This is a genomic window from Bradyrhizobium manausense, assembly GCF_018130615.1.
Taxonomy (GTDB): Bacteria; Pseudomonadota; Alphaproteobacteria; order Rhizobiales; family Xanthobacteraceae; genus Bradyrhizobium; species Bradyrhizobium manausense_A.
On record NZ_JAFCKB010000028.1, the window covers coordinates 1 to 55,619 of the forward strand.

56 protein-coding genes and 1 pseudogene (1 of these 57 running past the window's edge) are annotated in these 55,619 nt (G+C 64.1%); 47 read left to right on the forward strand and 10 right to left on the reverse strand.

Features of this window, described 5'->3' with window-relative positions; genetic code table 11:
• The 20 genes from JQ587_RS33725 to JQ587_RS33820 form a co-directional block, all read left to right on the forward strand.
• A partial coding sequence (locus tag JQ587_RS33725) for a flagellin (RefSeq protein WP_283815709.1) occupies positions 1-306 on the forward strand: 306 nt, incomplete at its 5' end.
• Positions 307-613: 307 nt separating this feature from the next.
• On the forward strand, positions 614-2,239 hold the full coding sequence (fliF, locus tag JQ587_RS33730) for a flagellar basal-body MS-ring/collar protein FliF (protein WP_212428214.1): 1,626 nt from the start codon (positions 614-616) through the stop codon (positions 2,237-2,239).
• Positions 2,236-2,943, forward strand: a complete 708-nt coding sequence (locus JQ587_RS33735) for a hypothetical protein (RefSeq protein ID WP_212428215.1) — start codon at positions 2,236-2,238, stop codon at positions 2,941-2,943. The genes fliF and JQ587_RS33735 overlap by 4 nt, the downstream gene beginning before the upstream one ends.
• Positions 2,944-2,950: 7 nt before the next feature.
• Positions 2,951-4,267: a MotB family protein gene (locus JQ587_RS33740; protein ID WP_212428216.1), complete on the forward strand. Its 1,317-nt coding sequence runs from the start codon at positions 2,951-2,953 to the stop codon at positions 4,265-4,267.
• Complete coding sequence (locus JQ587_RS33745) at positions 4,264-5,448, forward strand: chemotaxis protein (protein WP_212428217.1); 1,185 nt, start codon at positions 4,264-4,266, stop codon at positions 5,446-5,448. Before JQ587_RS33740 ends, JQ587_RS33745 begins: the two co-directional genes overlap by 4 nt.
• Positions 5,445-6,788 carry a flagellar hook-length control protein FliK gene (fliK, locus tag JQ587_RS33750; RefSeq protein WP_212428218.1) on the forward strand — a complete coding sequence of 448 codons (1,344 nt, stop codon included), beginning with the start codon at positions 5,445-5,447 and terminating at the stop codon, positions 6,786-6,788. The genes JQ587_RS33745 and fliK overlap by 4 nt, the downstream gene beginning before the upstream one ends.
• Entirely contained in the window at positions 6,739-7,323 is a 585-nt protein-coding gene (locus JQ587_RS33755; protein ID WP_212428219.1) for a lytic transglycosylase domain-containing protein, read from the forward strand. The genes fliK and JQ587_RS33755 overlap by 50 nt, the downstream gene beginning before the upstream one ends.
• A gap of 102 nt (positions 7,324-7,425) precedes the next feature.
• Positions 7,426-8,658 carry a flagellar hook protein FlgE gene (locus tag JQ587_RS33760; protein ID WP_212299166.1) on the forward strand — a complete coding sequence of 411 codons (1,233 nt, stop codon included), beginning with the start codon at positions 7,426-7,428 and terminating at the stop codon, positions 8,656-8,658.
• Between the two features lie 34 nt (positions 8,659-8,692).
• The gene (flgK, locus tag JQ587_RS33765; protein ID WP_212428220.1) at positions 8,693-10,168 is read left to right on the forward strand and encodes a flagellar hook-associated protein FlgK; all 1,476 of its coding nucleotides are present in this window, start codon (positions 8,693-8,695) and stop codon (positions 10,166-10,168) included.
• 3 nt (positions 10,169-10,171) lie between these two features.
• The gene (locus JQ587_RS33770) at positions 10,172-11,218 is read left to right on the forward strand and encodes a flagellar hook-associated family protein (protein ID WP_212428221.1); all 1,047 of its coding nucleotides are present in this window, start codon (positions 10,172-10,174) and stop codon (positions 11,216-11,218) included.
• A gap of 61 nt (positions 11,219-11,279) precedes the next feature.
• Positions 11,280-11,627, forward strand: a complete 348-nt coding sequence (gene flaF / locus JQ587_RS33775) for a flagellar biosynthesis regulator FlaF (RefSeq protein ID WP_212299163.1) — start codon at positions 11,280-11,282, stop codon at positions 11,625-11,627.
• Positions 11,627-12,037 carry a flagellar biosynthesis repressor FlbT gene (gene flbT / locus JQ587_RS33780; protein WP_212299162.1) on the forward strand — a complete coding sequence of 137 codons (411 nt, stop codon included), beginning with the start codon at positions 11,627-11,629 and terminating at the stop codon, positions 12,035-12,037. Before flaF ends, flbT begins: the two co-directional genes overlap by 1 nt.
• A 14-nt stretch (positions 12,038-12,051) precedes the next feature.
• Positions 12,052-12,477 carry a flagellar hook assembly protein FlgD gene (flgD, locus tag JQ587_RS33785; protein WP_212428222.1) on the forward strand — a complete coding sequence of 142 codons (426 nt, stop codon included), beginning with the start codon at positions 12,052-12,054 and terminating at the stop codon, positions 12,475-12,477.
• Between the two features lie 2 nt (positions 12,478-12,479).
• The gene (fliQ, locus tag JQ587_RS33790; RefSeq protein ID WP_128964483.1) at positions 12,480-12,746 is read left to right on the forward strand and encodes a flagellar biosynthesis protein FliQ; all 267 of its coding nucleotides are present in this window, start codon (positions 12,480-12,482) and stop codon (positions 12,744-12,746) included.
• A gap of 81 nt (positions 12,747-12,827) precedes the next feature.
• Positions 12,828-14,909 (forward strand): flagellar biosynthesis protein FlhA, encoded by a 2,082-nt coding sequence (flhA, locus tag JQ587_RS33795; protein WP_212428223.1) that lies wholly within the window; start codon positions 12,828-12,830, stop codon positions 14,907-14,909.
• Complete coding sequence (gene fliR / locus JQ587_RS33800; protein WP_212428224.1) at positions 14,906-15,658, forward strand: flagellar biosynthesis protein FliR; 753 nt, start codon at positions 14,906-14,908, stop codon at positions 15,656-15,658. Before flhA ends, fliR begins: the two co-directional genes overlap by 4 nt.
• Positions 15,659-15,663: 5 nt before the next feature.
• Positions 15,664-16,083 carry a hypothetical protein gene (locus tag JQ587_RS33805; RefSeq protein WP_212428225.1) on the forward strand — a complete coding sequence of 140 codons (420 nt, stop codon included), beginning with the start codon at positions 15,664-15,666 and terminating at the stop codon, positions 16,081-16,083.
• A complete protein-coding gene (locus JQ587_RS33810) occupies positions 16,080-16,547 on the forward strand; it encodes a rod-binding protein (protein ID WP_212428226.1) in 468 nt (155 codons plus the stop codon). The genes JQ587_RS33805 and JQ587_RS33810 overlap by 4 nt, the downstream gene beginning before the upstream one ends.
• 44 nt (positions 16,548-16,591) lie before the next feature.
• Positions 16,592-17,116, forward strand: a complete 525-nt coding sequence (locus JQ587_RS33815) for a flagellar biosynthesis protein FlgN (RefSeq protein WP_212428227.1) — start codon at positions 16,592-16,594, stop codon at positions 17,114-17,116.
• Complete coding sequence (locus JQ587_RS33820; protein WP_212428228.1) at positions 17,113-17,571, forward strand: hypothetical protein; 459 nt, start codon at positions 17,113-17,115, stop codon at positions 17,569-17,571. Before JQ587_RS33815 ends, JQ587_RS33820 begins: the two co-directional genes overlap by 4 nt.
• A gap of 120 nt (positions 17,572-17,691) precedes the next feature.
• Here the strand turns inward: JQ587_RS33820 and JQ587_RS33825 are convergent, their stop codons facing one another.
• Complete coding sequence (locus JQ587_RS33825; RefSeq protein WP_212299153.1) at positions 17,692-18,462, reverse strand: response regulator transcription factor; 771 nt, start codon at positions 18,460-18,462, stop codon at positions 17,692-17,694.
• 822 nt (positions 18,463-19,284) lie between these two features.
• Between JQ587_RS33825 and JQ587_RS33830 the strand changes: the two genes are divergently transcribed.
• Complete coding sequence (locus JQ587_RS33830; RefSeq protein WP_212428229.1) at positions 19,285-20,220, forward strand: hypothetical protein; 936 nt, start codon at positions 19,285-19,287, stop codon at positions 20,218-20,220.
• Between the two features lie 13 nt (positions 20,221-20,233).
• Here the strand turns inward: JQ587_RS33830 and JQ587_RS33835 are convergent, their stop codons facing one another.
• Positions 20,234-20,812 (reverse strand): MarR family winged helix-turn-helix transcriptional regulator, encoded by a 579-nt coding sequence (locus JQ587_RS33835; RefSeq protein WP_212428230.1) that lies wholly within the window; start codon positions 20,810-20,812, stop codon positions 20,234-20,236.
• A 473-nt stretch (positions 20,813-21,285) separates the two neighbouring features.
• Between JQ587_RS33835 and JQ587_RS33840 the strand changes: the two are divergent.
• Together JQ587_RS33840 and JQ587_RS33845 are read left to right on the forward strand one after the other, a co-directional pair.
• Positions 21,286-21,450, forward strand: a pseudogene (locus JQ587_RS33840) (MFS transporter); the annotation flags it as partial.
• An 87-nt stretch (positions 21,451-21,537) separates the two neighbouring features.
• Positions 21,538-22,425, forward strand: coding sequence for a dienelactone hydrolase family protein (locus JQ587_RS33845; RefSeq protein ID WP_212428231.1), 888 nt, complete (start codon positions 21,538-21,540; stop codon positions 22,423-22,425).
• A 42-nt stretch (positions 22,426-22,467) separates the two neighbouring features.
• Here the strand turns inward: JQ587_RS33845 and JQ587_RS33850 are convergent, their stop codons facing one another.
• Positions 22,468-23,325, reverse strand: coding sequence for an SDR family oxidoreductase (locus JQ587_RS33850; RefSeq protein ID WP_212428232.1), 858 nt, complete (start codon positions 23,323-23,325; stop codon positions 22,468-22,470).
• Positions 23,326-23,468: 143 nt separating this feature from the next.
• Here JQ587_RS33850 and JQ587_RS33855 point away from each other — a divergent pair, with 143 nt between their 5' ends.
• Positions 23,469-24,218 (forward strand): HAD family hydrolase, encoded by a 750-nt coding sequence (locus tag JQ587_RS33855; RefSeq protein WP_212428233.1) that lies wholly within the window; start codon positions 23,469-23,471, stop codon positions 24,216-24,218.
• Between the two features lie 24 nt (positions 24,219-24,242).
• Here JQ587_RS33855 and JQ587_RS33860 read toward each other — a convergent pair whose 3' ends face one another.
• Both JQ587_RS33860 and JQ587_RS33865 read right to left on the reverse strand, forming a co-directional pair.
• On the reverse strand, positions 24,243-24,650 hold the full coding sequence (locus tag JQ587_RS33860) for a nuclear transport factor 2 family protein (RefSeq protein WP_200474290.1): 408 nt from the start codon (positions 24,648-24,650) through the stop codon (positions 24,243-24,245).
• An 89-nt stretch (positions 24,651-24,739) separates the two neighbouring features.
• Positions 24,740-26,236 carry a mannitol dehydrogenase family protein gene (locus tag JQ587_RS33865; RefSeq protein ID WP_212428234.1) on the reverse strand — a complete coding sequence of 499 codons (1,497 nt, stop codon included), beginning with the start codon at positions 26,234-26,236 and terminating at the stop codon, positions 24,740-24,742.
• Positions 26,237-26,381: 145 nt separating this feature from the next.
• Between JQ587_RS33865 and JQ587_RS33870 the strand changes: the two genes are divergently transcribed.
• From JQ587_RS33870 to uxuA, 6 genes are all read left to right on the forward strand, one after another.
• Positions 26,382-27,188 carry a FadR/GntR family transcriptional regulator gene (locus tag JQ587_RS33870; protein ID WP_212428235.1) on the forward strand — a complete coding sequence of 269 codons (807 nt, stop codon included), beginning with the start codon at positions 26,382-26,384 and terminating at the stop codon, positions 27,186-27,188.
• A 90-nt stretch (positions 27,189-27,278) separates the two neighbouring features.
• Positions 27,279-28,238, forward strand: a complete 960-nt coding sequence (locus JQ587_RS33875; protein WP_212428275.1) for a sialic acid TRAP transporter substrate-binding protein SiaP — start codon at positions 27,279-27,281, stop codon at positions 28,236-28,238.
• 132 nt (positions 28,239-28,370) lie between these two features.
• Complete coding sequence (locus JQ587_RS33880) at positions 28,371-28,949, forward strand: TRAP transporter small permease (protein ID WP_212428236.1); 579 nt, start codon at positions 28,371-28,373, stop codon at positions 28,947-28,949.
• Positions 28,950-28,953: 4 nt separating this feature from the next.
• Positions 28,954-30,360 carry a TRAP transporter large permease gene (locus tag JQ587_RS33885; RefSeq protein ID WP_212428237.1) on the forward strand — a complete coding sequence of 469 codons (1,407 nt, stop codon included), beginning with the start codon at positions 28,954-28,956 and terminating at the stop codon, positions 30,358-30,360.
• Positions 30,357-31,406 (forward strand): L-idonate 5-dehydrogenase, encoded by a 1,050-nt coding sequence (locus JQ587_RS33890; RefSeq protein ID WP_212428238.1) that lies wholly within the window; start codon positions 30,357-30,359, stop codon positions 31,404-31,406. Before JQ587_RS33885 ends, JQ587_RS33890 begins: the two co-directional genes overlap by 4 nt.
• A gap of 70 nt (positions 31,407-31,476) precedes the next feature.
• A complete protein-coding gene (uxuA, locus tag JQ587_RS33895; protein WP_212428239.1) occupies positions 31,477-32,667 on the forward strand; it encodes a mannonate dehydratase in 1,191 nt (396 codons plus the stop codon).
• Between the two features lie 152 nt (positions 32,668-32,819).
• On the opposite strand, the gene JQ587_RS33900 is transcribed toward uxuA, so the two are convergent.
• On the reverse strand, positions 32,820-33,758 hold the full coding sequence (locus JQ587_RS33900; RefSeq protein ID WP_212428240.1) for a LysR family transcriptional regulator: 939 nt from the start codon (positions 33,756-33,758) through the stop codon (positions 32,820-32,822).
• A gap of 212 nt (positions 33,759-33,970) precedes the next feature.
• Between JQ587_RS33900 and JQ587_RS33905 the strand changes: the two genes are divergently transcribed.
• Genes JQ587_RS33905 through JQ587_RS33930 form a run of 6 tightly spaced genes read left to right on the forward strand, consistent with a single transcriptional unit; the run spans position 33,971 to position 39,865 of the window.
• Complete coding sequence (locus JQ587_RS33905) at positions 33,971-35,050, forward strand: ABC transporter ATP-binding protein (protein ID WP_212428241.1); 1,080 nt, start codon at positions 33,971-33,973, stop codon at positions 35,048-35,050.
• A 35-nt stretch (positions 35,051-35,085) separates the two neighbouring features.
• Complete coding sequence (locus JQ587_RS33910; RefSeq protein ID WP_212428242.1) at positions 35,086-35,799, forward strand: HAD family hydrolase; 714 nt, start codon at positions 35,086-35,088, stop codon at positions 35,797-35,799.
• A gap of 15 nt (positions 35,800-35,814) precedes the next feature.
• On the forward strand, positions 35,815-37,122 hold the full coding sequence (locus tag JQ587_RS33915) for an NAD(P)/FAD-dependent oxidoreductase (protein WP_249154656.1): 1,308 nt from the start codon (positions 35,815-35,817) through the stop codon (positions 37,120-37,122).
• A gap of 28 nt (positions 37,123-37,150) precedes the next feature.
• Entirely contained in the window at positions 37,151-38,197 is a 1,047-nt protein-coding gene (locus JQ587_RS33920) for an ABC transporter substrate-binding protein (protein WP_212299137.1), read from the forward strand.
• 28 nt (positions 38,198-38,225) lie between these two features.
• Positions 38,226-39,083 (forward strand): ABC transporter permease, encoded by an 858-nt coding sequence (locus JQ587_RS33925; RefSeq protein ID WP_249154657.1) that lies wholly within the window; start codon positions 38,226-38,228, stop codon positions 39,081-39,083.
• Entirely contained in the window at positions 39,080-39,865 is a 786-nt protein-coding gene (locus tag JQ587_RS33930) for an ABC transporter permease (protein ID WP_212428244.1), read from the forward strand. Before JQ587_RS33925 ends, JQ587_RS33930 begins: the two co-directional genes overlap by 4 nt.
• Positions 39,866-40,043: 178 nt before the next feature.
• On the opposite strand, the gene JQ587_RS33935 is transcribed toward JQ587_RS33930, so the two are convergent.
• The gene (locus JQ587_RS33935) at positions 40,044-40,694 is read right to left on the reverse strand and encodes a TetR/AcrR family transcriptional regulator (protein ID WP_212428245.1); all 651 of its coding nucleotides are present in this window, start codon (positions 40,692-40,694) and stop codon (positions 40,044-40,046) included.
• 212 nt (positions 40,695-40,906) lie between these two features.
• On the opposite strand from JQ587_RS33935, the gene JQ587_RS33940 reads away from it, so the two are divergent.
• From JQ587_RS33940 to JQ587_RS33955, 4 genes are all read left to right on the forward strand, one after another.
• The gene (locus JQ587_RS33940) at positions 40,907-42,244 is read left to right on the forward strand and encodes an MFS transporter (RefSeq protein WP_212299134.1); all 1,338 of its coding nucleotides are present in this window, start codon (positions 40,907-40,909) and stop codon (positions 42,242-42,244) included.
• A gap of 23 nt (positions 42,245-42,267) precedes the next feature.
• Positions 42,268-43,764, forward strand: a complete 1,497-nt coding sequence (locus JQ587_RS33945) for a carboxylesterase/lipase family protein (RefSeq protein WP_212428246.1) — start codon at positions 42,268-42,270, stop codon at positions 43,762-43,764.
• The gene (locus JQ587_RS33950) at positions 43,761-45,419 is read left to right on the forward strand and encodes a carboxylesterase/lipase family protein (protein ID WP_212428247.1); all 1,659 of its coding nucleotides are present in this window, start codon (positions 43,761-43,763) and stop codon (positions 45,417-45,419) included. Before JQ587_RS33945 ends, JQ587_RS33950 begins: the two co-directional genes overlap by 4 nt.
• A 396-nt stretch (positions 45,420-45,815) precedes the next feature.
• Positions 45,816-46,061 (forward strand): hypothetical protein, encoded by a 246-nt coding sequence (locus tag JQ587_RS33955; protein WP_212428248.1) that lies wholly within the window; start codon positions 45,816-45,818, stop codon positions 46,059-46,061.
• A 198-nt stretch (positions 46,062-46,259) separates the two neighbouring features.
• Here the strand turns inward: JQ587_RS33955 and JQ587_RS33960 are convergent, their stop codons facing one another.
• Positions 46,260-47,159, reverse strand: a complete 900-nt coding sequence (locus JQ587_RS33960) for an ABC transporter substrate-binding protein (RefSeq protein ID WP_212428249.1) — start codon at positions 47,157-47,159, stop codon at positions 46,260-46,262.
• Positions 47,160-47,477: 318 nt separating this feature from the next.
• The gene (locus tag JQ587_RS33965) at positions 47,478-48,428 is read right to left on the reverse strand and encodes an alpha/beta hydrolase (protein WP_212428250.1); all 951 of its coding nucleotides are present in this window, start codon (positions 48,426-48,428) and stop codon (positions 47,478-47,480) included.
• A gap of 182 nt (positions 48,429-48,610) precedes the next feature.
• Between JQ587_RS33965 and JQ587_RS33970 the strand changes: the two genes are divergently transcribed.
• Positions 48,611-48,814: a hypothetical protein gene (locus tag JQ587_RS33970; RefSeq protein ID WP_212428277.1), complete on the forward strand. Its 204-nt coding sequence runs from the start codon at positions 48,611-48,613 to the stop codon at positions 48,812-48,814.
• 15 nt (positions 48,815-48,829) lie between these two features.
• Here JQ587_RS33970 and JQ587_RS33975 read toward each other — a convergent pair whose 3' ends face one another.
• Positions 48,830-50,140 carry an MFS transporter gene (locus tag JQ587_RS33975; protein WP_212428251.1) on the reverse strand — a complete coding sequence of 437 codons (1,311 nt, stop codon included), beginning with the start codon at positions 50,138-50,140 and terminating at the stop codon, positions 48,830-48,832.
• A 306-nt stretch (positions 50,141-50,446) separates the two neighbouring features.
• Here JQ587_RS33975 and JQ587_RS33980 point away from each other — a divergent pair, with 306 nt between their 5' ends.
• From JQ587_RS33980 to JQ587_RS34005, 6 genes are all read left to right on the forward strand, one after another.
• Complete coding sequence (locus JQ587_RS33980; RefSeq protein WP_212428252.1) at positions 50,447-52,108, forward strand: thiamine pyrophosphate-binding protein; 1,662 nt, start codon at positions 50,447-50,449, stop codon at positions 52,106-52,108.
• A gap of 3 nt (positions 52,109-52,111) precedes the next feature.
• Positions 52,112-53,377: an NAD(P)/FAD-dependent oxidoreductase gene (locus JQ587_RS33985; protein ID WP_212428253.1), complete on the forward strand. Its 1,266-nt coding sequence runs from the start codon at positions 52,112-52,114 to the stop codon at positions 53,375-53,377.
• Between the two features lie 109 nt (positions 53,378-53,486).
• The gene (locus JQ587_RS33990; protein ID WP_249154658.1) at positions 53,487-54,191 is read left to right on the forward strand and encodes a GntR family transcriptional regulator; all 705 of its coding nucleotides are present in this window, start codon (positions 53,487-53,489) and stop codon (positions 54,189-54,191) included.
• A 116-nt stretch (positions 54,192-54,307) separates the two neighbouring features.
• Positions 54,308-54,868 (forward strand): thiamine pyrophosphate-binding protein, encoded by a 561-nt coding sequence (locus tag JQ587_RS33995; protein ID WP_249154659.1) that lies wholly within the window; start codon positions 54,308-54,310, stop codon positions 54,866-54,868.
• Positions 54,869-54,873: 5 nt separating this feature from the next.
• Positions 54,874-55,464, forward strand: coding sequence for a thiamine pyrophosphate-dependent enzyme (locus tag JQ587_RS34000; RefSeq protein ID WP_212428255.1), 591 nt, complete (start codon positions 54,874-54,876; stop codon positions 55,462-55,464).
• Between the two features lie 57 nt (positions 55,465-55,521).
• Positions 55,522-55,619, forward strand: partial view of an SDR family NAD(P)-dependent oxidoreductase gene (locus tag JQ587_RS34005; RefSeq protein ID WP_212428256.1) — the 5' end (the start) only. The gene runs 685 nt beyond the window's last position; only the first 98 of its 783 coding nucleotides appear in the window; it begins with the start codon at positions 55,522-55,524; its stop codon lies off the right edge, out of view.

Below are 55,619 nucleotides of genomic sequence, written 5' to 3' on the forward strand. Positions count from 1 at the left end.
CTGACCGACTCGGCGGCCGACCAGACCACGCTCACCGGCTACATCACGCAGGTGACCGCTGCGATCAACTCGGTGGCCTCTGCCGCCGCCGACCTCGGTGCCGTCAAGAACCGCATCGCGACCAACACGGACTTCGTCAAGACCCTGATGGACTCGGTGACCCGCGGTGTGGGTCAGCTCGTCGACGCCGACATGAACGCGGAATCCACCCGCCTTCAGGCGCTCCAGACCCAGCAGCAGCTCGGTGTTCAGGCGCTTTCGATCGCCAACCAGAACAGCCAGAGCATTCTCTCGCTGTTCAAGTAAGCTCCGGCTTCGAACATGACCGTGCTCCCTTTGGGAGCACGGTCCCGCCGCCGACCGGCGGTTGGGGATGGCACATGATGTGCCCGCAATCAATTTCCTGACGCCTGACCTCATGCAATTTGCTGCAGCCGATCGCGTCGTCGCGCGCTCGATCGCCCGCTCGTCGCCTACGAACCGTCTGCGTCGCCCAAAGCTCTTGTAAAATTGCAACGCCTCGTCTGCGAAGCGGCACATTCACGTTTTCGCGCAACCTTCAGACAAGGTTGGCGGCGGAGTGTCCTTACAGTTCGCATAGGTACGAGGTCATATGCTCAGTCGCGCGCAGCTACAGCAGCTGCTCAACAATCTGCTGGAACTTGGGCCGCGACGTCTGATGGCCTTGGGATTGATCGGCTTTGCCGTCCTCGTCACCGTGGTCGGGGGCGCCTATTATCTGAGCCGGCCGGAATTCGAATCCCTCTACACTGGCCTTACCCGCGAAGACGTGACGCGCATTGGCGCCGCGCTGCGCGAGCAGAATATCGCCTTCGACGTCAACGCGGCCGGTGATGCCGTCTCAGTTCGGCCGAGCCAGACCAACCAGGCACGGATGCTGCTGGCCGAGAAGGGGCTGCCGACCAGCGCCAACTCCGGCTACGAGTTATTCGACAAGATCGGGTCGCTCGGGTTGACCTCCTTCATGCAGGAGGTCACGAAGCTTCGCGCGCTCGAGGGCGAGATCGCGCGTACCGTTCAGCTGATGAAGGGCGTCAAGGCTGCTCGGGTGCACATCGTGATGCCGGTACGCGGCTCGTTCCGCGCGACGCAGCAACCGCCCTCGGCTTCGGTCGTGCTGCGCACCGACGGAGCGATCGAGGCGCGCACGGCGCAATCGATCCGCCATCTCGTCGCGGCCGCCATTCCCGGCATGACGCGTGACAAGGTCACCGTGCTCGATGCCGACGGCTCGATGCTGTTGGCTGAGGAAGATGAAGCCAGCGCCGCGCCGACCAAGATGGCGAGCCTGCAGAAGACCGTCGGCGGCATGGTGCAGGAGAACATCCGCAAGGCATTGACGCCCTATCTGGGCCTGGACAATTTCGAGGTCAGCGTCGCGCCGCAACTCTCGACCGACAAGCGCCAGATCAACGAGACCGTCTACGATCCGGAGACCCGCGCCGAGCGCTCCGTCCGCAATGTCCGCGAAAACGAGAAGTCGTCGAATGCGGATCGCTCGACGCCGACCACGGTGCAGCAGAATCTTCCGGACCAGCAGGTCAACGCCGGCGGCACCAAGAACTCCAGCGAAGACAAGACGCGTCGCGAGGACGTCACCAATTTCGAGGTCTCATCCAAGACCACGACGACGGTGAGCGACGGTTACTCGGTCAAAAAGCTCTTCATCGCCGTCCTGGTCAACCGCGTGCGGCTGGTCGCTGATCTCGGCGACAAGACGAACCAGGCCATCGTCGACAGCAAGCTGGCCGAGATCAGTCAGCTCGCTGCGACCGCCGGTGGTCTGGACAAGGCGCGTGGCGACCAGATCCAGGTCACCGCGGTCGACTTCGTGGAGGGCTCTCGCGACCTCGCGCCGGTGCCGCCAATCAGCTTCGTCGAGATGATGAACAAGCAGCTTGGCAGCGTCATCAACGCAGTGACGATCCTGGCCGTCGCTTCGATGCTGGTCTGGTTCGGACTTCGGCCCGCGGTCAACGGCATCCTGACCCATCGCGCGCAGCAGGAGCTGACCGAGGCGGCCGAGGCCGCCGAGTTCGAGGCGGCCTCGGCCCTTGCGTTGGCCGACAGTCAGGATCCCGAGCTCAACCTTGTCGAGGATCTCGAAGGCAAGATGCAGCGCACGCCGCAGAAGCGGTTGGAGCAGATCGTTCGCCTCGATCAGATGCAGGCGGCAGCAATCCTTAAAGACTGGATGCGGCGCGAGGAGGCAGCATGAACGCGGCAATTGGAAAGCTCCTGACGCAATTCGACGCGAACGGCCGGGCCAAATCGCCACCGCCTCCGCCGCCCAAGATCCAGGACGTGCTTACAAGACAGAAGGAGGTCCGGCGCGAGCCTCAATCGCAGCCGCAGCCTCAACCGCAGCGCCAGGCGCAAGCGCAGCCGCAACTTCAGCCGCCCCCGGCGCCCGCGCCGGAAGCCGCGCCTGTCAATCTTCTCGATGACGCCTATCGTCGCGGTCATACCGCCGGCCTTGCGGAAGGCGAAGCCAAGCTCGCCGAAGAGCGCGTCCGCAGCGCGATCCGGCTCGGCGAGGAGCGGGCCAAATGGTCCGACCAGCAAGCCGTCGCCATCGTCAACGGCTTTGACGCCGCCTGCCGTGAGATCGAGAGCAACATCGCAAGCTCCGTAGCGCGGATATTGCTGCCGTTCCTCGCCGATGCGGTCCGCGACAAGGCGATCGGATCGCTCATCGAGCAGATCTTGGCGTTGACCTCCAATTCTCCGGTGCCGGCGTTCCGAGTCACCGGCCCGAGCGAGCTCATCGACCTCGTCAGGACGCAACTCAATCTCGCCGGCCGCACCGGCGTCGAATACCAGTCCGCCGACACCGTCGAGGTTCGGGTCCTCGCCGACCAGACCACGATCGAGACGCAGATCTCGGCTTGGATGGACCGGCTGAAAGAGGCGCGCCGGTAACCGCACCATGGAGGAAGTCAAGCACGAGCTCGTCATCATCCGCCGGCGGGGCGCCTTCGAGGATGAGAAGGCGCACGGTGGCGTCTGGAAGATCGCCTATGCGGACTTCATGACCGCGATGATGGCGTTCTTCCTGGTGATGTGGCTGCTCAATGCGCTCAACCAGGACCAGAAGCAGGTGGTTGCGAGCTACTTCAACCCGATCAAGCTCGCCGAGAACGCGCCCGCGCCGAAGGGCCTGAAGGACCTCACCAAGAAAGAGCCGACGACGTTTGAGGGGCAGGATGGCAAGCGCCAGCCGTCCGGGCCGAATGAGGAGCGCCGCGGCGACTCGCCGACGGCCGAGAAGCCGCCCTTCTACGAAGAGAAGGTTCTGTTCCGCGATCCCTACGCGACGCTCGCCGAGATCGCGGCGAGCTCCAACCAGGCCTCGGGACAGCGGCGCGCAGGTGCGCTGACATCTGCGGAAGGAGATGGCCTCAAGGGCGGTGACGCCTATCGCGACCCCTTCGATCCCGGCTATTGGAAGCTCGCGCCCGAGGCTTCCAAGGAAGCGGACCGGATCATGGACGTCGAGCCGAAGCCGAATGCGGTCGCGCGCGACAATCCGGCCAGCACAAATCAGGGCGAGCCGCGCCGCGGCAAGACCGATGATGCCGGCGGCAGCGTGGCTCCCGACGCGCAGGCGTCGTCCACGAGCCTGTCGCCGCTGTTACCGCCGGGACCGGCGTCATCGTCTTCGCGCGACGGCAACGTCCAGGCGAACACGCAGGCTAACCTTCAGGCCAACACCGCGCCGCAGGCGCGTTCCGCCGACGCTCCGAAGGAATCCGAGCCGCGCGACGCGGCACAGACCCAGCAGCCGACCGTCAAGCAGCTTCAGTCGGCGATTGCCGATGCGCTGTCGGACATCAAGGCCGGCGCCGGACCAGTGGCGGAAGTCCGCCAGGTCGAGGAGGGCCTTTTGGTCAGCCTGACCGACGATGCAAGCTTCGGCATGTTCGCGGTCGGATCGGCCGAGCCGCGGCCCGAGCTCGTCCGCGTCATCGACAAGATCGGTCCGCTGATCGCGAAGCGCCGCGGCATGATCATCGTCCGCGGTCACACTGATAATCGTCCATACAAATCGGACAATTACGATAATTGGCGGCTCTCCACCGCGCGCGCGCAAATGGCCTACTACATGCTCGTTCGCTCCGGCATCGATGCGCAGCGGATCGAGCATGTCGAAGGCTATGCCGACCGCCGGCCAAAGCTTCCGAACGATCCGTCCGCCGCGCAGAACCGGCGAATCGAGATCCTGATCCGGGAGAAGCGTCCTTGACGAGGCCGCTGCTCCGCGCCGCGCTGCTGATGGTGTTGTCGCTCGTCGCGACACGCGGAGCAGCCGAACCGGCACCGCCGTCCGGCGAGCCGTACGAGCTCGTCCGCGCGTTGCAGGCGGTGCAGGACGGCATCGCCAATGGCGACACCGCGGCACATGGCAGCCACATCGCGCTGATCCGGCAGATCGGCGAAAAGTTTCTCGCCGCCGACGCGAGCGTGTGGAGCAATCCGCAGAACGGACAGGCGGTCGTGATCTACCTGCTGTCCGGCGGCGCGCCGCAGATCGTCCGTAAGCTGCCGCGTGACAAGATCAGCGTCGACTCACGGCTGTTTGACGGCGCACTCGCTTATGTTGAGGGCCGACAGGACGAGGCGAGGGACCTGCTCAAGGACGTCAAGCCGCGCACGATCCCGTCGGGCATGGGCGGACAAGTCGCGCTGGTCCAGGGCGCGCTGTTCGCCCGGTCCGAGGCGTCGCTCGCGATCGCGCGCCTCGACGACGCACGTCTGCTGCTGCCGGGCACGCTCGTCGAAGAGGCGGCGTTGCGGCGCGAGATTCTGCTGGTCGGGCAGGCCGAGGATTTCGACAAGTTCGAGTTCCTGACGCTGGCTTATATCCGCCATTACCGCAACTCGGTCTATGCCGGCGATTTCTGGCAGCGCTTCTCCACGGGCCTGACGCAATCAAGCCTTGCCCTGGACGATCGCCGCTTTGCGCGGATCGCGGCGCTGCTCGAACAGGTCGACCGCGCCAGCCGCCTCAAGCTCTATCTGGTGATCGCGCGCGGCGCGCTGGTTCGCGGCAAGTTGGCCGTCACGCGGCTTGCAGGCGAGCGGGCGCTGATGCTCAGCGCCGATGCCACGGCGGACCGCGAGCGCGCGCATTTTTACCGTGGCGCATCCCGTGCCCTCACCGACGAGTATGACGGCGGCTTTGCGGAGCTGAAGGCGCTCGACAAATCGAAGCTGTCGGAGCGCGATGCCCTGCTGCTCAACACAACTCTTCAGCTCGCACTCGACGTCCGCAAGCCGATTACGGCTCCGCCCGCGGTCGCGTCGGCCGAAAAGCCTCCGCTCACGCCGGCGCGGATCGATCTCGCGTCGTCCAACGCAATGCTCGCGCGCGCCAAGACGCAGCTCGGCGAACTGGAGCTTCTCACCAAGGATCGCCGTCCATGACCAAGCTTAGTGGAACCTCCGGACAGCTCTTCGCAGGTCTCGCCGAAGCCCTCACGCGCGGGGTGTCGCGCTCAGTAAAGGGTACAGCAACAACGGGCGGGAAAACGGCCGACGATTCCTCGTTCCACGAACTGCTCCACACCGTTTCGAACATGGCCAAGCGGGCCTTGGACGATCAGGGTACCGATACAACCACGAAGGCCGCTCCGTTGCGCCCGCGCCTGGCCCAGCTGACCGGGCGTGACACGCCGAAGGATGCGCCGGTGCACGGGCGCACCGAGGAGACAAAGTCGCCGACCAAGCAAGATTCGGTCGATCGATCGGCGAAGGCGGACGTCCCGGGCAGTTTGAGCGTATCGACGATCATGGGGCAGGAGCTCGCTGCCGCGCCGGTCGTGACGATGCAGGTGCCGCAGGCGTCGAGCGACCAGAAGGAGACGTCGGCTCGGGACGAGCGGCCGTCTGCAACGAAGCGTGAGGTTCAGAGCACGGCAGGCATGGCGACGGCTGATGCTGGGCGATCTGCCGCCGCGCCGTCGACCGTCGCGCGTTCGGCGACCGATACATCCGGGCCGCGCCTGCAGCCTGTGGGCCCACAGGCCGCAGCGACCGACCAGATGATGCCGGAGGGAAGCGACGTTCAACCGAAAGCCATGACCGTCACGCCTGGTTTCGAGGCCGTCGCGGCGAATGTCGAGCGGGTGGCAAAGTCCGCGGGGCGGGACGCGCTGCCGGAAACGACCAAGGTCACGGTGGTTCAGCAGGAAACACATCTGCCTCCCGTGGCGCAGTTCAGCGCGACCCAGCAAGTCGCAAATGCGGCGATGTCGGAGTTGAAAGGCTCGCCGACGCCGGCGGCGGCTGCAGCGACAGATCTCGTCGGGGCCCAAGGCAATTCGCCGGACCAGCCGCTCAGGATCCTCACCGTCAATCTCGAGCCGCCGACGCTCGGTAATGTCACCATGCGCCTTCGTCTCGTTGGCAACGAGGTCTCGGTTCAGCTGGCTGCCGAACGCAAGGACACCAGTACGATGCTGGATCAGCAGCGCGACCAGATCCGCGACCTGATGCAGTCCGCGGGGTACGTAGCCGACGTTGCGCCGGTGCAGCACGGCTCGCTCGACGGATTCCAGGCCGGATCCGGCCAGTCGCAGCCGCAGCTCTCGGGCCAGCAACAACAATCATCCCAGTCGCAAGGCGCGTTCGGCGGTGCGGGCACGTCGTCCGGTCAGTCGGACGGCGGAGCCAGGCAAACCCGACAGGAACAGCAGCCCAACCAGGAGGCACGCCATGACCAGGACGTGGCGCCGCATACTCGCCGCGGCCCTGTTTATCTGTAACGCCGGCCTCGTCGAGGCGGCGGCGACCGACGCTGCGCGCCCCTGTGAGCGCGAGATGGCGCGCGCCTCGCAGCAGCACGGGATTCCGCTCGGCATTCTCTATGCCGTCGGCCTCACCGAGACCGGCCGGCGCGGCGCGCTCTATCCTTACGCGCTCGGTGCCGAAGGACAGACCGTGTTCGCCAAGGACGTGGATGATGCGATGGCGAATTTCGAGGCGATGAGATCCAAGGGCATCAAGCTGATCGATCTCGGTTGCATGCAGATCAACCACTATTTTCACGGCGACAAGTTCAGCTCAGTACGGGCGATGTTCGATCCGGCCAAGAATGTCGACTATGCCGCGCGCTTTCTCAAGGAGCTGAAGCAGCGCGAGGGAAGCTGGACCATGGCGGTCGCTCGCTACAATGCGGGCCCCAACAATCAGCCGGCGCAGAGGCGCTATGTCTGCCGCATCGTCGCGCATCTCGTCTCCAGCGGTTTCGGCGCCTGGACCGACAAGGCGCGCTCGTTTTGTCAGCCCAAAACAACATGAGATGACCAACGGCTGCATGAAGTTGTGCATCGCCGATAATCATCAGCCCCGCGCAAGCAAGACCCCCCATTGTAATTACAATCTGCCAAAGGAGCCCACTTCATGAGCCTGTATGGTGTTATGCGCACCGGCGTTTCCGGGATGAACGCGCAATCCAACAAGCTGTCGACGGTCTCGGACAATATCGCGAACGTCAACACGGTCGGCTACAAGCGGGCTTCGACGGAGTTCTCTTCGCTGATCCTGAAGAGCGGCTCCGGCAATTACGATTCCGGTGCGGTCGAGACCACGGTCCGTTACGCCATCACCGATCCCGGCAACCTCCAGTTCACGACCTCGACGACGGACCTCGCGGTGCAGGGGAATGGCTTCTTCGTCGTGCAGGACGCGAACGGAACCAACTTTCTCACGAGGGCCGGCTCGTTCGTGCCCGACAGCACGGGCAACCTCGTCAACACGGCCGGCTTCCAGTTGATGGGCTACAACATCCAGAACGGCGCGGCGCCCAACGTTGCCGCCAACGGCTTCGGTGGCCTCCAGGTCATCAACGTCAATCAGATGGCGCTGCAGGCGTCGCCCTCGACCAAGGCTACCGTGGCCGCCAATTTGGACCCGAGTGCCGCAGCAATCGTTCCGGCGGCCCCGGCCAGCCCGTCGAGCTACACATCGAAGACGTCGATGGTGACCTATGACAACATCGGCAACGCTGTGACGCTCGACGTCTATGCCGCGAAGACCGGTGCGAATACCTGGGACATCGAGGTCTATAACGGAGCAACCGCGCTGACGACGAGCGGGCCCGCCACCACATTCACCTTCGACGTCACGGCAGCCGGCAAGGGCGCGCTGGCGGCAACGAGCCCAACGGCGCTCTCGGTGAACATTCCCGGCGGCTCGGCCTTCAACATCGATATGTCGGCCATGACCCAGGTCGCCTCCAGCTTCGACTTCAAGGCGACCGTCGACGGCAACGCGCCATCCGCCGTCGAGAAGGTCAATATCGACAGCAAGGGCGTGGTGACCGCGGTGCTCAAGAACGGCACCGAGCTGCCGAGCTTCCAGGTCGCGCTCGCGACGGTGCCGAGCCCGGACCATCTGACGCCCGAGGTCGGCAACGTCTATTCGCCGAACCTCGACTCCGGAAACGTGCAGGTCGGCCTCGCCGGCCAGGGTGGTCTCGGAACCATCCAGTCGGGTGCACTCGAGGATTCCAACGTCGATCTCGCGGATGAATTGACGTCGATGATCGAGGCGCAGCGCGGCTTCACCGCAAACTCGAAATCGTTCCAGACCGGCGCCGACCTGCTCGACGTCGTGGTCAACCTGAAGCGCTGAGCCCCTCAGCGCCGATTGCGGGCAAGAGCACGTCATGTCCCTTACGTCAGCCCTCGACTCCGCCCGCTCCTCGCTTATGGCGTCGGGCATCCAGTCGTCGACCATCTCGCGCAACATCGCCGGCGCCAGCACGACCGGCTATTCGCGGAAGATCACCGAGCTGGACAACCTTCCCGGCGCCGGCGTCTATGTGGCCGCGATCCAGCGCGCCGCCTCGTCGGGCTTGTACGCCAACGTCCTGACCGCGACTTCCTCGGCCGCGACGCAGAGCGCGATCTATGACGGTCTCCAGAAGATCGCCTCCGCCACGGTGGATGATCCCGAGCTCGACCAGTCGCCGACGGCGCAGCTCAATGCGCTGAAGCAGGCGCTTCAACAATATGCCAACGCGCCCGATAACGCGACGCTGGCGCAGGCCGCTGTCACCTCCGCCAAGGACATGGCGACCGCGCTCAACCAAGCAACCCAGACCGTTCAATCGGTCCGCGAGGGCGCGGATGCCGACATGAACATTTCGGTCCAGAACATCAACCAGCTGCTCTCCCAGTTCCAGACCGTCAATACGGCGATCGTGAAGGGAACGATCGCCGGTGATGACGTGACCGACTATCTCGATCAGCGCGACAGTATCGTCTCGAAACTGTCGCAGGAGGTCGGCGTCACGATGTCGATCCGCACCAACGGCGATGCCGCGCTCTACACCGACAGTGGCGTGGTGCTGTTCGACAAGACGGCGCGGACCGTGAGCTTCGCACCGACCACCTCCTATTCGGCGAGCATCACGGGTAACGCGGTCTTTATCGATGGCGTGCCCGTGACCGGCGCCAATTCGGTGATGCCGATCAAATCTGGCAAGTTCGCCGGTCTCGCCCAATTGCGCGACAATGACACAGTCACGTATCAGAGCCAGCTCGACGAAATCGCCCGCGGTCTGGTCAATGCTTTCAAGGAAAGCGATCAATCGGGTGCGGCGCTACCCGACGTTCCCGGCCTCTTCACCTATCCCGGTGCGCCGGCGATGCCTGCGAGCGCCACCGTGTCGGTCGGCCTCGCCGGCACCATCTCGGTCGCGGCATCGGTCGACCCGGCCCAGGGCGGCAACCCGAATCTGCTGCGCGATGGTGCCATCAGCGGCAACGTCGCCTACCAATACAATACTGCCGGCAATGGCGGCTATTCGACCCGGCTCCAGCAGCTCATCAGCAATATGGATGCATCACAGCCGTTCGACGCGACCACGCAAGGCAAGCCGAACGGCAGTCTGATCGACTACGCGTCGTCGTCGACGAGCTGGATCGAAAATCAGCGCAAGACCGCCAACGACAACTCTCAGTACCAGAGCACGTTGCTCGACCGCAGCACGACGGCGTTGTCGAACGTCAACGGCGTCAACATGGACGACGAGATGTCGTTGATGCTCCAGGTCGAGCGCACCTATTCGGCGTCGTCGAAAATCATTTCGACCGTTGATCAAATGTTGCAGAGCCTGCTGGCCGCGGTGGGGAATTAAGCCATGATGAGCGCGAACTATATCTCGACCCTGATGCTGTCCTCGTCATTGAGGTACTCGATCACGAACAATCAGGCTGCGCTGAGCAAGGCCTCGACCGAGGCGACCACCGGCCGCTTCGCCGATGTCGGCCTCGAGCTCGGTGCCACGACAGGCGGCGACGTCACCCTGCGGGCGGACCTGAACTTCGCCGATCAACTGGTCGATACCAACGGGCTCGTGGCGGGACGTCTGGACGTGACCCAGGACCGCATCACCCAGCTCAGCTCGACCGCAACCGACTTCCTCAAGGATCTGATCGCAGCCCGCAGCACCGACGGCGGCGGACGGATCATTCTGCCGCCCGCGTCCTCCAACCTCCAGGATCTGATCGGCGCGCTGAACATCTCCTACAACGGTTCGTATCTGTTCTCAGGCATCAATACTCAGAACCAGCCGATCACGGCGTACACCGCCGGCTCGGCCAGCAAGAACCAGGTCGATGCCGACTTTCTTGCGGCCTTCGGCTTCTCACAATCCTCGGCCAGCGTGAGCAGCATTACCCCGGCTCAGATGCAGACGTTCCTCAACACCAGTTTCGATGCCGAGTTCGCCAGCCCGGCCTGGAACACCAACTGGTCATCGGCCACCGACCAGGTCATGCAAAGCCGCATCTCTACGACCGAGATCGCCGATACGTCCGTCAGTGCCAACCAGATCGGCTTCCGTAAGCTTGCCGAGGCCTACACCATGATGGCCGATCTCGGGAATGCGAACCTGAACCAGTCGACGTTCCAGGTCGTCGTGGACAAGGCCATCGGCCTCGTCGGCAGCGCCATCACCGACCTGGCTGCGCTCGGCGGCAGCGTCGGCACGGTGCAGCAGCGGATCACCACCGCGACCGACAAGCTCAAGACCCAGAAGGACATTCTGAACAATCAGATCGTCGGCATGGAGCAGGTCGATCCGGCGGAAGCATCGACGCGCGTCAATGCGCTGCAGACCCAGATCCAGACGGCGCTCGCGCTCACCTCGCAGCTCCAGAAGATCAGCCTCGTCAACTATCTCTGAGCCCGGGCCGTCGACGCTCGTCAATTCAGTTTTTTGCAAATTCCTGCGCAGAGTTGTCCGGATGACTTTTGAAGCCTACGAAACCGTCGTTGAAGACAGTGGTTACGAGGCGCGGGGGCGAGAGCGCCAGGCGCTCAGCCTCGGCATCGACCGATTGGAGCGGCTCCAGAAGGAGCAGCGCTTCAGCATGGAGGATCAGGTCCAGAGCCTGCTCTACGTCCGGCGGTTGTGGACGATCTTCATCGAGGATCTCGCGCATCCGGAGAACGGGCTGCCCGAGCAGCTGCGTGCCGACATCATCTCGATCGGCCTGTGGGTCGTCAAGGAAGCCGATCGTCTTCGCGAGGAGAGGTCGAACGACGTGATGCAACTCCTCGAAATCAACCGCCTGATCCGAGACGCGCTTTAATGAAGATTTCCTTGCGTGCGGGCGAACGGGTCTACATCAACGGCGCGGTGCTGCGCGTTGACCGCAAGGTCTCGCTCGAGCTCGTCAACGACGTGATGTTCCTGCTCGAAGCACAGGTCATGCAGGCCTCCGACGCCACCACGGCGATGCGCCAGCTCTATTTCATCGTTCAGCTCATGCTGATGAATCCGACCGATGTCGGCGCCGCCGCATCGCTCTATGGACAGCACCACGCGGCGCTGCTCGCCGTGTGCGAGAACCCCGAGATGCTGGACGGGCTCGCCATGATCGACGAGATGGTCGGCGGAACCCGCTACTTCGAGGCACTCAAGCGGATCCGGGCGCTGTTTCCGCTGGAACAGGCGATCCTGGCCGGCGCCACTACGGAATCCCCATTCAAGGCTGCCTGACAGCGGAGAAGCACATGAACGTTTCCAGCGCGACCGATACGACAAGCACCAATTCGAGCAGTTCGACGTCATCCACCAACTCGACCTCGTCGAGCAGCGGCGTCGACTATAACACCTTCCTCCAGCTCCTCATCGCCGAGATGAAGAACCAGGATCCGACCAATCCGACGGATACGTCGCAATATATGAGCCAGTTCGCCCAGCTGTCGACGGTCGAGCAGGCGATGCAAACCAACACCAAGCTGGATTCGCTGCTGTCTTCACAGTCGTTGTCGCAGGCGGACGGGCTGATCGGAAAGACCGTCAGCTTCACCGACTCGACCGGAGCGACCTTCACCGGCAAGGTCGCGTCGATCTCCATCAACAGCACCGGGTCCATCGCGACCCTTCAGGACGGCACCAAGGTCGCGGTCGGTCCCGGCCTCACGATCAGCAGCTAGCGATGAACGAGCGGGACGCCCTCGACATCGTCCAGGCGGCGATCTGGACCATCCTCGTCGCCTGCGGACCCGCAGTCGGCGCGGCGATGCTGGTCGGCATCCTCATCGCGCTGATCCAGGCCCTGACCCAGATCCAGGAGGCGACGCTGACCTTCGTCCCGAAGATCATCGTGATCCTCGTGGTCGTGGCCATCTCCGGCTCCTTCATCGGCGCGCATCTCTCCACCTTCACCGAGATGGTCTATTCGCGGATCGAACACGGCTTCTGATCCGAAGGGCCAGGCCCGGCCACCACCCTCGCGTAAGCTTTGCGGGGCAAATTGCGGGGCGGACCCTGCTGCCGGTGACCCATGGCCGATACGTTAGCTGCTAGCCTGCCGAACCCGCGACGCTTCGGCGCGGATGCCTTCTTCGCGGGCGGTATCGTGACCATGCTCACGATCTTGTTCCTGCCGATTCCTCCGATCCTGATCGATCTCGGCCTCGCTTTTTCGATCGCGCTGGCTGCCTTGATCCTGATGGTCGCGTTGTGGATCCAGCGACCGCTCGATTTTTCCGCATTCCCGACCGTGCTCCTGATCGCAACGATCCTGCGGCTCGCACTCAACGTCGCGACCACCCGCCTGATCCTGTCGCGCGGCGGGGAGGGCGAGACCGCTGCCGGCCACGTTGTCGCCGGTTTCTCCAAGTTTGTCATGGGCGGCGACTTCGTCATCGGCCTGATCATCTTCGCGATCCTGGTCACGGTGAATTTCGTCGTGATCACCAAGGGCGCAACGCGTATCGCCGAAGTCGGCGCCCGCTTCACCCTGGATGCCATCCCCGGCAAGCAGATGGCGATCGACGCGGACCTCTCTGCGGGCCTGATCGACGACAAGGAAGCCCAACGCCGGCGCCGCGAGCTCGAAGAGGAGAGCTCCTTCTTCGGCGCGATGGACGGTGCCTCGAAATTCGTGCGCGGCGATGCCATCGCCGGCCTGATCATTACGGCTATCAACATCTTCGGCGGCATCATCATCGGCGTCACCCATCACGGTCTGACCCTGTCGCGCGCCGCCGACGTCTACACAAAACTCTCCGTCGGCGACGGTCTGGTCACGCAGATGCCGGCGCTGATCGTGTCGCTGTCCGCAGGTCTTCTGGTGTCCAAGGGCGGCACCAGGGGCTCGGCCGAGCAGGCGGTGCTGCGGCAACTCGGCGGCTATCCGCGCGCAGTGTCGGCGGCCTCCTTGATGATGTTCGTCCTCGCCTTGATGCCGGGGCTGCCAATGCCGCCGTTCGTGCTGCTCGGCGGGGTCATGGCCTTCGTCGGTTATTCGCTGCCGAAGCGCCAGGCGGCCGCGAAGCAGAAGGAAGACGCACGCAAGGCGGAAGAGCGGGCGCAGAGCGAGGCCAAGGAATCCGTCAAGGAGTCGCTCAAGACGGCCGAGATCGAGCTGTCGCTCGGCAGCCATCTCTCGGTCCACCTGCTCGGATCGCGTAACGAGCTTGCGCACCGCGTCAGCAAGATCCGCAAGAAGTTCGCCAAGCAGTACGGCTTCGTCGTTCCCGAGATCAAGCTGTCGGACAATCTGTCGATCGATCCCAAGGGATATCAGATCCGGATCCACGATACTCGCGTCGCCCATGGCGAACTGAGGATCGGCGAGATCATGGTGCTGGTGGACAAGGACGGCAAGCCCGACGTGCCCGGTGACGAGGTGATCGAGCCCGCCTTCGGCATGAAGGCGCTGTGGGTGACGGAGGCCTTCACCGAGGAGGTCAAGCGGCAAGGCTGCAAGCCGGTCGACAATCTATCGGTCCTGCTCACGCATCTGAGCGAAGTGCTCAGGGCCAATCTCTCGCAGCTTCTCTCCTACAAGGACATGCGCGGACTACTTGACCGGCTCGAGCCTGAATACAAGCGCCTGGTCGACGATCTCTGCCCGTCACAGATCTCCTATTCCGGTCTGCTGGCAATCCTGAAGATCCTGCTGGGTGAGCGGGTGTCGATCCGCAACCTTCATCTGATCCTGGAAGCGATTGCCGAGATCGCTCCCCATGTGCGGCGCTCCGAGCAGGTCGCCGAGCATGTGCGGATGCGCCTGGCCCAGCAGATCTGCGGTGACCTCTCCGACAACGGCGTCCTCAATGTCCTTCGTCTCGGCAACCGTTGGGATCTGGCCTTCCACCAGAGCCTGAAGCGCGACGGCAAGGGTGACGTCGTCGAGTTCGACGCCGACCCGCGGCTGATCGAGCAGTTCGCGACCGAAGCGAGCGCCGCGATCCGGAAATTCACCGAGGACGGCACCAGCGTAGTGCTGGCGGTGACCCCGGAAGCGCGGCCCTATGTCCGCATGATCCTGGAACGGGTGTTCCCGACATTGCCCATCCTGTCGCATGTCGAGGTCTCTCGCAGTGCCGAGATTCGGGCGCTCGGAGCCATCTCGTGATCAACGGCCTTGCCGACAACGTGCTCGCCACGTTCATCGTGTTCTGCCGTATCGGCGCGTGCCTGATGCTGGTGCCCGGCTACTCCAGCGTGAACGTTCCACCGCAGATACGTCTGTTCGTCGCACTGGTCACGACGTTCGCGCTGACGCCGATCCTGCTCTCGATCCTGAAGCCGCTCGTGGACGATGCGTCGCCGCTGACGCTGGCGCTCCTGATTGGCACGGAGCTGCTGGTCGGCTGCGTCATCGGCCTTGGTGGACGCGTGTTCTTCCTCGCGCTCCAGACCATGCTCGCCGTGATGGCGAGCGCGATCGGGCTCAGCAGCATCCCGGGCACACCGGTCGGTGACACAGATCCGGCGCCGCCCGTCGTGCCGCTGGTCATGGCCGCCGTCACGACGTTATTCTTCCTGACCGACCAGCACTGGCAGGTCCTGCGCGGTTTGATGAACTCCTACGACGTCTGGTACCCCGGCGAGAAGTTGAGCGGCGAGATGGCGCTGAACCAGCTCGTGAGTCGCCTCACGGACGCATTCGTGCTGACGCTGCGCATCACCAGTCCCTTCATCGTCTATTCCATCGTCGTCAATTTCTCGGTCGGTCTCATCAACAAGCTGACGCCGGCGATTCCGGTCTATTTCGTTTCGGTGCCGTTCGTCCTGTTCGGCGGCTTCCTGCTGCTCTACCTTACCAGCGACGAGTTGCTGACGCAGTTCATGCTCGGTCTGTCGTCATGGCTGGCGGGGTGACGGCAATGACATCCCGCGCGGACAAGGTCGGTCGAATCGTCTCGCTGGTGAAGCTTCAGCTCCGGCTGTCCGAATGGCAGCTCGCGCAATTGCGGCAGCAGGAGCAGGCCATGCAGGACGAGCAGGCGTGGTTGGTTGGAACCCTAAATGGGGGCAAGCCGCCGGCGGGATCGTCCAGCGACTCGATCGCGCGGCGCCTCAACAGGACGAGCGTCGGCGAGCGCGCCGTGCAGGAGCGCGCTTCAATGCAGCTCGACAAGGTTCGCTCGGAGAATCGGCGCGTCAAGCAGCTCGAGGAGGTCGCCAAGGCGGCATTGGCCGACAAGCTGCGCGAGGCCGAGAAGCGATCGCTCGAGGACATGACGGACACACATGCCACCGTGCGCGACTTGACGCCGCGGCCAGCCAGCCGGGACAAGCCATGATCGTGACAGCGACATCCGACCTCGTTCTCGACGTCCTCGACGCCGCCGATCCTGTGGCGCAACGCGCAGCGACCGCGAAGCTCGACGCGCTGAAATCGTCGGACGTCGATTTCGCCGCGTCGATGGACGCAGCGGCCAGCAAGGCGGCTGACCAATCCGCCGCAAGCATGGCCGAGGCGCAATCTGGCGCGGTGAACGGGCAGCCGGTGCAGGTGATCAAGAAGCCGGGCCCGGACGAGGTCTATCGCAAGTTCGAGGCGTTCATCCTCCAGACCTTCGTCGAGACGATGCTGCCGAAGGAGTCGGAAGAGGTGTTCGGCAAGGGCACCGCCGGCGGCATCTGGAAATCGATGCTGGCCGAGCAGCTCGGCGCCCAGCTCGCGAAGGGCAAGGGGATCGGAATTGCCAAGCAGCTCGCATCGGCCCATCCGGCGGCTCCGGATGCGACGGGCAAGGCCGGGTGATGGATCTGGGAAATGGGTGACGAACGTTGAGGGGGGAATTTGCTATGCAGGTAGAACAGAGCGCGACGGCTCCGGTGATGGAGCAGCCGGTCGTGGACACCGAGGGAATGACGGAGGTCGCGCCGGGCGATGCTCTGTTGCCCGCGCTCCTGCCCGATATCGGTAGCGGCATGATTTCTGACGACGCGGAAGCGGCAAGGTTGGAGGCGACGCGGTCGGAGGAGGTCGGTGGCCTGCTGGCCGCTATTCGCCGGCTCGAGAACATCGTCGAGGAGGAGACCACCGCACTCGCGACCGGACAGAAGGTCGATTTCGACGACTTCAGCGCCCGGAAGAGCCGGAGCATGCTGGAATTCGTCCGCCTGATGCGGGCACGGATGCATCTCGGCGGCGAGACCGAAATCACCGAGGAGATTCAGCGGCTGCGCGAGAAACTGGAGCGGAACCGCTCCCTCCTCGAGATGCACTACGACGCCGTGCGTGAGGTCGCCACCATCATCGTCAGGGCGATCAAAGAGGCCGAGTCCGACGGCACCTATACCGGTCGCGCAGCGCGGGACGGAAAATGATCAAACTCGTGCTGGCCGGGCTCTGGGTATGCATCCTCACTGCGGGCACGAGCTATGGCGTGGCCTATTGGAAGGAAAACGGCAGCCTGCTGCCCGCAAAGGACGAATATCTCGACGGGCTGCAATATCAGAAGACGCGGGCGCTGAGCGTGCCCATGGTCGAGAGCGGTGCCGTGCAAGGCTACATCGTCGCGCGCTTCGTCTACACCGTGGAGGCCAAGACCATGCACCAGCTCACCGTTCCTCCGGAACCATTCGTCGTCGATGAGGCCTTCCGCAGAGTCTATGCCGACGACAAGCTCGATTTCAGGAAGCTCGCCCGGTACGATCTTTCAGTCCTCACCGCGGCGATCAAGCAGCGCGTCAATGAGCGGATGCAGGCCGACATCGTCCAGGATGTTCTGGTCGAGGACTTCAATTACGTCTCCAAGGAAGAATTCCAGCAGAAGCCGTGACACGCCGGGTCGCGAAGCTCGGCCGGCGTTAACCGCGTTTCTGCCCACGAAAAACAAACCGGCCTCGGTGGGATCTCCCCGCAGAGGCCGGTGGTCGTTTGCGAGCGGCTCTGTAGCGCGTCAGTTGCCGGCCGGGTGCGCCGCCGGAACGGCATGAGCCCGGTTCAACAGGATGCCGACCTCGTCGAGATCCTGCATCGACTCGTCGATGGCCTCGTTGGCCGGGATATTGAGCCGGTACCCGACGTACCGCCGCGCCACGATGGCGTCGAAACCGAGGCGGTCACGGAGCTTCTTGCGCAGCTTGCTGACGTGGCTCTCGATCACGCTCTCGTCGAACGTGGATTCGAAGATACCGTAGACGGCATTGAAGATCTGCGTCTTGGTGACCCACTTGCCGTGATTGCTGACCATATATTCGAGAATGCGCAGCTCGCGGCGGGGTAGGGTGAGGGCGTGCCCTGCGATCTCGGGATCACGTCCGTTGAAGAAGACCTGGATCCTGGTCTCGCAGGGCCTTGGCAGTTCGCCCACCCGGCGGCGTGCGATCGCGGCCGTCCGGGCGAGGATCTCACGCAGGTGAATCGGCACGTGCACGACGTCGTCGACGCCCGCCTCGAACAGCTCCAACGTGTTCTTGAGCATCTTCTGGCCGCTCATCGCGATGATCGGAGCCGCGGATCGCTTGCGCATCGCCCGTGGCAGGCTTCCGCGGGCATCGCAGTCCCCCAGAAGAAAGGCATCAACGGCTGCTAGGTCCGATTCGTTCGCGGATTGCAGCCAGTCCCAGAATTCTCCGGAGGAGAAGCCGATCGACGATACGCCTTCGCGAACGAGCCCTCCTACGTAGCTGTTCGTGACGCTCTCGCGATCATCAACGATAATATACATCAGTCAGTCGCCCCTGTTTCGCACTTGCAGCGGCCGGGAGGTTTATTGTGATGCCCCGGCTCGTCAGCCATGCTGTTTGACGATATTTCCCTCCCGCGAACCGTTGTTATGGTTTCGATATTCGCGGGCAGCCCTACGCATTCAGTGCCTGCGTGAGCAGGCCTGTTACTTCGACTCGATACTGAACGCTTACTGCGTGAAGCCCGGCGGATGTCCTACGTATCACCTTGCGGGGCGGATTGAGAAAACGACCTGGTACAGTTGCGTCACGTTGCTCGTTGCGCTCGAACACTACTGAACTCAGTCGATCTCCTCGCCAACGGGCGAGAATCACTTGATGTCGACCGTAACAATTGCCGATTTCCGATCAAGCGTGCGAAACAAAGCGTTTGCTACGTGTGTTTGATGCTGTTGGTTTGTTTCCGGTTGTTTCTTTGTATGTCGGTGCACATCAGTTGATTTGGAATTCGAACTAGTTCTGCACCCTGACGGTTACAAAGTTCCGGATACCCGTACAAATACAGCTATTTTGGGTAGTGCTGCCGGGCCGCCGCAGTGAGGGGTTTTCAACCCCGGATTGACTCTCTTTGCTGCGCACTCGCGTGCGACAACTCGACTCATATATCGCGGCGAGACTCCAGCTTGGCGAAATCTTGGCGAGTGTGTGTCTTTCGAGTCGCACTTTTGCCTCGTGTATGACGCGTTGGACATCATTCGATGTCGCATTGCTTGTGACGAATGGAATTTTTGATGCGCACGTTTCAGGCAAGCTTCGCCAATTAGCTTCGTTCGACAGATCGAAAACGAACGGAGCATTCTCAAATGTTGTCCGATGGAAAAACGCGACCCGCTGAAACTGCGGATTTGGCCGTTGCGGCGAAGCCGGCTCCGGAAGCGCGCGATACGAAGATCAATCATGCGCCGCGCGCGGCCAAGCCTGCGACAGCTGCCAAGCCCGCGTCTGCAGCGAGCGACGAAGTTGCGGCCAAGGCAGCGCTCGAGGGATTGAAGCGCATTCGCGCCAAGGCACGCCTCGATAAGATGGCGATACCAAAGCCTGCGCCGGTGGTGATCAAGCCGGCGGTGATCGTGGCCAAGCCGCCGCCGCCGCGTCCGACATGGGTCGCACCGCTCGCGACATTGGCGGTTGCCGCCATCCTGGTGGTTTGCGCCTGCACCGGCGTCATTGCCTATCTCACTACGCAGCCGAGCCAGACCAATGCCGCGGCCAATGCGGAGATCAGGAATCTGCGCGATACGGTCGCCCAGTTGCGCAAGCAATTGTCCGGCGTCTCCGAGAATCTCGACGGCCTGCGAACCGCGGTCGATCAGTCGAGCAAGGCGACCAGCGATCGTTTCGGCCGGTTCGCCGAGAATCTGGATCGCATCGAGCGGGTGAGCTCGTCCTCGACGGCAAAGCTCGACAGGCTCGCCCAGGCCCAGGTCCAGCCGCCGCCTCCCGCTGCTGTGCAGCCGTCCTCGCCGGCGATGCCGATGATGGCCTCGGTCACTGCCCCCGAGACCACGGGGTCAGTGTCTCCGGTCGAACGCAGCTCGGCACCGCGAAAGGTGATCAAAGGCTGGTCGGTCCGTCAGGCCTATGAGGGTATCGCGATCCTTCAAGGGCCGAACGGTGTCGTCGAGGCCGTGCTTGGCCAGCAGGTCCCGGGCCTCGGGCGCATCGAGGAGATCAGGAACGAGAACGGCCGTCTTGTCGTCGAGACCAGCGGCGGCGTGGTTCATTCCGCGCGTAAATGAGCGGCAGCCATTTCTATTGGCGGTGATGCTCGAAGCTGGTGCATAGCAGGTCGATTTCGGCTTCCGCGATCGGCGCGCGAAACAGCCGGCAGGTGAACTCGACCGTGGTCTTGTTCTCGGAAGCAGTGCGATCCTCCCGCAGGAAGATGCATCGCTTGCAGACGTCGGTATGATGCCGCTGTTCGGCGGCGTCCGCCTGATCGAGCACGTGTCGCAGTGTGTCGCGAAAGCGGATCTTGCTGTCATCATCAAGGACGGCGATGGCATCGACCAGGCCATTGACGGGATCGCGTGCTAGAAACTTCTTGCCTTGCTGCGTCACGCTCAGCATGACGGAGCGCTTGTCCTTGGCGGAGCGTTTCCGCTCGACATAGCCGAGCCGCTCGAGCTCGCCGATGATGAAAGAGGCCGTGCCGCGCGTGGTGCCGACATAGCTCGCCAGCGCCGAAGGCGTTGTGGAGAACCGGTTGGCACGGGAGAGAAATCGCAGCGCCATCCACTCACGATCGCGCATGCCGTGCTTGGTGCCTTCGAACCACAGGATCCGCGCCACCTGTCCCATTAATTCAATCGCTTCGCGAGCCAAATTCATTTCGATGCCAGGTCGGATAAAGCCTTATTCAACTGGGCCTTTGGGGCGCAATCGCTGCGGGTCGGAACGAAGCTGTCGAACCTCGCTTCGCTCGAAGCGGAAACAGTTGCCGCGCTTGGAAGACGCTTTCCCCTTCTGGAGACGGAACATTCCGGAGTGGAACTAGAGCGTCATAACGAAAGTTCGAGTAAATGTGACCGCTCAACTGATCCGAAAATTTCAGTCAAATGGCACGCGCTCGCACCCGATTTTCGGGCGCTGTGCTGTGTCTGGGCAACATGATGTGTCGATGCGGCCACGATCGGGCCCGATTGTCGCGGCGAAGCGTGTCGAACGGCGCGAAGCCGCACATCATCTGCAACACGTACTGGCGCGGCGGGGACCGGCAGAACCCCGTTTCTCGGTTAATGGATGTTGCGACGCAATGCGGCCACGCGGTTAAATCGACCATCATCGGATCGAGGACTTCAAGCGTGTCGGCGCGAAACGAGCAAGACGAAGCGTTCAGCGTCAAGTGTGCCGCACTGGCCGCCACAGTCGGCAACATGCTCGAGTTCTACGACTTCATCACCTACAGCTTCTGCACGATCCAGATCGGCCGTACCTTCTTCCCGACCGGAAGCGGATACGGCAGCCTCGCACGCTGGTGATTTGCGTTTCGTCGGCAGTTGTTAGCGAATGCGTCGCCTGAAGGATCAGGGCCAGGAAGCAGGAAGGACACATCTATGAGCTTTGAAATTACCATGACATCCGACGTCGTCGGGCTGACGATAGTGGCCCCGGTCTCGCGTCGCGGATTCATGAGCGCCACTGCGGCGGTGGCCGCCGGCTACACGCTTGCGGCAGGTCCTGTCCGTGCTGAGGCCATCGCGACCGATACCGAAGGCCTCCAGGCCGGCGATGCCAAGATCAAGGTCGGCTCGGAAGAGATGCCAGCTTATTTCGCCCGTCCCGCCGGCAACACCAAGGCGCCGGTGATCATCGTGGCGATGGAGGTTTTCGGCCTGCACGAGTACATCAAGGATGTGACGCGGCGCCTGGCCAAGCTCGGCGCATTCGCGATCGCTCCCGATTATTACTTCCGCAAAGGCGTCGATCTCACCAAGGTCACCGACGTCAAGGATCTGCTGCCGGTCGTCAATTCCAAGCCGGACGCCGAGCTGCTGTCCGACCTTGATGCAGTGGTGGCATGGGCGGGAGCGCAGGGCGGTGACACCGCGAAGTTCGGCATCATCGGCTTCTGCCGCGGTGGGCGCACCGTCTGGGAATATGCCGCCCACGGCGGCGCGCTCAAGGCCGGTGTTGCCTTCTACGGCACGGTGGTCGACCCCGCCAACCCGCTGTGGCCGAAGAGCCCGATGCAGCTCGCCGGCGAGATGAAGGCGCCGGTGCTCGGCCTCTATGGAGGCGCCGATACCGGCATTCCTGTCGCGCAGGTCGAGCAGCTCAAGGCGGCGCTCGAGCAGAACAAGAAGACGGCCGAATTCAAGATCTATCCGGACGCGCCGCACGGCTTCCATGCCGACTACCGCGGCAGCTACCGCAAGGACGCCGCGGAAGATGCCTGGAAGCAGGCGCAGGCCTGGTTTAGGAAATACGGCGTGTTGAGCTGACACGAAATTCCAAAGGGCGGCCGATCGGCCGCCTTTTTTGTCTCAGGGCACAAGCTTCGCCTCGCCATCACGCCACAGCGCATCGAGGCCGTGCCGATAGGTCGGGTGGGCCAATGTAACGCCGAGCTCACGCTTCAGTCTTGCGTTGGAGACGCGGGCGCTGCTGGAATAGAAGCTGCGCGCCATCGCCGACATCTCGGCGGTCGCGAACGCTTCTTCGTCCGGCGGCGCAGTGCCCATGAGCTGCGCGGCATAGGTGATCACGTCCTGAGACGGCGCGGGCTCGTCGTCGCAGACATTCCAGGTGCCGCCGCCACGCTGGTCGATCGCGGCCATGATCGCGCTCGCGATGTCGTCGACATGGATGCGGTTGAAGACCTGGCCGGGCTTGATGATGCGGCGGGCCGTTCCGCTGCGCAGCGTCACCAGCGCGTTGCGGCCGGGACCGTAGATGCCGGCAAGCCGGAGGATCGCGACATTGCCACCGGCCGTGTCCATCCAGGCCTGCTCGGCCGCGACCCGCATCCGCGCGCGATCGAGGGTGGACTGCGGCGGCGTGCTCTCGTCGACCCATCCGCCGGCGTGATCGCCATAGACGCCGATGGTGGAGAGATAGACGATCTTGCGGTGGGCCGCGGCCAGCACGTCGCCGAGCGCCGCGAGCGCGGGATCGCCGGTGCTGCCCGGCGGGATCGAAGTCAGCAGGACGTCGGCATCGCTGATGCGGTCGACCGTCGCGTCATCCGGACGGCCGCCGGAAAAGGCGTGCAGCTCGAGGCCGGCAAGATCGTCCCGCCTGGCCGGATCGCGCACCGTGCCGGCGACATGCGAGAAGCGGTCGCCAAACCTGCGGACGAAACGCCGGGCGCTATAGCCGAGGCCAAGGATGAAGAGCCGCATGCGTCTCCTGTGCAGGTCGGAGTTCCCGTTCGCGCCGGCGGCGCGTTGTCCGCTCATAAGAGATTTTTGGGTCGGGCAAAAGATATTGCGATTTTACTCGCTTCCCGCCTCGGGCGATGGTCACCCTTCACGGGGAGGCGTCGATGCAGGCAGAAGCGATCGCTCCAGCGGATGCGGCAGAGCTGATCCGCAACGCTGCCGCGCTGATCTTCGATGTCGACGGCACCTTGGCCGAGACGGAGGAGCTGCATCGGCGGGCGTTCAACCTCGCCTTCGCCCGTCACGGTCTCGACTGGCATTGGGACCGTGCCGCCTACAAGGATCTGCTGCGCGTGACCGGCGGCAAGGAGCGCATCCGCGCCTTCCACACCCGGCAGTGGGTTGCGCCGCGCCTGTCGGATGCTGACATCGCCGAGCTTCACCGCATCAAGACCGCGCATTATGCCGAGTTGGTCGAGACCGGCTGCTGCTCCTTGCGGCCCGGCGTGGCGGAGCTGCTGGCTGCCGCGAAGGCGCGGGGCCAGCGGCTCGCGATCGCAACCACCACCTCGCACGGCAATATCGATGCGCTGCTGTCGCGGGCGCTGGGGCCGAACTGGGCTGGTGACTTTGACGCGATCGTTGCCGGCGACGACGTGAAGCACAAGAAGCCGGCGCCGGACGTCTATCTCGAGATCCTGGCGCGGCTGAAGCTGGACGGGCCCGACTGCCTCGCGATCGAAGACTCCGCCAACGGGCTGATCGCGGCGTCCGGGGCGAACATCCCGGTGCTGATTACCCGCAGCATGTTTTTTCGGGATGACGACTTCGCCGCGGCACGGGCAGTGCTGGATGATTTGTCGGAACTCGGAGGCTCAAAAACAAAAACTGAAAAACAACCCCATGCACAGTAGATCACGCTGGCGTGAAGGCCGCGGTCAGTGCACCCGGTGGCTCGCTCTATCGTCCTCGGCCTGCTCGACAATCTGCGCGATCGGGCTCGACTGGTGGTGCACCAGGCGCCAGCCGTCGCCGACGCGGCGAAAATGGTTGGCCGCGGCCAGCGCGGTGCCGTCGACGATCTCGATGCAGAGCACGCGCGCGCTGTCGCCGTCGACGATCGCCTGCGGCTCGGCGCAGACGATCTGCGGACGCTCTGGATTCTGCAGGATGTCGCGCCAGCTTCCGATCACCGTGGCATGGCCGACGATCGCGGGCCAGCCGGGATGAATGCAGGAAATGGCGTCGTCATCCGCCCACATCCGCTTCATTTCGTCGAAATCGCCCGACGAAAAAGCGGCGTAAAAAGCCGCGTTCGCGGCGATGACCTTGCTGTCCTTTGCCATGCCTCTCGGGTGGGCCAATGGCAGGCAAAAATCAAGCGCGACTTCAGGCCGACTTTGAACGCAGTGCAGCATGGCTGCCCAGTTTGTGGTCAGGCCGAAACCAGCGTCTCCACGGCGCGCCGCGCACCTTCCTTGTAGAGACGGGCGAGCGCCGCAGTCACGGCGTCGCGCAGGCGCGGCTCGGCACCGAACGGCCCGAACACTTTTGCGACGCCGAGCAATGCGGGCGCGAGCCGTTCCGCGACGGGGCCGGCCTCGCGTGCGAGACTGGCGAGCTCGTCGGCGAGGGGATCGCGCACGTCGATGGCGCGGCCTTGCTCGTCTGTTGCGGTGACGTAGCGCATCCAGCCGGCCACCGCGAGCGCATGCGTGGCGATCGGCAGGTTTTTGGCGAGGCGATCCTGCATCGCACCGAGCAGGCGTTGCGGCAGCTTCTGTGAGCCGTCCATCGCGATCTGCCAGGTGCGGTGATGCAGCGCCGGATTGGCAAAGCGCTTGAGCAGCGAGGCGCGATAGGCGGCGAGATCGGCGCCAGCAGGCATCGTCAGCGTCACCGCGGCCTCTTCCATCACCTGCGCGGCGAGGCGCGCGAAATGTGGATCCTGCATGGTGTCGGCGATGGTCTCGTAGCCGGCGAGATAGCCAAGATAGGCCAGCGCCGAGTGGCTGGCATTGAGCAGCCGCAGCTTCATCAGCTCGAACGGCTTGACGTCGCTGACGAGCTCGACGCCCGCGGCCGCGAGATCGGGCCGGCCCGCGGCAAAGCGATCCTCGACCACCCATTGCGTGAATGGCTCGGTCATCACCGGCCAGGCGTCGCGCATCCCCAGCGCCGCAGCGACCGCATCGCGGTCGGCCTCCAGCGTCTCAGGCACGATGCGATCGACCATGGTGCAGGGGAAGGTGGCCGCATCAGCGATCCACTTGCTCAGCTCTTTTGAGCGGAGCGCGGCAAATTGCGTCACGATCCGCTGCACGGTGTGGCCGTTGGCGGCGAGATTGTCGCAGCACAACACCGTGAAAGGCGCAATGCCCAGCGCGCGCCGGCGTGCCAGCGCCGCCACGATGAAGCCGGGCGCCGACCGCGGCGCATCGAAATTATTCAGGTCGTGCACGACGTCAGGATGCCGCTCGTCGAGATCGCCGGTCTGGGGCGTGTGGCAATAGCCCTTCTCGGTGACCGTAAGCGAGACGATGCGGATGGCGGGATCGGCCATCCGCTCGACCAATGCTGCCGGCTTCTCGCGTGCGACGACGCTGTCGAGCAGCGCGCCGATGACGCGATGCTCGGTGCCTTCGGCGGCGCGCACGGCGACCGTATAGAGATGGTCCTGCGGGGCGAGGGCGTCGCGTGTGTCCGGGCTGCGCAGGCTCGCGCCGACGATGCCCCAGGAGCTGGCCGATGACGTGGAGCCCGCGGCAAGGCAATCGTCGATGACGACGGCCTGATGGGCGCGATGAAACGCACCAAGGCCGAGATGCACGATACCGGGTGTGACGCGCGAGCGGTCATAGGACGGGCGGCGGATGCGAGGTGCCAGCCGGTCAAGATTGGCGCTCCCAAGGCGCACCGAATTATGGCGCATGGACGTCTCCCCTCTGCGTTGCCGCTGCTTGACATGGCGGCCGTCCTCGGTCAATGCTCCGGTCAATTGGTAAGACCAATTTTCCAAAATTGGCGGGCCGCCGGGCAGGAAGCCTTCCCGGCGAGACCCTTTCGGGGAGGCCAGCGTGCCGCTGGAAGCTGTGGAGGCGAGACGGCTTTATCGCCAGGTCGCCGATCAATTGCGAAGCCTGATCGACAGCGGCGAGTACGCGGTCGGCAGCCGCTTGCCGACCGAGCGCGAGCTCGCCGATCAGCTCAAGGTGTCGCGGCCGACGGTGCGCGAAGCCCTGATCGCGCTCGAGGTGGAGGGGCGCGTCCGCATCCGCGTCGGTTCAGGCATCTACGTGACCGAGCCCGCGGACGCTGCGCCGGCGCCGTCCGCCGTCATCGAGGGACCGTTCGAGCTGCTGCGCGCCCGCGAATTCCTGGAAAGCGCGATCGCCGAGCAGGCCGCGCGGGTGGCGACCGGGGACGACGTCGCGCGCATCGACGCCGCGCTCGTCGCGATGGAGAATGTCGAGCACCCCGGCGAAGCCTCGATGGTCCATGACCGTGCCTTCCATATCGCGATCGCCGGATGCCTCGGCAATGCCGTGCTGGTGCGCGTGGTCGGCGAACTGTTCGACCAGCGCCTCAATCCCTATTTCGCGCAGCTTGCGCATTACTTCGAAAATCCGGGGACGTGGCGCACTGCGCTCGACGAGCACCGCGCCGTGCGCGATGCCATTGCGGCGCGCCAGCCGAAGGCGGCCCGCGACGCCATGCGCGATCATCTTGCGCATTCGCAGGAGCGCTTTGCGCAGAACTTTGGCGCCGAATCCGCCGCAGCACCGCCCTCGACGCGGAAGCGGACGGCGCGGTCCGACGCGCAGCCGGCGAAACCAAAACGACCGTCGAAGACCCGGGCCAAAAGCTGCGGCGCACGACGGTGATGAGATTGGGCGGCTCGCCTCGATTATGAGGCGGGTGAACAAGAAGCAGACTTAGTCAGTGGAGGATATTCAGTGTTGAAGAAAACGACGATGGTGCTGGCGATGTCGGTCGCCGCAATGTTTGCGACGAGCCAGGCCAGCATGGCGCAGACCAAGCTGAAATGGGCGCATGTCTACGAGACCTCGGAGCCGTTCCACACCGCTTCGGTCTGGGCCGCACAGGAGATCGGCAAGCGCACCAATGGGCGCTACCAGATCGACGTCTATCCGGCCTCCCAGCTCGGCAAGGAAGCCGACATCAACCAGGGCCTCTCGCTCGGCTCGGTCGACATCATCATCTCCGGCTCGAGCTTCGCGGCAAAGAGCTTCGCGCCGATCGGCGTGACCTATTATCCCTACACCTTCCGCGATGCCGATCATCTGCTCGCCTACACCAAGAGCGACATCTTCAAGGAGCTCGCCAAAGGCTATGAGGACAAGAGCGGCCACCATATCGTCGCGGTGACCTATTACGGCGTGCGCCAGACCTCGTCGAACAAGCCGATCAAGACCTGCGCCGACATGAAAGGCCTGAAGATGCGCGTGCCCGACGTGCCGGCCTACCTCGCCATGCCGCGCGCCTGCGGCGCCAACACGGCGCCGATCGCGTTCGCCGAAGTCTATCTCGCGCTTCAGAACGGCACCGTGGAAGCGCAGGAGAACCCGCTGACCACTATCGAAGCCAAGAAGTTCTACGAGGTGCAGAAGCACATTGTGCTGACCGGCCACATCGTCGACCACCTCAATACGGTGGTCGCGGGCGCGCTCTGGAAGAAGCTCAGCGACGAGGACAAGAAGATCTTCACCGACGTCGCGCAGGAGGCCGCGGCCAAGGCGACCGAGGAGATCAAGCAGAACGAGGCCAAGCTCGTCGCCTTCTTCAAGGAGAAGGGCCTGACCGTGACCGAGGTCGACAAGAACGAGTTCCGCGACACCGTCCTCAAGAACGTCTCGTTCGAGACCTTCGGCTATCGCAAGGCCGATTGGGAGCGGATCCAGGCGGTCAAATAATTTGCGCCGTCGTTCCGGGGCGACGCGTAAGCGTCGAACTACGGTGCGCAATTGCGCACCTGGGAACCTCGAGATTCCGGGTTCTCGCTTCGCGAGCCCCGGAATGACAGTAGGAGCTTAAGGAGTAACCACATGTCGACCGCCGAAGTGCACCGGCAGATCACCGGAGACGAAATCGCCCATACTTTCGAGGAAGAGGCGACGCCGAAGGTCGATCTCGGCATCTACGCTTTCGAGGATTGGGTGGCGCTGGCGATCTTCTGGGTGATGGCGCTCGCCGTTTTCCTGCAGTTCTTCACCCGCTACGTGCTCAACGATAGCTACGCCTGGACCGAGGAGATCGCGACCTACTGCCTTATCGGCGTGGTCTTCATCGGCGCTTCGATGTGCGTGCGGTTGTCGCGGCACATTCAGGTCGATCTGATCTACCGTTATCTGCCCCATGTCGTCGCGAGAACTTTGTCGACCGCGATCGACATGATCCGGATCGCCTTCTTCGGCTACGCCATCAAGCTGGTCTGGGTCTACATCCAGATCATCGGCGACGAGTCCATGACCACGATCAACTTTCCCAAGAACTACGTCTACTACGCCGTGCTGCTCGGCTTCGTGCTGATGTTCGCGCGCTCGCTGCAGGTCGCACTGCAGCATCTGCGGCAGGGCTATTCGATCCTCGAACGTCCCGGCGCCTACGACGGTTTTGAAGGGTAACGCTATGCTATTGTTGCTTGGGGGCTTCCTCATTCTGATGCTGCTCGGCGTTCCCGTGGCGATTGCCATGGCCGCGTCGTCACTGCTCTACATCCTGGTCAGCGGCGTGACGCCCGACGTCACGCTGGCACAGCGCATGATCGCGGGCGTCGAGAGCTTTCCGCTGCTCGCCGTGCCCTTCTTCATCCTGGCCGGCAATCTCATGAACATCGCCGGCGTCACCGGGCGCATCTACAAATTCGCGGTCGCGCTGGTCGGCTGGATGCGCGGCGGCCTCGGCCATGTCAACATCATCGGCTCGGTGATCTTTTCCGGCATGTCCGGCACCGCGATCGCGGATGCGGCCGGTCTCGGCACCATCGAGATCAAGGCGATGAAGGATCACGGCTACACCACCGAATTCTCGGTCGGTGTCACCGCGGCCTCCGCGACCCTCGGCCCGATCATCCCGCCGTCGTTGCCCTTCGTGATCTACGGCATGATGGCGAACGTCTCGATCGGTGCGCTGTTCCTGGGTGGCGTCATTCCCGGCATCGTCATGACGCTGCTGATGATGGCCACCGTCACCTATTTCGCGCACAAGAACAAATGGGGCAGCGACACGCCCTTCTCCTGGCCGCAGCTCGGCTCGGCCGGCCTCGAGATCGCCATCGTGTTCTCGTTCCCGCTTGCGATCTGGCTGATGACGCTTGCCGGCCTCTCGACCAACGTCGCGGTCGTCATCGGTCTCGGTGCGCTGCTCGCGATCGACTGGTATTTCGACTTCTCGGCGGTGATGGCGCTGATGGCGCCGGTGATCCTGATCGGCGGCATGACGCTCGGCTGGTTCACGCCGACTGAGGCTGCCGTTGCCGCCGTGATCTGGTCGCTGTTCCTCGGCCTCGTGCGTTACCGCACCATGACCCTGAAGACGGTGGCGAAGGCGACCTTCGACACCATCGAGACCACGGCCTCGGTGCTGTTCATCGTTACGGCGGCCTCGATCTTTGCGTGGCTGCTGACGGTGTCGCAGGCCGCCCAACTGCTCTCGGACTGGATGCTCAGCATCACCCACAACAAATGGGTGTTTTTGGCACTCGCCAACGTCCTGATCCTGTTCGTCGGCTGCTTCATCGACACCACGGCAGCGATCACCATCCTGGTGCCGATCCTGCTGCCGATCGTGCTCAAGCTCGGCATCGACCCGATCCATTTCGGGCTGATCATGACGCTGAACCTGATGATCGGCCTGCTGCATCCGCCGCTCGGCATGGTGTTGTTCGTGCTCGCCCGCGTGGCAAAGCTCTCGGTCGAACGTACGACGGTCGCGATCCTGCCCTGGCTGGTGCCGCTGCTGATCGCGCTGATCGCGATCACCTACATTCCTGATCTCACCCTCTGGCTGCCGAAATACATGGGACTTTCCAAATGACATCCACCGCTTTCGCCGCAACCCTGTTCGGCCCCGAAGACCTGCGCATGATCGAGCATCCGCTCGACAAGCTCGCTGACGGCATGGTGCGCATCCGCTTCGGTGCCGGCGGCATCTGCGGCTCGGACATGCATTACTTCCGCCACGCCCGGACCGGAGATTTCGTGGTGAAATCGCCGCTGGTGCTCGGTCACGAGATTTCGGGCCAAGTCGTGGAGATCGCGGGCTCCGCAGCCAACCTGAAGGTTGGCGACCGCGTCGCCGTCAACCCGTCCCGCTGGTGCGGCCAATGCGTTGCCTGCCGCGAGGGCCGGCAGAACCTCTGCGAAAATATCTACTTCATGGGCTCGGCATCCAAGACGCCACACATGCAGGGCGGCTTTGCCAGCCATTTCGACGCGGTCCCGGCACAGTGCGTGAAGATCCCGGACCATGTCTCCTATCAGGCCGCAGCCCTGGCCGAGCCGCTCGCGGTCTGCCTGCACGCGGTCGCGCGCGCCGGCAACATCGAGGGCAAGCGCGGCATCATCTTTGGCGCCGGCCCGATCGGACTGCTGACCATGCTGGCCGCGCACCGCGCCGGCATGGCCGATGTCACGGTGGCCGACATTGCGCCGGCGCCGCTGGCCTTCGCCACCCGGCTCGGGGCGTCGCATGTCGAGAACGTCTCGGGCGGCGAGGAAGGGCTTAAGGCGCAGGCCGCCTCGCGTCCTTACGACGTCGCGTTCGAGGTCTCGGGCACCGCCGCGGGTCTTGCCAGCGCCATCGGCATCGTCAGGCGCGGTGGCGTCGTGGTGCAGATCGGCAATCTGCCGGGTGGCCAGATCCCGACGCCGTCGAATGCGGTGATGGCGAAGGAGATCGATCTGCGCGGCTCGTTCCGCTTCGGGCTCGAATTCATGACGGCGGTGGAACTCATCAGCGCCGGCAGCGTCGATGTGCTGTCGCTGGTCACCGCCGAGCGGCCGTTGTCGACCGCGCCGGATGCGCTGCGGCTGGCGCTCGACCGCTCGCAGAGCGTCAAGGTCGTGCTGACCGCGAACTGATTCTTGTTTTGACGCGTTTTCTTTACGCCAACCGGTGCCCACTTCGCTCGAAAACGCTTTTGGAGAACTCATGATGCTCGAAGGTTGGCGCTGGTACGGGCCCGATGATCCGGTCTCGCTCGATGATGTCAGGCAGGCCGGGGCGAGCGACATCGTCTCGGCGCTGCATCAGGTGCCGATCGGCGAGGCCTGGACGCGCAAGGCGGTCGAGGAGCGCAAGAACCTTATCGAGAACGGCCAGCCCGGCCGTTCTCAACTGACCTGGTCGGTGGTGGAATCGATCCCGATTCCCGACGACGTCAAGCGGCTCGGCGGAAAAGCGACCAAGTCGATCGAAGCCTGGATCGCGAGCCTGGAGGCGGTGGCGGCGTCCGGCATCAAGGTCATCTGCTACAATTTCATGCCTGTCGTCGATTGGTGCCGCACCGATCTGGAATGGGAATTGCCAAACGGCGCCCGCGCCATGCGCTTCGACCAGGACCGCTTTGCGGCCTTCGAGCTGCATATCCTCAAGCGGCCTGCTGCCGTGCAGGAATATTCGTCCGAGCAGCAGGCGCGCGCAAAGGCGCTGTTCGAGAAGATGAGCCAGGCCGATATCGACTATCTCGTCATGGTGATCGCCAGCGCATTGCCGGGATCGACCACGGAGCCGATGACCATCCCGCAATTCCGCGACCGGCTCGAGACCTATCGCGACATCACGCCAAAGATCCTGCGCCAGCATCTCGCCGAATTCCTCGCGCGCGTGACGCCGGTCGCCGAGCAGCTCGGTGTGTCGCTGACGCTGCACCCTGACGATCCGCCGCGTCCGCTGTTCGGCCTGCCGCGCATCGCGTCCTCCGCGGACGACTATAAGGCGCTGTTCGATGCGGTGCCGTCCAAGGCCAACGGCATCTGCCTGTGCACGGGCTCGCTCGGCGTGCGCGCCGAAAACGATCTGCCTGCGATGGCCGAACGGTTCGGGCCGCGCATCGCCTTTGCGCATCTGCGCGCCACCAAGCGCGAGGCCGACGGCTTGTCGTTCTACGAGTCGGATCATCTCGACGGCGACGTCGACATGGTTGCAGTGCTCAAGGCGCTGCTGAAGGAGAATGCGCGGCGCGCGCCCGACGAGCAAATCGTGTTCCGGCCCGATCACGGCCACCGCATGCTCGACGATCTCGCCGCCACCAAGCGCACCAATCCCGGCTACACCGCGATCGGCCGCCTGCGCGGGCTCGCCGAGCTGCGCGGCGCGATCCGCGCGATCGAGCATCGGTGAGTTCTTCGCCTCTCCCGCTTGCGGGGAGAGGCCGGATTGCATCGAAGATGCAATCCGGGTGAGGGGGACTCTGCGCGAGTCCAACTCTCACCGCGCCCGCGGAGAGTCCCCCTCACCCCGACCCTCGCCCCGCTTGCGGGGAGAGGGAGCAACTAATAGCACGCAGCCATCGCGCCGAGCTTCGGATAGAGCTTGTCGATCGCGGCGATCTCGCTGTGCATCTGCGCGATGATCCAGTCGCGGATCTCGGCGGCGATCGGGCGCATCGGACGGTTGCGCGGCGGCAGGAATTCGCAGATGCGGCGCGTGGTGGTGAGCGTGTCGGACGCCGGGACGAGTGCGCCGGTCAATAGCCAGTGCGAGGCGACAGTGAGCCAGCCGAGCGCGATGCCCTGGCCGAGCAGGGCGGCCTGCACCACGACGGCATAGTCAGTGAAGCTCAGCGCCTTGGCCGCGCCGCGCCGCCCGGTGAGCAGTGACGAATAATCCGCCGCCCAGTCGCCCGGGGTCTCGGCCAGGCGGATGATGGTGTTGCCTTCGGTAGGATCGGTCTCGCCGAGATAGGTCGGGCTGCACATCGGCAGCATGACTTCCTTCATCACCAGCGTGCCGCCGGACGACGGCTCCTCGCGATCGCGAAAGCGCATGCCGAGGTCGACATTGTCGACCGGCCCGCGCAGCGCGCCGGAGATCAGCTGGAAGCGCAGATCGACCTGCGGGAATTGCTTCTGCAGTTTGTCGATACGCGGCATCAGCCAATGCGTGGTGAAGGCAGAGGAGACCGACAGCGTCACCGTCTCGGTGCCCTTGCGGCGCCGCTCGATCTCGGTGAGGCCGGTCTCGATGCTGCGAAAGCCTTCCAGCACGCGGCGATAGAGCAGCTCGCCTTCCTCGGTGAGCACCGCGCGGCCCGCCTTGCGATCGAACAGGCGGACGCCGAGATGCTCCTCGAATTGTCCGAGCATGCGGCTCACTGCCGGCTGCGTGACGTTCAGTTCGGCGGCTGCGGCCGTGAAGCTGCCATTGCGCGCCGCTGCGTCGAAGACGAACAGGGCGTTACTGGAGGGCAGCATCCGGCGCAGCTCAGGCATAACGTCATGTTATGATTTGCGTGAGAATTTGGCAATTGCCGAGTTTTGCCAAGTCTGGTGTCATCGCCATCACAGCCTAAAGACAGGGTGTTCGGAACGAGGATTTGGTGCGGTGCAGCTACGGCCGCACATGCCCTCAATCGCTGTCTATAAAGCAGGCTTATGGCGCGCAGTGAGGCACGCCATCGCTGGGGATGAGGCGAGGTCGATCGTTGGACAAGCGAGCGGAAAGCGTCGAGATCAGGTCCGCGAGCAAGGCGTATGGCGCCGTTCGCGCCCTCGACGACGTTTCCCTCAGTGTCGGCGCCGGTGAGTTCGTCTCCCTGCTCGGTCCATCCGGTTCCGGCAAGACCACGCTGCTCGGCATTTTGGGCGGCTTCATCCTGCCGTCGTCAGGCACGATCCTCTTCGGCGGCCGCGACGTCACCTACATGCCGCCGCACAAGCGCGACATCGGCGTCGTGTTCCAGAACTACGCGTTGTTCCCGCATATGAGCGTCGGCGAGAACGTTGCCTTTCCCCTGCGCGCGCGTCGCGTGCCGAAAGCGGGCTGGCCCGACAAGGTGCGTGCCGCGCTGAGCATGGTCGGGCTTGCCGGCTATGAAGAGCGCGGCATCGCGCAGCTCTCCGGCGGTCAGCGCCAGCGCGTCGCGCTCGCGCGCGCCATGATCTTCGAGCCGCGGCTGATCCTGATGGACGAGCCGCTGTCCGCGCTCGACAAGCAGCTGCGCGAATCCATGCAGATCGAGCTGCGCGCGCTGCACCGGCGCATCGGCGCCACCATCATCTACGTCACGCACGACCAGCGCGAGGCGTTGACCATGAGCGACCGGGTCGCCGTGATGAAAGACGGCCGGCTGATCCAGATCGACGAACCTGCGCGGCTGCACGATCATCCTGCCGATTCCTTTGTCGCGAGCTTCATCGGCGAAGCGACCATGCTGCCGGTCCGCCGGGTCGATGCGGCCTGCGTCGCGCTCGGCAATGCGCTGCTGCGCAGCGCTCGCGCCATTCCGGACGGCGACGCGCTGATGCTCGCCGTGCACAGCGAAAAGCTCCTGATCGACGACGGCGCGCAGGATGCTGCCTGCAACCGGCTGACCGGCACGGTGACCGACATCGTCTATCAGGGCGAGAGCCTGCGTATCTTCCTGGCGCTCGCCGACGGCATCGCGCTCAGCCTGCGCCAGCCGAGCTACCACCAGGCCTATAGCCGTATTCCGCCGCTCGGCGGCAGCCTCACCGTCACCCTCCACCCCGAGGACACCATCGTGGTGCCCAGGGTGGACTGAACTCAAGCCTTGTTCAACCGAGAGAAGAAACTGATATGTCGACCCAAGCCGCTTTCAGCAATTTCAAGGTTCTCACCTTCGACGTCGTCGGCACCTTGATCGATTTCGAGACCGGCGTGCTCAACGCGGTGCGCAGGATCTCGGGCAAGACGCCGGCCGAGCTCAGCGACGAGCAGATTTTCGAGCCTTACAAGCGCGGCCGCGACAAGCATTACGAGCGCTCCAGCGAGGTGATGTTCCACGTCTATCGCCATCTTGCCACCGAGCTCGGGCTGCCCGCTGACGATGCGTCCTGTGACGTGTTCCAGCTCTCGGTGCTGCGCTGGGGACCGTTCGCGGATTCGGTCGAGGCGCTCAAGCGGCTCCGCACGAAGTTTCGTCTGGTGGCGATGACCAACGCCGATCGTGTCGCGCTGTCCTGCTACGCGCACGCGCTCGGCAATCCCTTCGACGACACCGTGTGTGCCGACGACACCGGCGTCGCGAAGCCGAACCCGGAATTCTTCGCCTACAACAAGGGCCGCCAGTCCGCCTTCGGCTACAAGCAGTCCGACATTCTTCACGTCGCGCAGAGTCAGTACCACGACATCGGGATCGCGCGGAAGCTCGGCTACAAGGTGTGCTGGATCGAGCGCCGCCAGGGCGTCGCGGGCTTCGGCGGCACGCCCGCTGTCGAAACCTTGACCAAGCCGGACTTCCACTTTCCGACGCTGAAGGCGCTCGCCGACGCGGCGATCGGCCCGGCGTAAGAGATGAGCGGCGGCATGACACGGGACTGGAGCGCGCAGCCATCGGCCAATTCGCTGTGGGAAGCCACCGCGGAGCCGGCGCGCGACTTTCCCGTGCTGTCGGGTGAGCACCAGGCGGACGTGGTGATCATCGGTGCGGGCTATACCGGCCTCTCCGCGGCGCACCACATCGCCAAGGACGGTCTGTCTCCGATCGTGCTCGAAGCCAACCGCCCCGGCTGGGGCGCGAGCGGGCGCAATGGCGGCGTGATCACCGCAAAATTCCGCCTCTCGTTCCGCGAGATCGACGCCGCGCACGGCCGCGCCATGGCCAAGCGGATGTACGAGATCGCGCACGAATCGACCGACATGGTCGAGGAGCTGGTGTCCGAATTCGGCATCACCAGCGCCAACCTGACGCGCACCGGCCAGGTCAAGGCCGCGCATAACGAGACGACGCTGCAGGCCGCCATCGACGAAGCCAATTGGATGACGCGCGAGATGGGCTCTGCCGCGGTCCGCATCCTCGACAAGGGTGGCGTGCGCGAGGAGACCGGCTCCGACATCTTTGTCGGTGGCGTGCTCAATCCCGGCTCCGGCGGCATCCATCCGCTGAACTATCTGCGCGGCCTCGCCGATGGCGTGGCGCGCCGCGGCGTTCCGATTTTCCAGGAATCGCCGGTGATCAAGCTGCGGCGGGAGGGCGACGGCGTCGTTGCCGAGACGCCGCAAGGCGCGGTGCGCGCGAAGCAGGCGATCATCGCCACCAACAGCTATTCGAATCTCACAAGTGCGACCGCGCGCATGCAGCGCACGCTGATCCCGTTCCGCAGCGCGCTGATTGCGACCGAAAGGCTGCCGCGCAATCTCGCCGGCAAATTGATGCCGACGGGGCGCACCTACACCGAGACCAAGCGCATGATGCGCTGGTTCCGCATGGTCGACAACCGCGTGATCTTCGGCGGCCGCGGCGCGTTCGGCAAGCAGGACTCGCAAGCGGCCTTCGAGGCGCTGCGCAAGGCGATGGTCGGCATCTTCCCGGATTTGGCCGACGTTCCGCTCGCATACAAATGGTCGGGCCTCGTCGCCATGACGCTGGATTCGGTGCCGCATATCGGCCGGATCGACGACCGCACGCTGGTCTCGATGGGCTACAATGGCGCCGGCGTTGCGATGTCGAGCCTGATGGGCCGCTATCTCGCCGCCTTCGTGCGCGGCGAGACGCCGGATGTCGCGCTGCTCGATGTCAGCCGCATGAAGGCCATTCCGTTCTATCCGCTGCGCGAGCCCGCCGTGCGCATGGTCGCCGGCTGGTACCAGTTTCTCGATGCGATCGGTCGGTGAAATCTCTTTGGTGATGGAGGAGGCGAGAATGACGATGAAGCAGAATTTTGGATTGGGCTGCGCGCTGCTGGGCGCGATCGGATTGACCGGTGCGGCAAACGCCGCCGAGCAGATCACCTTCGTCTCGCAAGGCGGCGCCTATCAGCAGGCGCAGACGGTGGCGATCCTCGATCCTTCCGCCAAGAAGCTCGGCATCACCATCAATCAGGATTCCATTCCCGACGCTTGGCCCGCGATCAAGACGCAGGTCGGCAGCGGCAAGCCGATCTGGGACGTCGTCGACACCCCCACCGGCTATTGCCTGCGCGGCGGCGAGCAGGGGCTGATCGAAAAGCTCGACTTCGCGAAGATCCCGAATGCCGCGGCGATGCCGGAGGCCTATCGCAGTCCCTATTCGGTCTCCTACGAGTTCTATTCCAGTGTTCTCGCCTACAGCCAGAAGACGTTCCCGAAGGACGCGCCGAACAGCTGGGCGGATTTCTGGGACGTCAAGAAATTCCCCGGTCGCCGCGCGCTGCGCAACCATCCGATCGCGACGCTCGAGGCGGCGCTGATGGCCGACGGCGTTGCGCCGGACAAGCTCTATCCGCTCGATGTCGATCGCGCGTTCAAGAAGCTCGAGGAGATCAAGCCGAACATCACGGTGTGGTGGACCTCGGGCGCGCAGTCGGCGCAGCTCCTCAATGACGGCGAGGTCGACATGGAGATGGCCTGGAACGGCCGCGTCAGCGCGGTCGCGAAGGAAGGCGCCAAGGTCACCTTCACCTACAACCAGGGCATCTTGCAGAGCACCTCGCTCTGCATCCTCAAGGGCGCGCCGAATCTGGATACCGCTGTGAAATTCCTCAACGAGGCCGTCGATCCCGTGCACCAGGCCAACCTGCCGCTCAATATCGATTACGGCCCGGGCAATCCCAAGGCGTTCGAGACCAATGTGATCAAGCCCGAGCGCGCCGCGCAGCTCCCCAGCGAGCCCGCGAATGCGGCCAAGCAGGCGCTGATGTCCTACGCCTGGTGGTCCTCGCCCGCGGGCGAAGCCGCCGAGAAGCGCTGGGCGTCGTTCATGCAGAAGTAAGCGAAGCGAGGCAGCGTTGGCGACATCCATGCCAGATCCCTCCCAGAAGCATCAGCGCCGCGAGCACGGCCTGATGCTGGCATTGGTGTCGCCGGCGCTGCTGGTGATCCTGGCTCTGATCGTGCTGCCGGTCGGCTGGCTCGCCTGGCAGTCGATCTACCATGACGGCTTCACGCTGGAGAACTATCGCCGTGTCTTCACCGAGGACATCTACTGGCGCAGTTTTGCGCTGACCTTCGAGATCAGCCTCGCGGTCACCGTGATCTCGCTGCTGCTCGGCTATCCCGTGGCCTATCTCGCCAACGCGGTGCCGAAGGGATGGAGCATTCTGATCCTGGCGCTGGTGGTGCTGCCGTTCTGGACCAGCGTGCTGGTGCGTGCCTATGCCTGGCTGGCGCTGCTGCAGCGCACAGGCGTGATCAACCAGCTGCTGCGCTATCTCGACGTCATTTCCGAGCCTCTGGCGCTGGTCCACAACACCTTCGGCACGGTGATTGCGACCGTGCACATCCTGCTGCCGTTCATGGTGCTGCCGCTCTACGCCACCATGCAGAAGATCCCCGGCGATCTCATGCAGGCCGGCGCCAGCCTGGGCGCAAGTCCGTCGCTGACGTTTGTCCGCGTGTTCCTGCCGCTGTCGCTGCCGGGCGTGCTCGCGGGCTGCACCATGGTGTTCGTGCTCTGCCTCGGCTTCTACATCACGCCCGAGCTGCTCGGCGGCGGCCGCACCGTGATGGTGTCGATGCTGGTGAGCCGCAATGTCGAGCTCTACAACCAGTTCGGCGCGGCGAGCGCCGTCGCCGTGGTGTTGCTCCTCAGCGTGCTCGCGATCTTCTTCGTCGTCAGCCGCTTCATCTCGCTCGATCGCGTGTTGGGGCAGAAATGATGCGCGCCTCGCCCGCACGGATTGCCCTCTATGCGATCAGCGCGCTGGTGCTGGTCTATCTGATCCTGCCTGTGCTGATCATCGCGCCGATCTCGTTCTCAAGCGCGCGCTTTTTGACCTTCCCGCCGCCGTCGTTCTCGCTGCGCTGGTACCAGCAATATTTCGCCAACCCGGCCTGGATGCAGGCAACGCGGGTGACGCTGACGGTCGCGTTCCTGACCGTCCTGATCGCAACGCCGTGTGGCGTTGCCGCCGCCTACGCCATCAGCCAGTCCAAGCTGCGGATCATGCGGATCATCCACATGGCGCTGCTGCTGCCGCTGGTGGTGCCGATCATCATCACCGCGGTCGGCATCTTCTTCGTCTACGCCAAGGTCGGCCTGGTCGCGACCTTGCCGGGCCTTGTGCTGGCCAATGTGATGCTGGGCTTGCCCTATGTCGTCATTTCGGTGCTCGCAGGCCTGCAGAGCTTCGATCCCGCGCAGGAGATGGTCGCGCGCAGCCTCGGCATGAATCGCCTGCGCAGCTTCTTTGCGGTGACGCTGCCGCAGGTCAAGTCCAGCGTGGTCGCGGGTGGCATCTTCGCCTTCATCTCGGCGATGGACGAGACCATCGTCGCGCTGTTCATCTCCGGCGGCCAGTACCAGCCGCTGACCAAGCGCATGTTCACTGCGCTGCGCGACGAGATCGATCCGACCATCGCCGCGATCTCGACGCTGATGACGGCGGCATCGTTCATGCTGGTGCTGCTGGCGAGCGCACGGCAGAAGAGGGCAGGGTAGGGGTTTTTCGTCGTCCTGGCGAAAGCAAGGACCCATTACCCCAGGGAGATGCCGCTACGCGAGCGGGTCACTGCGGGTCTTCGCCAAACTCCATTCGGTGGCGATGGGTCCTGGCTTTCGCCAGGACGACACTGAGCGTGTGGCAGCGGCTTCCGTCAAACGGAGGCGCGCTTTTGCCTCAATCCTTCGCCCCCAGCCACGCCAAAATCATCTCCACGATCTGCCTCCTGCTCTTCGCCAGCACCTTCGGCTCGCTGAGATCCCGGTCGAACAGCGCACCAAAGGTGTGGCGGTTGGCGACGCGGAAGAAGCAGTAGGATGAAATCGCCAGATGCAGGTCGATGGCGTCGACGTCATCGCGGAAGACGCCTTCGGCGCGGCCGCGCTTGAGGATGCCGTCCAGCGTCGCGATCACGCTGGCGTTGAGCTGGCGGAGTTGCAGATTCTGCTTCAGGTGCTTGCCGTGGTGGATGTTCTCGATTGAGACGAGGCGGATGAAGTTCGGATTGCGTTCGTCATGGTCGAAGGTCGCCTCGATCAGCCGGCGCAGTCCCTCCCGGGCGTCGCAGCTGGCAATGTCGAGCTGGTCCTCCAGCGCGCGGATGCTGCGATAGGCTTCCTCGAGCACGGCAAGGTAGAGCTGCTCCTTGCCGCCGAAATAGTAATAGATCATCCGCTTGGACGTGCGCGTGCGCGCCGCGATCGCGTCGACGCGGGCGCCGGAATAGCCCTCCGAGGCGAATTCGGCCATCGCCACTTCGAGGATGTCGCGCTTGGTACGCTCGGGGTCGTTGGTGCGCTTCGAGGGTGGCGGCATGCGCTTGAGCATCACAATTTCTCCCGCCGTTTCTATGGATCACCTTGAAGGTGAAGGCAAATTTCGCCCAATCCGACATCTTTCGGTGTGATCTTGCATAAACGTACTAGTTCGTACATTATGAGATGAAACCAAGGTTGCGGCAACCAAAAGCAAAAAGCGCGGGTACGGCCGGATGGCGTGACGCGAGACGCGACCGACATTGCACACGGGGAGGAATTTTGATGAGCTCGATCTCAACTACATCGCTGCACGCGTCGGCCGGCAAGGAGACCACTCAAAACAAGCTGCCGAAGCGCGCCGCGCTCGTCAGCTTCGTCGGCAGCATGCTCGAATACTACGACTTCTTCATCTACGGCACCGCAGCCGCGCTGATCTTTCCGAAGGTGTTCTTCGCCAATGTCGATCCCGCGACCGGGACGCTGCTTGCGCTGCTGTCGTTCGGCATCGGCTATATCGCGCGCCCCGTCGGCGCCGTCATTCTCGGACATTTCGGCGACCGTATCGGCCGCAAGACCGTGCTGCTGTTCACGCTGGTGATCATGGGCGCCTCGACGCTGGCGATCGGTCTGTTGCCGGATGCCAAGACCATCGGCAACGCGGCGCCCATCATCCTGACGTTGCTGCGCCTGCTGCAGGGCCTGTCGGCGGCCGGCGAGCAGAGCGGGGCGAACTCGCTGACGCTGGAGCATTCCGCCAATTCCAACCGCGCCTTCTTCACGAGCTGGACCCTGAGCGGCACCCAGGCCGGCGCGATCCTGGCGACGCTGGTGTTCATTCCCGTCTCCAGCATGCCGGAAGATCAATTGCTGAGCTGGGGCTGGCGCATTCCGTTCCTGCTCTCGGCGCTGGTTCTGCTGGTCGCCTATCTGGTGCGGCGGACCATGCCGGAAACGCCCGTGTTCGAGGACATCAAGGACAAGGCGCAAGTGGCGCGCTTCCCCGTCATAGCGCTGCTGCGCGACTACTGGCCGGACGTGCTGCGCGTGATCGTCTGCGCCTTGATCGCGACCGTCAGCACGCTGACCGCCGTGTTTGCACTCGGCTATGCCACCAGCAAGTTCGGCGTGGCGCGCCCGACCATGCTGTGGGCAGGCGTGCTCGGCAACGTCACCGCGCTGTTCGCGCAGCCGCTCTGGGCCTTGCTCGCCGACAGGATCGGCCGCAAGCCGGTGTTCATCGGCGGCGTGCTCGGCTGTGCCGTGCTGCTGTTCCCTTACTTCATGCTGGTGACCTCCGGCAGCACGCCCGCGATCTTCGCCGCTGCGATCGGCCTCTACATCATCTACTCCGCACCAAACGCGATCTGGCCGTCGTTCTACGCAGAGATGTTCGAGGCGCGCGTGCGCTATTCCGGCACGGCGATCGGCACCCAGCTCGGCTTCCTTGCCGCCGGCTTCACGCCGCTGGTGAGCGCGAGCCTCGTCGGCGAAGGGCCGACCGGCTGGATTCCGGTCGCGATCTTCGTCGCCGGCTGCTGCGTCGCCTCGGCGGCAGCCGCAATGACCGCGCACGAAACCCACAAGGTCGACATCGCCGACCTCGGCAAGCGGCGCGCGTAGGCTCAGGACAGGATAACGATCGTATGCTGACCCACGCTGTTTCGACCACGCTCGGCCCCGTCATCGGGGCCGAGCAGGGTGCTGTCCGCGCCTTCAAGGGCGTGCCGTTTGCGACCGCGCGGCGATTTGCCAAGGCGACAGCGCCGCTTGCGTGGGCGGAGCCGCGCCGCTGCACGGACTACGGCGCGTATGCGCCGCAGCCTGGACATCTCGATCAACCAGAGGAATCCTGTCTCAGCCTGAACATCTGGACGCCTGTCGGGGCCGATCGCCCGCTTCCGGTACTGTTCTTCATCCATGGCGGCGCCTTCGTCACCGGCGGTGGCGCCGATTATGACGGGGCATTCCTCGCCGCTCACGGCCCGGCCGTCATCGTCACCATCAACTATCGGCTCGGCCCGCTCGGCTTCCTGCAGCTGCATCGTCACGGATTGGGTGAGGCCAACAATCTGGCGATCTCGGATGCACTGGCCGCACTCGATTGGGTGCACGCCAATATCGCCAATTTCGGCGGCGATCCCGATCGGGTCACGCTGTCGGGTCAGTCAGCCGGCGCGTCTATGGTGATTGCGCTCGCGACGCTGCCGCAGGCCAGAGGAAAGTTTGCCCGCGCGCTGGCGCTGAGTGCGCCGGGTCGCAACATCATGAGCGCCGATCATGCCGACCACGTCGCGCGCCGCGTGCTGGCCGAGCTTGCGCTCGAGGACGACGCGAGCGCGATCGCTTCCATGCCACTGCCAGAACTCTTTGCGGCGGTCGAGCGCGTCGGACGCAGGCTCGCGGATGAGACCGATGCCGGCACCGTGTTCGGCCCGGTGCTCGACGGCACGGTAATCCCGCGCGAGCCGCGTGATGTCTTTGCCGAGGGCAGCTTGCGCGACATCCCACTCTGGCTCGGCTCCTGCCGCGACGAGATGGTGATGTTCCTGAAGAGCACGCCGCCGGCCGCGATGATCCGCACCACGGAGCGGAACGTGCGGGTTGCGTTCGGCGATGCCGGCTGGGAACGTTTGCTGGTCTGCTATCGGGGCTCGACGCGTCTTGGCGAGGATCCGTATGAGGCGTTGCTGTCGGATGCGTTCTGGCATCGTCCGATGGCCGATCTCGCGCGGTGCCACGCGGCCGCAGGCGGCGCGGTGTGGCTGAGCCGGTTCGACCATCGCCCGGCGCTGGAGCCGTTCCTGTCGCAAGGGCCGACGCATGGCGCCGACAATGCCTGCCTCTGGGCGCATCCGCCTGATTTCATCGATCGCCCGATCCTGAAACGAAGGGGCGGCCCGATGACGCCGGCCGATATCGACGTCGCGGCGCGGTTTCAGACGAGCCTGCTGCGTTTCGTGACATCGGGCGCGCCGGATGTCGCAGAAGCGTGGCCGCGGTTTGAGCGAAATAACGAGCCTCTCGCAATCTTCGGCCAGCCGTTTCATATTGTGCCTCTCGACGAAGGCGCGCGCTTCCGCCTGTGGGCGGAACTGAGCACAGGCTCCAACGATAAAAACAACATGAGGGAGGCCGTATGAGCGTCGTGAACGGGCACGCTACGTGGTCCACTGTCGCGATCGCCTCGCTCCTTGCGCTGCTGGCGACTTCGCCCGTGACTGCGCAGATCGTCGCGACGCCTGTTCCCGGAGACCCCGTCAACATCGACAGCGGCGCCGTCTCCGGCAAAGTGCTGCCGTCGAACGTAAAGGCCTATTTCGGCATCCCCTTTGCCGCGCCGCCGCTCGCTGATCTCCGCTGGCGCGCTCCGCAGAAGGTCGAAGCGTGGAAGGGCGTTTATCACGCCGACCGGCTGGGACCCGAATGCATCCAGGTGCTGCGCCGGCACAATCTCAACCATTATTTCGGCGAGGAGGCGACCAGCGAGAACTGCCTCTATCTGAACATCTGGGCGAGCGCGGATGCGAAGCCGGGTGCGAAGCTCCCGGTCGTGGTCTGGATCTATGGCGGCGGCTTCACCCTCGGCTCCAGCGGCATGGCGATGTATGACGGCGAGAACGTTGCGAAGAAAGGCACGGTCTTCGTCAGCTTCAACTATCGCGTCGGCATTCTGGGCAATCTCGCGCATCCCGAGCTGACCGCGGAATCGCAAAACCACGCCTCCGGCAATTACGGTCTGATGGACCAGGTTGCGGCGTTGCAATGGGTCAAGCGCAACATCGCGCAGTTCGGCGGCGACCCAGATAACGTGACCATCACCGGGCAGTCGGCCGGCGCGATGTCGGTGTCGGCGCTGGAGGCGAGCCCGCTCGCCAAGGGCCTGTTCAATCGCGGCTTCGCGATGAGCCTGAGCATGTTCGACAACCGCTTCAAATTCCCGGCGCTGCCGGCGGCCGAGAAGATCGGCCTCGAGGTGCAGGCGGCGCTCGGCGCATCCTCGCTGGCCGAGATGCGGCAGATCCAGGCCGACAAGATCCTGGCGATCCAGAAGGATTGCCAGCTCGGCTGCGCGGGAACGATCGCCGTCACGCCCGATATCGACGGCTACGTGCTGCCCGATACGGTCCCGAACATCTTTGCTGCCGGCAAGCAGAATGACGTTGCGACCGTCGCCGGTTTCACCAGCGACGAAAGCTCGAACGATCTACGCACTGCGGGGACGTTAGAGGCTTATGTCGCTGCTGCGAAAAAGCTCTACGGCGACCAGGCCGATCGCTTCCTTGCGCTCTATCCTGCCAAGACCGACGCCGAGGCGAAAGCCATGGGGCTCACCGCCGCACGCGAAGGGCTGGTCGAGATCGGCACGCGCAACTGGGCCGAAGCTCAGGCGAAGACCGGCAAGGCGCCGTTCTACATGTACATGTTCTCGCGCGTGCATCCGTTCGCGCCCGGCGTCGAGTTCTTCGACAGCCCGCAAAAGATCGGCGCCTATCACACCTCCGATGTGCCCTACTGGTTCGGAACGCAGGACGCCTTCAACAAATTCCGCACCACGCGCAACTGGACCGAGTTCGATCGCGCGCTGTCCGAACGCATGATGGACACGCTGGTGGCCTTCGCGCGCACGGGAAATCCGGCGACGTCGGCAACGCCGTGGCCGCAATGGAAGCCCGACGCGCAGGCCTATGTCGAGTTCGGCGACGCTACCGGCGTGCGAGAGGAAAACCGGGCGCGGCTCGATTTCCATACGCCGGCCAACGTCACCCCGTCGACACCGCGGGTGTCGCGGGACTAATTCTGGTCAGATCGCCAGCCATGGCCGAACACCCGAGCGCGCGCTCGATCTGTCCGCTGAGAATGCCCAGCATGTGCGAGGCCGGCGCGGAAGCGTCTAGCCGTCGCAACCCAAGACTCCAAAATGTGAGAAAGTATAAGGGCCGCATCTTCGTCCAACTTCGGAGGGTGCGTCAATCTGTCATTACCGTGAGTGGCCGCACAAAGGCCCGGCCTGCTCAGGCATGATCCGGAACATCTATCCGCAAAGGCGATGTCGACTATCGGCGGACCGGACGCGTGGCGTGCCTGCCTCGACCGCTGCTTGTGCCCCGTTCCTGAAGTTGGGCGCCTCCATTGCCGGGGCATGAGGATTTCACTATAAATCTATGGCAGGTCATTTCCTTGGAGTATTTTGATGAGAACGCTTTATTGCTCAGCTATTTTCGTGGCCTTGATTTCGACTTCTGTTCCAAGCTCTGCACAAAAAGCCATTGGCAAGTGCATGAGGGCCGATTGTGCGGGCATGCAGGCCTATTGCAGCGAAAGCCGTAGTTCAGGGAAGACTGGAACCAACTGCGAAGCTGCCGGTGCACAATGTACCAAAGCCAAGAAGTGGGTCGGCACCACCCCGGATGGTAAGAAGTGGTCGTGTACTTTTTAGTCTCTCGCAAGATCGCCCTAGCGTAGAAGAGGCCGCCGCCAAGGCGGCCTCTTCGTTTCGAATATCCCGACGTCGGTCGTTGCTGACCTTTTTAGGCGAGCGACCATGGCTCTGGTTTGTGGGTTAGAGCGGACCAGCCCCGGTGTGGAGCGACGTCGCAGTGTGACCCGGAGCGGACCTTCAAGGAAGATCCTTACTTCACTCAATTATTTGGTCGGCGCGAACGAGGATCGAGGGCGGCACGGTGAGACCTAGCGACTTCGCCGTCCGCGTGTTGATCGCAAACTCGAACTTGGTTGGCTGCTCGATCGGCAGTTCTGCGGGATTGGCGCCTTTGAGTATCTTGTCAACGTAGGTGGCGGCGTGCCGCCAGATTTCCTCGATATCGGCGCCGTAAGAAGCCAGCCCTCCGGCCTCTACGTACGGTCGGAGCTCATACATCGCTGGAATGCCGCTCTGCGCGGCGAGCTCGGCAACTTCTCTCGCGCGACTGAACAGGATGGCGGAGGCAGGAATTAGAAGCGCGCCAGCGCCGGCATCGGCAGCAACTTTGAAACCGTTCGCAATCTCCGACGGCTCCCCGATCTGGACTGAAACCATTTTCCATCCCTGCGCCTGCCCCACTTTTTGAGCCGTCGTCCATAACTCCGGTTTCGATGTGTCCCAGAAAACAGCCGCGATTTCCGCGACTGGATTGAGTTCTTTCAGCAGCTCCAGCCGCTTGCCCGTGAGTTCCGTGCTCTGCAGGCTCATTCCAGTAAAATTCCCTCCCGGACGGGCGAGGCTTTGCACGTATCCTTGTGACACCGGATCTGGCGCGGCCGTCATGACCACCGGAATGGTGCGGGTCGCCTGTTTGAGCAATGCGAGGGTTGCGCCACCGCCCGTCGCGACGATTACGTCGCACTTGAGATCGACCAGTTCGGTAACGGTCGCAAGACTCTCGATTCCTCGCGGCTCGGTGACAAAGTCGCGCCCATAAACATAGCCCAACTCGGCCATGCCACGCAAAAACATGCGCACATTACGACTGCGGGGCAACGGCCCAGTTATGTCATCACTGGTCCAGCCGATGACGACGACGCCGATTCTGATCATCTTGCGCGCCGGTTGTGTGCGAGCTGCTCTTGGGCAAGCCAGAGCCATGGCGCCTAAGGAAGTCAAAACCTTTCGCCGATTGATCATGCGCAGACCTTTACCCGATCGGTTTTAGGAGCAATGGCCATCCAGGCAAGATAATAACCATTGCCGTCACATTTACATCGGGGTTGTCGCCTCGGCTCTTTTCTGCTTTTGGCCGAAGCGACAGTTGAGGGATGTTCGCTATTCCGCCGCTATCGAGGGTGGAGCAGACATCAGGCAAGCTGACGACGAGCGTTTATATGATTGCTTGCCCTGTCCGGTCCTGCGCGGGCCTCAAGGCTTGCCCTTCAGCGTGCGGTCGAAAAAGGCGAGCACCTCGGCCATCACCTCGGGATTGCTGCTGACCTGGCCAAAGCTGTGGCCGGCGCCTTCGACCCGGATGAAGGTGGCGGGACGCTTGGCGGCGGTCAGGCCTGCGTAGAGGTTCTCGCTCTCGCTGATGGGAACGACGACGTCCTTGGTGCCGTGCACGATCAGCATCGGCGGCGTCTTGTCGGAGATCTGCGCGACCGGATTGGCCTTCTTCACCTTCTCGGCGTTGGCGGGATCCTTGGCGTCGAAGCCGAGGAAGGCGCTCTCCACCGACATGCCCGGGCTGCCGTTGACGGCATTGGAATCCATGCGGTGCGAGAGGTCCATCGGACCATAAAAGATCACGGCTGCCTGCACCGCGCTCGATTGGCCGGGCCAGCGGTCGCTGTCATAGTCCTTGATCTCGCCTGTGGTTGCCGCCATCGCCGAGAGATGGCCGCCGGCGGAGTTACCCCAGACGGCGATGTGGTCCGGGTCGATGTTGTAGATCTTTGCGTTGGCCCGCAAGAAGCGGATCGCCGTCTTCACGTCTTCGAGCGGCTTGGGGAAATTTGCCTCGCCGATGATGCGGTAGTCGATCGCCGCGACGAGATAGCCGGCCTTGGCGATCGGCGACAGCTGCGGGATCAGCGCTGCGCGGTCGATGCTGCGCCAGCCATTGCCTGAGACGAACACGATGGCCGGCACCGGCTTGTCACTGACCGGCTTGATGATATCCATCATCAGATGTGGCCGCGCAAAGCCGTTCGGGATGTCGGTGTAGGTGACGCCGGGCTGCAGGGTCGCGAGATTGATCGGCACGCCGCCCTTGATCGTTTTCTCCTCCGCCGAGGCCGGCCTCGCAACTCCGAGCGTGAGAAGCGCAAAGGCCGTGATGATCGAATTTGCGACGCGCGGATGCCGCAGGTGCATGGAGTCCCTCCCATTGTTGTTGGGTGGAAGCTCGGCGATCCCGGCTTTCGCTGTCAATGACCAAGAGGTATTTTGGGCTGAACATGATGTTCAGTCCCGTGCTTTTTCGTGCTCAGCCGAGGGACGACAGCCGGGCTGCACCTGTAATCTGCTTCACAGGCGGATGCGACGATCTGCGCTAGATGAAGTCAGGCCCCGCGTTTGCGCGGCCGGGTTCGGAGCTGGCGATGATTGCTGCACTGGCAAGAGCAATATCCCGCGCGACGGGAACCAATGTCGAGGTCGAAACTCTGAAGATCCTGATGATCTTCTCCGGCGCGGGCCTGCTGGTCTCACTCGTCGCCGCGATGATCTACGGACAGGCTTTCAACGCCGCTCTGTTCTGAGCGCGTTGCGATCCGTCAGGCGACCGGTTCCTTGGGACGGCTTCGCTCACGCGGCGCCAGCGGCGGTGCCTGCTTCAGCGGAGCAGTTTCGCGAGCTGCTTCGTCGCTGCCTGAAGTCTGCTCGACCGGCGCGGGGCCGCTGTCGCGATAGGCGACGATCCAGATCAGGAAGCCGAGGACTGCCAGCGCGGCACCAACAGGACCGGTGGAGGTCCAGCCCCATCCCTGACGAATGGCGAGGCCGCCGAGGAACGGGCCCAGCGCGTTCGCAGTGTTAAAGGCCGAATGGTTGAGTGCGGCGGCAAGCGCTTGTGCGTCTCCCGCGACGTCCATCAATCGCGTTTGCAGGATAGCACCGAGCGCGACGCTGGCGCCGATCGCGAAAATGTCGATCGCGAGCAGCCAGGGATTGCCGGCTACAAGCGGAAACACCAGCAACGCCACGGCCGCAAACACCAGGATGCCGCCGGCGGTCGGCATCAGCGCGCGGTCGGCAAAGCGCGGCACGAACAGATTGCCGAGCGTGGCGCCGATGCCGAAGATCGCCAGGAAGAACGGAATGACCTCAGTGCTGACCTTGGTGATCTCGATCAGGGTGGTCGCGAGATATGTGTAGACGGCGAACATGCCGCCGAAGCCGATGGCGCTGATCGCGAGCGTCGTCCACACGCGGCGGCTTTTGAGCGCGCCGAGCTCGCGCAGCGGATCCGACCGGCCGGCCTGGTCGCGCGGCGCGAACAGCGCGCACAGCAGAACCGTGAGCAGCGCCAGCACCGACACGAGGCCAAAACTCGCGCGCCAACCGACCGTTTGACCGATCAAATTGGCCAGCGGCACGCCGATGATGGTGGCGACAGTCAGGCCCAGCATCACCTGGCCGACCACTTGCGAGCGGCGGTGTTGCGGAACGAGCGAGGCCGCAACCAGGGCGGCAATGCCGAAATAGGCGCCGTGGGGCAGGCCTGAGAGGAAGCGGGCCGCCACCATCGAACCAAAGCCGGGTGCAAGCGCGGTGAGGGCGTTGCCGAGCGCGAACACCGTCATCAGCGCCAGCAGCTGCGTGCGCCGCGCGAACTTCGCGCCGAGCACGGCGATCAGCGGCGCGCCCAGCACCACGCCGAGCGCGTAGGCGCTGATCGCGTGTCCGGCCGTCGGCTCGTCGATATGAAGGTCGGCCGCGAAGAACGGCAGCAGGCTCATCGATGCGAATTCGGTGGTTCCGATCGCAAAGCCGCCCATCGCGAGCGAGAACAGAACGATGGCGAGATGAGGGGGTGCGGAAGCCGATTTCGTTTTTGGCGAGGTCGCGTGAGGCGAGGTCGTCATGTGTCCTGCATGGATGGCGGCAATGGGAACCAACCCAGCGAACGTCGCCATCCCCTGCACTCTTTGTCTCACCTACTTAAACCCGCATCGGTGCGCGTCAACGGCGGAAGTGCTGCGAACGCCGGCTGCATATCTGCCTCCCGGTTTGCTCAGGGCATCCGAGGCCCGCGACCGCCGTGGGGCCCCGCAGAACGACGCCGGGCGGTTGTTTCGGCCTTGCACCTGAATTCCGCCTGTCCTACGCCACCTCGGAACAAACTTGCGCGAAGCCTTGAAGCGCATCGCCAAAGCCTGCAGGGAGCCGTCATGACCATTCGCAACACCCGTACCGGGGGCCAGATCCTGATCGATCAGCTGGTGGCCCAGGGCGTCGATCGCGTCACCTGCGTGCCGGGCGAGAGCTACCTCGCGGCGCTCGACGCGCTGCATGACAGCCCGATCGACGTGGTGATTTGTCGCGCCGAAGGCGGTGCCGCGATGATGGCGGAGGCCTATGGCAAGCTCACGGGACGGCCGGGGGTCTGCTTCGTCACCCGCGGCCCTGGCGCGACCAATGCGAGCCATGGCGTCCACATCGCGATGCAGGATTCGACGCCGATGATCCTGTTCGTCGGCCAGGTCGACACCGGCATGCGCGAGCGCGAAGCATTCCAGGAGCTCGACTACAGGGCGGTGTTCGGCCCCATGGCGAAATGGGCGGTCGAGATCGATCGCCCCGACCGCATTCCGGAGCTGGTCGCGCGTGCCTTCCGCGTTGCCATGCAGGGCCGTCCGGGCCCCGTGGTGATCGCGCTGCCGGAGAACATGCTGACCGAGACCGCTGCCGTTGCCGACGCCATGCGTATCGAGCCGGCGGTGAGCTGGCCGGCGCCCGCCGATATCGAGCAAGTCGGTGCGATGCTTGCCGGTGCCAAGGCGCCGCTCGTGATCCTCGGCGGCTCGCGCTGGACCGATGACGCCACCAAGAGCATCGCGCGCTTCGCCGAACGCTTCGACCTGCCGGTCGCGACCTCGTTCCGCCGGGCATCGCTGATCGACGCCGATCATTCCCACTATGCCGGCGATCTCGGGATCGGGCCGAGCCCCGGCCTGAAGGCGCGCATCGATAATGCCGACGTCATTCTGCTCGTCGGCGGCCGCATGTCGGAAATGCCGTCCTCGTCCTACACGCTGCTCGACATTCCCGCGCCGAAGCAGAAGCTGATCCACGTGCATCCGGGCTCGGAAGAGCTCGGCCGCGTCTATCAGCCGGCGCTCGCGATCCAGGCGACGCCGGCGGCCTTCGCGGCTGCCGTCGAGACGCTGAAGCCCGCAGGCGCCGTTGCCTGGAAGGGCGAGGCCGCCAAGGCGCATGCAGATTATCTCGCCTGGACCGACAAGGCGCGCGAGCTGCCGGGCACGTTCCAGTACGGTCAGATCATGACCTGGCTGCGCGACCGCCTGCCCAAGGACGCGATCGTCTGCAACGGCGCCGGCAATTATGCCGGCTGGATCCATCGCCATCACCGTTTTCACAGCTTTGCCGCGCAGCTCGCGCCGACCTCGGGCTCGATGGGTTATGGCGTGCCGGCGGGCGTGCTCGCCAAGCGGCAATATCCGGATCGCGTCGTGGTCGCCTTTGCCGGCGACGGCTGCTTCCTGATGAACGGCCAGGAGTTCGCGACCGCCGTGCAGTACGACGCGCCGCTGATCGTCATCGTGGTCGACAATTCGCAATACGGCACCATCCGCATGCATCAGGAGCGCGACTATCCCGGCCGCGTCGTCGGCACCCAGCTGAAGAATCCCGACTTCGCGATGTACGCCAAGGCGTTCGGCGGCCATGGCGAGCGCGTCGAGCGCACCGAGGAGTTTGCGCCGGCGTTCGAGCGCGCGCTGGCCTCGGGCAAGCCGTCGATCCTTCACTGCATCATCGATCCGCGCGCGCTCTCGGTCGGCAAGGATTTTGCGCCCGCGGTGAAGGCCTAGCCGATGCCTGAGGGCCGCCACGTCGCCATCATCGGAGCCGGCGCGGTCGGCGTGATCAGTGCCATCGAGGCGCTGCGCGAGGGCCATGGCGTCACGCTGATCGACGCAGGTGTGCCCGGTGGCGAGCAGGCGGCGAGCTATGGCAATGCCGGCTGGCTCTCCTCGCATTCGGTGATCCCGCCGGCAGAACCTGGCGTCTGGAAGAAGGTGCCGGGCTATCTCCTGGACCCGCTCGGGCCGCTTGCGATCCGCTGGTCATACTTGCCGAAGGCGCTGCCCTGGCTGATCAAGTACCTGCTCTCGGGCTGGACCGCGGCGCGGGTCGAGAAGACCGCATTCGCACTGCGCGATCTCCTGAAGGATGCACCGCTGCTGCACCGGAAACTTGCGGAAGAAGCGGGCGTGCCCGAGCTGATCGAGCGCAACGGCGTGATGCATGTGTTCCCGTCGCGTGGAAATTTCGACAACGACCTCGGCTGGCGCCTGCGCAGGAAGGTCGGCGTCGAATGGCTGGAGCTCAATGCCGACGAGATGCGTCAGCGCGAGCCGGACCTGGATCCGCGCTACAGCTTTGGCGTGGTGGTGGAGGAGGCCGGCCGCTGCCGCGATCCCGGCGCGTATGTCGCCGCGCTCGCCCAGCATGCGCTGGCGAGCGGTGCGAAGCTCGTCCATGCCCGGGCGACCGGCCTCAAGCTGAACGGCAACAAGCTCGTTGCCGTTCTTACCGAGACCGGCGAAATTGCGTGCGACGCTGCGGTGGTCGCTGCCGGCGCGCATTCCAAGCGGCTGACCGCGTCCGTTGGCGATCCGCTGCCGCTGGAGACCGAGCGCGGCTATCACGTCATGATCGAGAACCCGGAGACCGGCCCGCGCAGCTCGATGATGGCATCGGACGCCAAGATGGTGGTGAACTGGACCAACAAGGGCCTGCGCGCCGCCGGCACCGTCGAGATCGCCGGCCTGGAGGCCGCGCCGAACTGGAAGCGCGCCGAGATTCTGCGCGGCCATCTTCTCAGCATGTTCCCGAAATTGCCAAGGGATATTCCCCCCTCGCGCATCAAGACCTGGTTTGGTCATCGCCCGAGCATGCCCGATGGACGTCCCTGCATCGGCTACGCGCGCTGTTCGCGTGACATCGTCTATGCCTTTGGCCATGGCCATGTCGGCCTGGTCGGCTCCGCCCGCACCGGCCGTCTTGTCGCCCAGCTCTTGAGCGGCAAGCAGCCCGAAATTCCGCTCGCGCCGTTCGCGCCGACGCGCTTCCTCTAAAGGCGCGCCACGACCTATTTTTCCGGTTCGGTCTCCCGCCTCGTTTGCATTGCCATCGGCCCCGCCACCCCGGTATATGTTTGGGTGTGTTGGGGCATGATTGCAGCTGATGATGAGCAACGTGGAACTGGCTTCCGATAGTATCGTCGATCGCGTCTATGAGCAGCTCAAGGCGATGGCCGTGAGCTATGAGTTCAAGCCGGGCGAGCGGCTCAACGAAGGCGAGCTGGCGAAGCGCCTCGGTGTCAGCCGTACCCCGCTGCGCGAAGCTCTCAACCGCCTCAACACCGAAGGCTTCCTGCGCTTCATACCGGGCAAGGGCTTTTTCTGCCGCGAGCTCGATGCGCATGAGATCTTCGATCTCTACGAGCTGCGCAAGTCGATCGAGGTTGCCTCGGTCCGCCTCGCCATCAAGCGCGCCAAGGACGAGGACATCGACGCGCTGCTGAAGTTCCTTGAAGCGACCGGGCCGGATCCCGGCGATCGCTCCTCGGTGGAGCTGGTCGAGCTGGACGAGACTTTCCACGAGCGGCTGATGGGCATGTCGAACAATGCCGAGATGCTGCGTGTGCTGCGCAACGTCAACGCCCGCATCCGCTTCGTGCGCTGGATCGACATGGACAGCATCAATCGCTCCACTACGCAAGCCGAGCACCGCGCCGTGGTCGAAGGCTTGAAGGCGCGGGATGAGGAGGCTTGTATCTCGGTGCTGGAGAAGCACATCGACCGCCGCTTGGACCGCATCACCTCCGCGATCAAGGAAGGCTACGCGCAGATCTACATGCCGGCCGCGGCGAGGTCTGCGGCGAATTGAGTTCTCTTCACCTCGCCCCGCCGCTCGCGGCCAAGCCAGCTATACAATCCCTCGATATCTGATCGCGCCAGACGGTCAGGGCCTTCGCGCCCCAACTTCGCTAGCGTGCCGCTCGAATGTCACGGAGACACGCGGTGCCCAGCCCCAAGCCGAATCTCGAAACGCGCGCCAGCGATGACTGGCCGTCCGAGCTCTATCGCATCCTGAAAGCCGCCGAGGTCAGGCAGATGTCCTATGTGCCGGATGCCGGCCATAGCCAGCTGATCCGCATGTTCTCCGCTGACCGCGACGTCATCACGAATGTGCTGACGACGGAGGAGGAGGGCATCGCCATCGCGGCGGGCGCTTGGCTCGGCGGCCAGCGCAGCGTGCTGCTGATGCAGTCGAGCGGGGTCGGTAATTGCATCAACATGCTGTCGTTGTCGGCGATGGGCCGCTTTCCGCTCTTGATACTGGTGACGATGCGCGGCGAATGGGCCGAGTTCAATCCCTGGCAGGTGCCGATGAGCCGGGCGACGCAGCCCTCGCTGGAGGCGATCGGCCTGAAGGTGATGCGTGCGGAGACGGCGGAGGATCTGGTCGAGACGGCCGAAGCTGCAGCCTCGCTCGCCTACGAGTCCGATCAGCAGATCGCGGTCCTGATCGGGCAGCGCCTGATCGGCAAGAAGCAGTGGTGATATCGATGTCCGTTCCCTCTCAACTCGATCGTCGCGCCGCCGTTGCGGCGCTCCTGAAGGACCGCAAGAACACCCTGGTCGTCTCTGGTCTGGGCTCGCCGACCTATGATCTGCATGCGACCGGCGACCGCGACGACAATTTTTATCTCTGGGGCGCCATGGGCGGCGCTGCGCTGATCGGGCTGGGGCTCGCGCAGGCCCAGCCGGGCAAACGCGTTGTTGCCTTGACCGGCGATGGCGAGCAGCTGATGGGCCTCGGCGGCATCGCCACCATCGGCGTCGCGCGCCCGCGCAATCTCGACATCGTCGTGATCGACAACCAGCATTTTGGCGAAACCGGCATGCAGGCGAGCCACACCGGTCGCGGAGTCGATCTGACGGCAATCGCCACGGCTTGCGGCTTTGCCGCAACCGCGACGGTGCGGACGCTGGAGGAGGTACAGCGCCTCGCCGCGCAGCTTGCCGAGCCGGCCGATGGTCCGCGGCTTTTTGTCATCAAGGTCAGGGCAGAAAACCCGCCGCGTTCGCTGCCCTCGCGCGATGCCGTCTTTATCAAGAACCAGTTCCGTGCTCATCTCGGCTTTGCGGCGGCCTAGCCCCCGGTCCTGATCCGGCGTAGGCCTGCCCCAAGCAGCTATCCTGGAGTGAGACCCATGAAACTATCCGGCAAGGTCGCCGCCATCACCGGCGCGGCACGCGGCATCGGCAAGGCCTGCGCAAAGAGATTCCTCGATGACGGCGTCAAGGTCGT

What these genes read in the sequence shown, in the direction of transcription:
- fliF (WP_212428214.1), top strand. Translation starts at nt 614, where the DNA reads ATGCTCAGTCGCGCGCAGCTACAGCAGCTGCTCAACAATCTGCTGGAA.
- JQ587_RS33735 (WP_212428215.1), top strand. Translation starts at nt 2,236, where the DNA reads ATGAACGCGGCAATTGGAAAGCTCCTGACGCAATTCGACGCGAACGGC.
- JQ587_RS33740 (WP_212428216.1), top strand. Translation starts at nt 2,951, where the DNA reads ATGGAGGAAGTCAAGCACGAGCTCGTCATCATCCGCCGGCGGGGCGCC.
- fliK (WP_212428218.1), top strand. Translation starts at nt 5,445, where the DNA reads ATGACCAAGCTTAGTGGAACCTCCGGACAGCTCTTCGCAGGTCTCGCC.
- JQ587_RS33755 (WP_212428219.1), top strand. Translation starts at nt 6,739, where the DNA reads ATGACCAGGACGTGGCGCCGCATACTCGCCGCGGCCCTGTTTATCTGT.
- JQ587_RS33760 (WP_212299166.1), top strand. Translation starts at nt 7,426, where the DNA reads ATGAGCCTGTATGGTGTTATGCGCACCGGCGTTTCCGGGATGAACGCG.
- flgK (WP_212428220.1), top strand. Translation starts at nt 8,693, where the DNA reads ATGTCCCTTACGTCAGCCCTCGACTCCGCCCGCTCCTCGCTTATGGCG.
- JQ587_RS33770 (WP_212428221.1), top strand. Translation starts at nt 10,172, where the DNA reads ATGATGAGCGCGAACTATATCTCGACCCTGATGCTGTCCTCGTCATTG.
- flaF (WP_212299163.1), top strand. Translation starts at nt 11,280, where the DNA reads ATGACTTTTGAAGCCTACGAAACCGTCGTTGAAGACAGTGGTTACGAG.
- flbT (WP_212299162.1), top strand. Translation starts at nt 11,627, where the DNA reads ATGAAGATTTCCTTGCGTGCGGGCGAACGGGTCTACATCAACGGCGCG.
- flgD (WP_212428222.1), top strand. Translation starts at nt 12,052, where the DNA reads ATGAACGTTTCCAGCGCGACCGATACGACAAGCACCAATTCGAGCAGT.
- fliQ (WP_128964483.1), top strand. Translation starts at nt 12,480, where the DNA reads ATGAACGAGCGGGACGCCCTCGACATCGTCCAGGCGGCGATCTGGACC.
- flhA (WP_212428223.1), top strand. Translation starts at nt 12,828, where the DNA reads ATGGCCGATACGTTAGCTGCTAGCCTGCCGAACCCGCGACGCTTCGGC.
- JQ587_RS33805 (WP_212428225.1), top strand. Translation starts at nt 15,664, where the DNA reads ATGACATCCCGCGCGGACAAGGTCGGTCGAATCGTCTCGCTGGTGAAG.
- JQ587_RS33810 (WP_212428226.1), top strand. Translation starts at nt 16,080, where the DNA reads ATGATCGTGACAGCGACATCCGACCTCGTTCTCGACGTCCTCGACGCC.
- JQ587_RS33815 (WP_212428227.1), top strand. Translation starts at nt 16,592, where the DNA reads ATGCAGGTAGAACAGAGCGCGACGGCTCCGGTGATGGAGCAGCCGGTC.
- JQ587_RS33820 (WP_212428228.1), top strand. Translation starts at nt 17,113, where the DNA reads ATGATCAAACTCGTGCTGGCCGGGCTCTGGGTATGCATCCTCACTGCG.
- JQ587_RS33825 (WP_212299153.1), bottom strand. Translation starts at nt 18,462, where the DNA reads ATGTATATTATCGTTGATGATCGCGAGAGCGTCACGAACAGCTACGTA.
- JQ587_RS33830 (WP_212428229.1), top strand. Translation starts at nt 19,285, where the DNA reads ATGTTGTCCGATGGAAAAACGCGACCCGCTGAAACTGCGGATTTGGCC.
- JQ587_RS33835 (WP_212428230.1), bottom strand. Translation starts at nt 20,812, where the DNA reads ATGAATTTGGCTCGCGAAGCGATTGAATTAATGGGACAGGTGGCGCGG.
- JQ587_RS33845 (WP_212428231.1), top strand. Translation starts at nt 21,538, where the DNA reads ATGAGCTTTGAAATTACCATGACATCCGACGTCGTCGGGCTGACGATA.
- JQ587_RS33850 (WP_212428232.1), bottom strand. Translation starts at nt 23,325, where the DNA reads ATGCGGCTCTTCATCCTTGGCCTCGGCTATAGCGCCCGGCGTTTCGTC.
- JQ587_RS33855 (WP_212428233.1), top strand. Translation starts at nt 23,469, where the DNA reads ATGCAGGCAGAAGCGATCGCTCCAGCGGATGCGGCAGAGCTGATCCGC.
- JQ587_RS33860 (WP_200474290.1), bottom strand. Translation starts at nt 24,650, where the DNA reads ATGGCAAAGGACAGCAAGGTCATCGCCGCGAACGCGGCTTTTTACGCC.
- JQ587_RS33865 (WP_212428234.1), bottom strand. Translation starts at nt 26,236, where the DNA reads ATGCGCCATAATTCGGTGCGCCTTGGGAGCGCCAATCTTGACCGGCTG.
- JQ587_RS33875 (WP_212428275.1), top strand. Translation starts at nt 27,279, where the DNA reads ATGGTGCTGGCGATGTCGGTCGCCGCAATGTTTGCGACGAGCCAGGCC.
- JQ587_RS33880 (WP_212428236.1), top strand. Translation starts at nt 28,371, where the DNA reads ATGTCGACCGCCGAAGTGCACCGGCAGATCACCGGAGACGAAATCGCC.
- JQ587_RS33885 (WP_212428237.1), top strand. Translation starts at nt 28,954, where the DNA reads ATGCTATTGTTGCTTGGGGGCTTCCTCATTCTGATGCTGCTCGGCGTT.
- JQ587_RS33890 (WP_212428238.1), top strand. Translation starts at nt 30,357, where the DNA reads ATGACATCCACCGCTTTCGCCGCAACCCTGTTCGGCCCCGAAGACCTG.
- uxuA (WP_212428239.1), top strand. Translation starts at nt 31,477, where the DNA reads ATGATGCTCGAAGGTTGGCGCTGGTACGGGCCCGATGATCCGGTCTCG.
- JQ587_RS33900 (WP_212428240.1), bottom strand. Translation starts at nt 33,758, where the DNA reads ATGCCTGAGCTGCGCCGGATGCTGCCCTCCAGTAACGCCCTGTTCGTC.
- JQ587_RS33910 (WP_212428242.1), top strand. Translation starts at nt 35,086, where the DNA reads ATGTCGACCCAAGCCGCTTTCAGCAATTTCAAGGTTCTCACCTTCGAC.
- JQ587_RS33915 (WP_249154656.1), top strand. Translation starts at nt 35,815, where the DNA reads ATGACACGGGACTGGAGCGCGCAGCCATCGGCCAATTCGCTGTGGGAA.
- JQ587_RS33920 (WP_212299137.1), top strand. Translation starts at nt 37,151, where the DNA reads ATGACGATGAAGCAGAATTTTGGATTGGGCTGCGCGCTGCTGGGCGCG.
- JQ587_RS33925 (WP_249154657.1), top strand. Translation starts at nt 38,226, where the DNA reads ATGCCAGATCCCTCCCAGAAGCATCAGCGCCGCGAGCACGGCCTGATG.
- JQ587_RS33930 (WP_212428244.1), top strand. Translation starts at nt 39,080, where the DNA reads ATGATGCGCGCCTCGCCCGCACGGATTGCCCTCTATGCGATCAGCGCG.
- JQ587_RS33935 (WP_212428245.1), bottom strand. Translation starts at nt 40,694, where the DNA reads ATGCTCAAGCGCATGCCGCCACCCTCGAAGCGCACCAACGACCCCGAG.
- JQ587_RS33940 (WP_212299134.1), top strand. Translation starts at nt 40,907, where the DNA reads ATGAGCTCGATCTCAACTACATCGCTGCACGCGTCGGCCGGCAAGGAG.
- JQ587_RS33945 (WP_212428246.1), top strand. Translation starts at nt 42,268, where the DNA reads ATGCTGACCCACGCTGTTTCGACCACGCTCGGCCCCGTCATCGGGGCC.
- JQ587_RS33950 (WP_212428247.1), top strand. Translation starts at nt 43,761, where the DNA reads ATGAGCGTCGTGAACGGGCACGCTACGTGGTCCACTGTCGCGATCGCC.
- JQ587_RS33955 (WP_212428248.1), top strand. Translation starts at nt 45,816, where the DNA reads ATGAGAACGCTTTATTGCTCAGCTATTTTCGTGGCCTTGATTTCGACT.
- JQ587_RS33960 (WP_212428249.1), bottom strand. Translation starts at nt 47,159, where the DNA reads ATGATCAGAATCGGCGTCGTCGTCATCGGCTGGACCAGTGATGACATA.
- JQ587_RS33965 (WP_212428250.1), bottom strand. Translation starts at nt 48,428, where the DNA reads ATGCACCTGCGGCATCCGCGCGTCGCAAATTCGATCATCACGGCCTTT.
- JQ587_RS33970 (WP_212428277.1), top strand. Translation starts at nt 48,611, where the DNA reads ATGAAGTCAGGCCCCGCGTTTGCGCGGCCGGGTTCGGAGCTGGCGATG.
- JQ587_RS33975 (WP_212428251.1), bottom strand. Translation starts at nt 50,140, where the DNA reads ATGACGACCTCGCCTCACGCGACCTCGCCAAAAACGAAATCGGCTTCC.
- JQ587_RS33980 (WP_212428252.1), top strand. Translation starts at nt 50,447, where the DNA reads ATGACCATTCGCAACACCCGTACCGGGGGCCAGATCCTGATCGATCAG.
- JQ587_RS33985 (WP_212428253.1), top strand. Translation starts at nt 52,112, where the DNA reads ATGCCTGAGGGCCGCCACGTCGCCATCATCGGAGCCGGCGCGGTCGGC.
- JQ587_RS33990 (WP_249154658.1), top strand. Translation starts at nt 53,487, where the DNA reads ATGATGAGCAACGTGGAACTGGCTTCCGATAGTATCGTCGATCGCGTC.
- JQ587_RS33995 (WP_249154659.1), top strand. Translation starts at nt 54,308, where the DNA reads ATGTCACGGAGACACGCGGTGCCCAGCCCCAAGCCGAATCTCGAAACG.
- JQ587_RS34000 (WP_212428255.1), top strand. Translation starts at nt 54,874, where the DNA reads ATGTCCGTTCCCTCTCAACTCGATCGTCGCGCCGCCGTTGCGGCGCTC.